This is a genomic window from Coxiella endosymbiont of Ornithodoros amblus (genome assembly GCF_019425495.1).
Taxonomy (GTDB): domain Bacteria; phylum Pseudomonadota; class Gammaproteobacteria; order Coxiellales; family Coxiellaceae; genus Coxiella.
The window spans coordinates 1-45,988 of sequence record NZ_VFIV01000004.1 but is presented as its reverse complement, the minus strand read 5'-3'; the positions used below and the strand labels follow the sequence as shown (position 1 = coordinate 45,988).

Sequence of the window (45,988 nt, the reverse complement as noted above, 5' to 3'; positions counted from 1 at the left end):
TAGGTGCGCAGGCGGGGATGCAGTGCACACATTAGCGGCGGCGCGCCTTTGGCGCCGCCTGCTTCCCCGCCTGAGCGAGAATGACGAAGGCTAAAATTGAAATGGTTGTGACTTATGTGAATGATATAGGAGACAAACATGCGAATTGATAAATTTACCACAGCATTCCAAACGGCGTTAGCAGACGCGCAATCTTTGGCCGTTGGTCGCGATCATCAATTTATAGAACCTGCGCATGTGATGAAAGTATTGCTAGAACAAACTCAAGGTAGCGTGGCGCCGTTGTTAGAACAATCAAAAGTCAATTTATCACGTTTGATTAATGGCGCTAACAAGGCCATCGACAGATATCCTCAAGTAGAAGGAACCGGCGGAGAATTTCATATGTCCCGCGAATTAAGCAAAATTTTAACGTTGATGGATAAATTTGCTCAGCAAAATAAGGACCAATACATTTCCTCGGAATGGTTCATTCCCGCTGCGCTCGAAGCTAAAGGTCAATTACGAGATCTGTTAATAGAGGCCGGTGCTGATAAAAAAGTCATTGAAAAAAACATCATGAACTTGCGCAAGGGTGAACGAGTGACTGAGCAAAGCGCTGAAGGTCAACGGCAGGCATTGACGAAATACACTATTGATTTCACCGAAAAAGCTGAAACTGGAAAACTGGATCCCGTCATTGGGCGTGACGAAGAAATTCGCCGAACGATACAAGTGCTACAGCGGCGTACAAAAAATAATCCTGTTCTCATTGGTGAACCGGGTGTGGGTAAAACAGCGATTGTGGAAGGATTAGCGCAACGAATCGTCAACGGTGAGGTGCCAGAGGGTTTGAAACAGAAACGATTACTGGCTCTGGACATAGGCGCATTAATTGCCGGAGCTAAATTTCGAGGAGAATTTGAAGAACGTTTAAAAGCCGTATTAAAAGATATTGCTAAGCAGGAAGGTCGGGTTATTTTATTTATCGATGAATTACACACCATGGTGGGAGCGGGCAAGGCGGAGGGTGCAATGGATGCCGGCAATATGTTAAAACCTGCGTTGGCCCGTGGTGAGCTTCATTGTGTGGGTGCAACCACCTTGGATGAATACCGAAAATACGTTGAAAAAGATGCTGCATTAGAACGGCGGTTTCAAAAAATATTGGTTGAGGAACCTTCAACGGAAGATGCCATCGCTATTTTAAGAGGTTTGAAGGAACGTTACGAAGTGCATCATGGCGTTGAAATTACTGATCCCGCGATTATTGCGGCAGCCATGCTATCTCAACGCTATATTAGTGATCGAAATCTCCCAGACAAAGCGATTGATTTAATTGATGAAGCAGCCAGTCAAATTCGTATGGAAATGGATTCCAAACCTGTCGAACTGGATCGTTTGGAGCGACGGTTGATTCAGCTGAAAATTGAGCGTGAAGCATTAAAAAAAGAAACCGATGAAGCCTCAAGAAAACGGTTGGCTGATCTTGAAACCGAAATTAAAAACGTTGAAAAAGAATATTCTGATCTCGAAGAAGTGTGGAAAAGTGAAAAAACTTCATTGCACGGTACTCAACAAATTAAAGAGGAATTGGAACAAGCGCGGATTGAATTGGAAGCCGCTGGACGCGCTGGTGATTTGGCGCGAATGTCCGAGCTGCAATATGGAATCATCCCAGAGCTTGATAAAAAATTAAAAGTGGCTTCCCAGAAAGAAGAGCAATTCTGTGATCATAAATTATTACGCAGTCGAGTGACCGAAGAAGAAGTCGCCGAAGTCGTCTCGAAGTGGACACATATTCCTGTGTCGAAAATGTTGGAAGGCGAGCGCGAGAAATTATTGCATATGGAAACTGAACTTCATAAACGCGTCATTGGTCAGGACGAAGCCGTGAACGCCGTGGCAAATGCCATTCGTCGTTCTCGGGCGGGATTGTCCGACCCTAATTGCCCCGTAGGTTCGTTTTTATTCTTAGGTCCGACAGGGGTGGGGAAAACTGAGCTATGCAAAGCATTGGCCACCTTTTTGTTTGATACAGAAGATGCGATGGTTCGGATTGATATGTCTGAATTTATGGAAAAGCATTCAGTCGCTCGATTAATCGGTGCACCACCAGGATACGTGGGTTACGAAGAGGGGGGCTATTTAACAGAAGCTGTCCGCCGTCGGCCTTATTCGGTTATTTTATTAGACGAAATTGAAAAAGCACATAACGACGTATTTAACGTTTTGCTGCAAGTGTTGGATGACGCTCGATTAACGGATGGTCAGGGTCGAACGGTGGATTTTCGTAATGCAGTCATTGTAATGACTTCTAATCTCGGGTCTGATTTGATTCGGGAATTCTCGAGTGAAAACTACTACTATAAAATGAAAGAGGCCGTGATGGAAGTTGTCGCACAATATTTCCGACCTGAGTTTATTAATCGCATTGATGAAGCTGTTGTTTTTCATTCTTTGAAAAAAGAACAAATTCGCAATATTGCGATTATTCAAATCGATCAAATTAAAAAACGCTTAAAAGAAAAAGATTATCAGTTCACGATCAGCGATGATACGCTCGATTATTTATCAGAATTAGGTTACGACCCGGTTTATGGCGCACGACCGCTAAAGCGAGTGCTGCAACAACAGCTCGAAAATCCACTGTCCCAGAAAATCTTGGAAGGGAAATTTGTGCCGGGTTCATTAATTAACATTGAGAAAAATGGCGAACAATTAGAATTTAAGGAAGCATGAGCGTGATTTTTAAAATCGTCGTCGAACTTATTGTCGGCGCAGGCTTGTTGGCTTTCGGAGCGGAATGCTTTATTTCAGCTTCTGTTGTATTAGCTCGATATTTAAAAATTCCTTCTCTTGTCATTGGGATAATTTTAGTAGGTTTTGGCACTTCCTTTCCTGAATTAATCTTTGCCGCTATCGCTGCTTTCCACGGAAAAACACAAATTGCGATTGGCAGTGTCGTAGGTTCCAATGTTGCTAATAATCGGATTAATTCTGGGCGTAGTCGCATTGATCATACCTCTTGAAGTTCATTCGCGACTGGTGAAGTGAGAATTGCCGGCGCTAATAGTAATTCTTTTGTAATCGGAGCTTTTTTATGGAATGGCTATTTATCTCGCCCTGAAGGAATTAATTTTAATACTGTTATTAATACTGCATTTGTATTGGTTGTCGATAACTTTATTGAAGAAATAAGTTGCCCCGTTGCAAGAATTACCCCAAGAAAAATTACAGATGCCTGCGAAAAAAGCGTGATTTGGTGGTTGCTTGGGTTGACGTTGTTATTCATCAGTTCCGAGTTATTGGTTAATGGGGCCGTGAGTGCGGCGCAATTGCTTGGTATCAGTGACTTATATGATTGGTTTGACGTTACTACTACGGTCTGCACCGCGTTTGATCGCTCCGGGAAGGGTTTCCTCGAGCGTGATGCGGCGTGATTATCCGGCGATGATGATCTTTACGATTGGTCTTTGGCTTTTCAGCATTTTAACCTCCCGTTGAGGCGGAGGGATAGGACGGGTTTTCGGGATAATATTTTTATTAGGATACATCAGTTATTTTGTTTTACTTTTTATATCCAGTACTTAATATAAAGAACCAAACGACCTAAAATGCGTTGACGTTGAGGGCGAAGCTTTTGCCAACTGTCTAAAGAAACTTCTCGAGAATTTTTAAGGTCTTCGAGAAATTGCTGTTCCAATATTTTTTTGACTTCGGGAGAGGTAATGTTAACATCAGCTTCTAAATCATGAATGAGGCTGCGATGATTTAAATTACTGGAGCCAACCAGCATCCAATCATCAATAATTAGCGATTTTGCATGCAGCATGCTGGGTAAATATTCAAAAATCCTAACACCGGCATTTAAGAGGTTATAATAAAACGTCGAGGAGGCCAAAGGCATTATGGGAACATCCGATTTACGTGGCAGTAAAATACGTACATCGATACCGGCGTGAGCCGTTTCTTGCAGCCTTTTTAGTAAAAAATTATCTGGTACAAAGTAAGCGTTGGTGATCCAAATTCGGCGGTGGCAATTCGCCATTTTGCGCAACAGGTCTTTGTGGAGAATGCGTCGACGGTGCCGTGAATAGTTCAGACGAATCAAGGGGTCTTTGCGAATTTGATGAAAAATTTCCCGTAAACGCTCTTTGATGGTACGGTGGTACCAAGCTGCATCAAACGCTTTGACAAGTTCGTCCAAGTTAATTCCAGAAAGACGCACCGACGTATCTCGCCATGCGTCGCCTCCTTCGGCTTTAGAAATATGGTGTTTGCTAATGTTAAGACTACCAATATAAGCGATCTTTTTATCGATAATGCAGACTTTTCGATGGTTGCGGAAATTTATTTTTAAAATAAGATAAATCCACCTTATTAGAAAGGGTAATTTAATAATAGAGCGGCTCCAATCCCAAAGCTGCCACGGAAAGGGATGAAAAACCTTAGTTCGTGCGCCAGCACTTTCAAGAAGATGGGCGAAATTAGTGCTCCACAAAGGACTGCCAGCTCCATCCACCATGATTCGAACTTTAACGCCACGCTGGGCGGCTTCAGTGAGTTTAATCGCCACTCGTTGTCCCAACGCATCATTGTGGAATAAATAGGTTTCCAAATCGATGGAATATTTCGCTTGTTCAATATCTGATAGCAACTCATCGAAGTGCTTTTGTCCATCTGTGAAGAGGCGTTCGCAATAGTTTGTTGGCAGCGGACGACTTTCCATAATACCCTTTTTTTCAATCACTATTCACCATCACTGTCTTCCTTGCAAATACGCAATTTGTTAGCTTTAGCAAATTTTATAATAGAATCGTAGAGCTTAGGATTGGATTGTTTGAGATGAGGGTCGATGACAACACATTTGTGCCCGCTTTTCATTGAAGGCTGCAACATGGGAGAATAATGAATACGGTGCTTATGGAAAGTGGATAGATTGCCGCTCATGCGTTCTGCCCAATCGCTGGGACGAAAGGTCTCTCCTGATTCTGTTACTCCTTCGATAATAATCTTAGAGTTCTTATTTTTCATTATATAACCTGTTGAGTAGCACCTTATAATGTGATAGTAGTAGGATCTCATTAAGTTTTGTCCTCTGTTTACATACCAACGGAGCACCTCGGCGGTTGGGGGAAGCCAAAATGAATGAGATGTTGCACTATAGGTGGCACATATTATAGCACTTTAATTAATTCTGCCAGGGGAAGCAATGACTGAGACTAAGCATCCGCGAGTTCGCGGCATTTACCTTTTACCCAATTTGTTCACCCTTGGTGCTATGTTTGCGGGCTTCTACGCCGTTGTCGCTGGCGTGAAAGGTCATTATGAATCGGCTGCTATCGCTATTTTTATTGCAATGGTGATGGACACTCTAGATGGCCGAATCGCCCGGCTACTCCATGCTCAAAGTGAATTTGGGGTCCAACTGGATAGCTTATCCGATATGTTGAGCTTTGGGATTGCACCGGCGTTGGTGATGTATAGCTGGTCGTTAGCGGTTCTCGGAAAAACTGGCTGGATCGCGCCTTTTATTTACGCTGCTTGTACCGCCCTGCGGTTAGCCCGTTTCAACGTTCAGGTTAGAAAAGCCGATAAACGCTATTTTCAGGGGCTTCCCACACCGTCCGCTGCCGGATTGGTAGCGAGTATTATTTGGGTTTGTAATGTTTTTGACGTTCCCGGCGAGAGCATCGCTTTACCCCTTAGCGTGGTCGCAATATTGTTAGGCTTATTGAAAGTGAGCACGATTCGTTATCGAAGCTTTAAAGATTTTCAACTTCAAAATAGAGTGCCTTTTGTAGTGATTCTGGGAGTCGTATTGATTATAGCGCTGATTGCTTTTGATCCTCCAGATATTCTGCTTTTCATTTTCTTTTTGTATGTTATTTCAGGCCCGATTGGGACGCTGTGGTCGTTACATAAATGTCGACGACAAAAAAAGAAATTACGTTGTCAAAAACATTAATGAATAAAAAAGCTATTCGAACCGCCGTCCATGCAGCGCTCGTTGAAGATATTGGAAGCGGCGATATTACAGCCGAATTAATTTCTGCCGAGACGGTATCGCAAGCATCCATTATTTCGCGGGAAGATGCGATTATTTGTGGCATTCCTTGGGTTGATGAAGTTTACCAAGCGGTGGATTCTAGCGTTAAAATCCAGTGGAAGGTGAAAGATGGTGATTTTGTTTCCTCCAATCAAACTCTTGCCCTGTTAAGAGGAAAAGCCTGTTCCCTTGTCACTGGTGAGCGGACCGCACTTAATTGGCTGCAAACTTTATCCGGCACGGCGACAGCAGTCAGTCGTTATGTGGAAAAATTGAAAGGAACTTCCGCCCATTTACTGGATACACGAAAAACCATTCCCGGTTTGCGCTATGCCCAAAAATACGCTGTACGTTGCGGTGGTGGTAAGAATCACCGCATGGGCTTGTATGATGCTTTTTTAATAAAAGAAAATCACATTTTAATCTGCGGTTCGCTTACCCAAGCGATCCAAAAAGCACGTACTTCTCATCCTGAAAAAACACTCGAAATTGAAGTTGAAAGTCTCAATGAATTGCAAGAAGCACTTTCCGCCAAAGCCAATATTATTTTGTTAGACAATTTTGATATTGATACAATTAAAAAAGCGGTGAAAATTAATAACAGCAAAGCAAAACTCGAAATTTCTGGCAACGTAAATTTAGAAACCATTCACGAAATCGCAAAAACCGGCGTCGACTATATTTCGGTCGGCGCACTAACAAAACACCTTCGCGCCATCGACCTTTCAATGCGAATTTATTAAGATAAAGCCGTAACTTGCGCTGAGTTTGCGGCAGCCTAGCGAAAAGAAAAGACAAACCAATACAATATCGCAAAACCCTATTCAAGCGTGCATTGTTAGATTGCTAGAGGCATTATACCCGCCAACTGCCACTAACTTTTAATAAGGATGATTGTTTTGGAGTGATGCTGTTGGGCTTCGCAAGCTCAGCCCAACCCAATCTACACGCTAAACAGTGCCAGCCGTTGATTAAACTGGCGTCCCCAAGGGGATTCGAACCCCTGTTACCGCCGTGAAAGGGCGATGTCCTAGGCCTCTAGACGATGGGGACCTTGCTTCGCTGAAGGGGCTGCTTCTGCCGAGCTTTTAGCAGAATGGAGCTAAGCGGGATCGAACCGCTGACCTCTTGCATGCCGTGCAAGCGCTCTCCCAGCTGAGCTATAGCCCCCGGTAAGAATTGGGCATTGTAGGAGGGTTCTTAACCACTGTCAATCCCTTCATGGGCCTCGCTCTGGTGTTAAACAATCAATCTATCTGTAGCCTGTAGTATGAAGCGAAGTGAAATACAGGATTCTGTAACAATGAAAGTAGATCAAAAATACGTAAAAATTTTTCATGAATGGTAAGCGTTCGATTATGGGGCTCAAAATTATATTTCTTTTAAACATGTTCCAAAGGGGAAGAATACATCTATCTTTTGCTTTAGGTAATTTCCCAGCAACTAACATACCTTGAGAGCATTTGAAGTGTTTCTCAGCTTCCTCAAGTGCAGAAATTTCTTGAGAAAATGTCTGGGATTTATCTAAATTATCATAGGTGACTTGGATAACTTTGCTAATTTCATTTCTTTGACGTATGACGAAATCAATTTTTCACTGTCCTTTCTAGTACAAGATATCACTCTGGTATTGGCGTTGCAATTGCTGACAAACTACAGTTTCAGCTAATTTTTCCATATTCAGGAGAGTTTGATACATGCGCCACTCGCCTAAGTCCCAGATCATTTGACTGAAAATAAGCATACCATTTGTGTTAACAAATGAATAGCAATATTTTGTAACAGAGTGACGTCGCGTATTTGATGGCGCATTGCCATATCTTTGAAAAGAACACCATCGAGATATTGTTTTTAACAACATACGTTTTCGATCAACCTGTTTGCTTAATACGATTTCAGGCAGACCGCGTCACATGTCATGTATTGTTTCAGTACGTTTTGAATGATCAGTCTATGGTCTGCTTAAGCAATTTTTTTGGAGCTTCAATATATAAATCGTAGAAACTCAAAAAAAAATTAAAGAGGATACATGAAATTCTACATGTCTTCCCATCAGCAATGTGCCTAGCTCCCGAGACATTAAATTCGCTGAGGATCCAGTAATAAAAATTTTAATGTTCTCTTTTTCATTTAGCGCCCGCACCCATCTTTCCCATCCTGGAAGGTTTTGAATTTCGTTGAAAAAAAAGATAACCCTTGCCGGTGAGATAAACTTCTTCTCGATAGATCTGATAAATTTCATCTAAATTATGTGGGAACTTAGATCCAATGCAATAGCAGGTTCTGCAAAATTCATATGAAGCATAGCTTTCAGAGCTAAGCCTTGCGATTCAAGCAAGTCCATGATTTAGTAAAAAATGGTGGTTTTCCCTGCTCATCGCAACCCAATAAAAGCGACTGTTTCTTTAGTATCTAAAACGAGATGACTTTTTTCACTATGTCCCGTGGAAATCAAGAGGCTAAAGTCGCTCCACCCCAGTGGTTCCATTGCTTGAGTACGGAAATCATATGCATCTTTCATTCGGTATACTGATTGAATCATACCCTAATTTGATCGGTATACTGAATGATCTATTTTGAATGGGTGAGATTTAAAACTAGTATTTTTAAAAGTACAAATTGCGTCATTCCAGTAAGAGGCGGAAATTCAAATTCTAAGGATGGTAATTTCCCCGATAATAAAGTCGGGATTTATCTTCCTTCGAGAAGGGTATAAAATCGATTCCCTATCCATTCTCAGGGAGTGTCGATGAAACTTTATTGTGTTCGTCACGGGCATGCGGAACAGTTTACGGATCAGCGTGAAAGGCCTCTGAGTGCAGAGGGGATAGAAGAAATTAATAAAGAGGCCGCTTACCTTAAGCGTCGCGGTGTCCACGTTGTTCACATTAAGCACAGTAAGAAACTCCGAGCCCGTCAAAGCGCCGGGATTTTAGCCTCTGCCGTGGCTGATGAGCACGCTTTGGAAGAGTGTCCGTTGCTGGGAGAGGATCATTCGATAGCCCCGCTTATAGACTTAATTCAAGAGTGGCATGATGACACAATGTTGGTTGGGCACATGCCATTTATGTCACGACTGGTGAGTGCACTGGTATTAGGGGACGACAGACACGATATGGTGCGTTTCCCCCCGGGCACGATCGTCTGTTTAGAACAATTTGAGAACCGTTGGATTCTGAATTGGGTATTGCGTCCGGACTTGGTCCCTGATCAAGGGGATTGATTTGTTTGAGCTGTAGTTTTCTTGCTATTTTTTTATTTGTTTTATTGATCATGAATTTAGTCGGATTAACGTGCGTTTTGATGGCGAGCATTGGTATCTTAAAATGAAAAACGAAAAAACCGATGTAACGGAGTTAAAGGAAACTCTAAAGAGCCGTTATGTAGTTTTATTAAATTTCGCGAGCATTTTCGATGGAAATTGCTATCAATTAATGTTATTTACCGACTCTATTTTTAAAATTGCCTTTTGCCGATTGGGGACATTGTTGGAGGATGGATTAAGATGTAAAATAGTGTTTCTTGCCTGAGCCAAGGGATGAGGATAATCCACATTATAATGCAAGCCTCGGCTTTCTTTTCTCATTAAAGCACTTTCTACGACGAGCTGTGCCACTGTCATTACATTTCGTAGTTCAATAAGGGATTTACTAAGAATTTGGAGAGGGAAAATAACGTTTATTTGCTGAAGGAGTTTTTGTAAATCATTTTTCGCCTTAATTAGCCGGATATCGCTGCGAACAATGCCGACATGATCCCACATAATTTTACGAACTTGATGTATGAAGCTATCCACAGTTCTGGTGTCCTCTCGCGGCTTCTCCGCGGGGCCCAGAGAAAAAAATGGATGGACGGCTTCCTCGGAAAATCGTGGGATGAGGGTCGCTGAGCTTTTAATCGCTCGTGCGCAACTCGCGGCGAAAACTAAGCATTCTAATAATGAATTACTTGCCATCCGGTTCGCACCGTGCATTCCAGTATAAGCCACTTCGCCAATTGCATATAAGCGAGCAATATCCGTTTGACCTTGTAAATCGGTCATCACTCCACCACATGTATAATGAGCCGCTGGCACAACCGGTAAGGGTCCTTCAGTCATATCAAAACCGAAATTCAAACAAGTCCCATAAATCGTCGGAAAAGCTTTTTTAATAAAATCAGCCGGACGATGACTAATATCCAAATAAACGTGATCCCAATTATTTTTCTTTAACTCCGTATCAATCGCTCGAGCGACAATGTCTCGAGGGGCCATCTCCGCTCGGTCATCGTAATTAGGCATAAAACGCTTTCCGTTCGGCAACAGCAAATACCCGCCTTCACCGCGAACAACCTCGGTAATTAAATAATGATTCGCCAGCGGATGATAGAGGCAAGTCGGGTGGAATTGATTAAATTCCAAATTTGCTACCCGACAGCCGGCACGCCACGCCATTGCAATGCCATCGCCACTTGTACGATTAGGATTACTGGTGTGTAGGTATGCAAAACTGGCGCCTCCAGTGGCGAGAACCGTATGGGTGGCATGGAATTGCAAAGAACGCTGTTGCTCGCCGTCATAAACCTGCGCGCCCCTACAGACGTTATTTTCGATCAACAAATCGATGGCAATATGATCCGTAAAACAATCGATGCTAGGATGAGAGAGCACTTGTTCGGCAAGTGTCTTGACAATAACAGCGCCAGTTTTATCAGCAGCATGCAAGATCCGTCGCCGACTATGGCCACCTTCTTGAGTGAGGTGATAATTATTTTTACCATCCGTCGTAAATTGAACGCCTTGTTGAATCAGACATTCGACGGCGGATTTGGCTTGCGTCACCGTTGCTCTAACCACCTCAGGATCGCAAAGTCCGCCGCTCGCGTTTAAGGTATCCTGAACGTGCAATTCCACACTGTCATCTGCCGCGTTAATCACCGCCGCAATTCCCCCCTGCGCATGCGGAGAAGAGCCGGCGGTAAGATCATCTTTACTTAAAACAGCCACACGCATTTCGCTCGCAAGGCTCAAAGCTAGGCCAAGCCCTGCTGCGCCGCTGCCGATAACTAGGACATCATAGGTGGGCATCTTTTCATAAACTCATTTTTTATTTTCCGAGCTTACCCCAAGGGCTTTATTTCAAGGAATTAGATTATACCATAGAATCCTTTCTCTTAGCTTTGAAGCAAATAGCTGAACCACGCTTAAGGCTCGCTTAATCCTTTGATGATAAAATAATGACCATAGCCGAAAGTGAAGTGAAACGTATATATGAAAAGCACAAAAACAATTGCTTTTTGATTAACCAAAACGATAAAAAGGCACCATTGCTTTTCTCAAATGATGCCACTAGCTTATCAATAAGCCCTTAAATACCGCCGGGCAAACAGCGTTAATCATTGCCAGTTGTAAAATGTATTTGAAAGTATGCGAAATTTTAAGTGGTGCGCAAAACGAATTTAATTTTCATCTTCTAAAGAAAATAGAGCGAGTGGTTGATGGGGTAGAAATAACATGGAATGAATTAATTCTAAAATGCAATATAGCGCTTGAAGCAATAAAGAAGGTTGCTCATTTGTCTTTTATAGCCATCGACAGTTTTTTTTCAGAATTCGATAAAGCGTTTCTCTAACTCGAGACTATCGGCCAGTTAAAGAAAGAATCTTATCGAACTGTTTGCCTAACGGGAACGCTTTCTAATCACCACGAATTTTGGTTACTTAAATGCGCCGTATTATGCGCTTAACCAATTTTGTGTCGAAATCTACGGGGAATTTGGTGGCGTTGAACCCTATAATCTTTATATTAGACGACAATATCGCCTCAACAAGTCAAAATCCTGTCTTTTAGCCTAAAGAGAAGAAAAAAGAAGAGCCTAATAATTAAGTGGAAGGATCCCGCAACGGGAGAAAACCGTATCAATCCCGAAGGCGTTGGGCAACTTTATTATTTTCGTCTTCCCGACGGGTCCATACAATGTACGAAAGTATTATTGATTTTGTTATCGCTGCACTAAAAAATGGCGAACGCAATCCCCGTTAGCTCTGGAAATCCGCCGACGATTGATTTGAAACGAAGGGATTAAGCTTTTTGGTTCAAGTGGAACCGTTCCTCCGGGCTCGAATGCTATCTATTGGGAAATTACTGACTTATACCAAAAGGCTTAATTTCAAAGAGTAGGAAGAACGTACTTCTTGTTTGGGTAAATTTCTTCATTTAAGCCGTGGATTGGAGCAAGTAGACAAAAACCATAAAGAGGTTGGCGCAAGTAAATATGAGGAGAGATAGCCCACTTAGCTGGCGCAAATTAAGTTTTTCGAATGGTAGAAGGATCTTAAAGAAGAAACGAAAAATGCCATTCGAATTTTGGGCGTTAACGGCCATACCATTGGTGTGGTGTTGGATTTGCTGTATTCTCCTGTGAGAAAAAAGGGTCGAGACGTGGAACTTGAGCTCTAGTATTGAGTTCAAGTGTTAGGAAGTGACAAGCTAAATCCCATTTTAAATTCCGAAGAAATTCAGAAAACCCCTAGAGAAAAGGATGGTTTTATATTTGCACACCTCTCTAACATCGAACTGGACCTAATACATCAAAATCTCATCATTGAATTAATGGAGAAAAAACAATACGAAAACTATTGCTGTAAAGAGATAAAATTGTCAGAAAATGAAGTGGAAAAATGCAATTTCATTTATTTTTTTTATTTTTTTGACGATTTGTTTATAACATATTATTATTATCGCGCGATTCAATTACTATTTTGTAATCACACGCTTTCTTATAATAATTTAGTATTAATGAGAGAAAGTTGTGATCTATTAGAATTGGAGAAGCATGATTTACTTATCCATGGAATTTGTAAACATATCGACACTGACAGAATGGCGATAGTGTATGCAATGCTCATGAACAATCATGGGAAAGAAAAAAAGCAAGTAGACCTCCCTAGCTTAGCTGTTATAGTAAACATTCTTTCGTCAACTACCGATTATGAAAATTTAAGAAAACAGTTTTCGTTTTTACCAGATGAACTTGGATTTCGTGAATTAATTAAGAAACTAGAAAACGAACTTAGCGCGTTATTGTATTATGCGGTTCAGTCGGATTCGATTCTTACATTAAAAGAAGTGTTAGAATTAGGATCAAATATTAATGCGACTTATCAATCCGAGTCGATATTAAAACTGGCTTTTGAAAAAGAGACTTCCGTGATTGCTTTTGCTTTAATTAAGAACAGAGAGAGGTTTAGTTTCGAGTAAGTGAGAGCCATTGTAAATGGAAATCAATTGTAGAAAATTACTATATATCCTGTAAGCCATATTTTTAGCTCATCGAATAAGATTAGAAAATCAGTGCTCTATGCGTTGTATGAAAGAAATAAATTACATTTCCTTTTTTTATTTAAATATAAATGCCTTTTTAAGATTGATAAACTTTTGGGAAAAGTGTAGTCAGGATTTTAACGAATTTGATCCAGAATTTTAAACTGAGATCATTTCCCGGGATCCAAGAATTCCTTTTGATATTAACAATATTTTATAGAAAAAATGTTTCCTATTTAAAATTCATGATCAGATTAGAAGAAGAGAAATTGCAGGTAAATAAATTGGAGCCGTGGTTACAAAAATTATTGCTTCAGGTTAAGCTAAATGTTTTTCCCTCATCGGTATCCTTTTTTGCTCGCCACAGCCATACGAAGCAAAAATGGACGTTGCGCTGAATGAAAAATTACAATGGCTTCTTGAAGAGGTGATGATAAGAGATAACGAAGAAATGGCCATCACCATTTTAGAAAACGCTGGGCGTTTTTCTCAAAAAAGGGTTTCGGCTTTTGGGTGAAGCTTTATTTAAAGATATCTCAACTCACTGATAAAGGGGTATTATTATATTTCTTCTTATTTTCAAAAATTAATTAATTTTGAACCTTGTCGTCTCGATAGCAATTTCAATAGAATTTATGAGCCATTCAGGGGGTGAAAAGGAAAAGCCTATTAATATGGAGAGTCCGACTCTCACGGGCGGGTATTATGTAAAGGCTTTAAAAATGTGCATTTCCTTTTATCAAAAATTATTGAATAAGTATATTGATGATTTAGAGAGATCCATTTTTGTCCATCTATTTCAAAAAATTCATACTGAAAGAAAGGACAATGAAATTTTCACTTTCTTGCGGCGGTCTCGGCTAAAACACGATGACTAGAGAAAAATTGGAAGAACTAGGAAAAAACAATCCCTCGTCAAGCATAGCTGTCATTATGCGTTGTTTAATGGAGAAAAGTAAACAGACCCTAGCTTTTTTAACTGAGCAATTTTCATAGTGTGAAGCTAATACCGATGTCGCGTAAGACGTTAATTTTTCCCCTGTAGGAATGTGTAAAAATTTATTTGGACCGCGGTTTGATTTGGTGCCTAAAGGCCGGTAATCATAAACTGGGCTTTCGGGAACATTTTACCGAGAATTCCAATAAAGGGGATAGTGCCCGTCGCCTATATAAAGCGACGGCGGGCTTTCTAAAAAATTGATTAGAAGCGGTCTCATTAGATTTGGCCAGTCATTCACTTAACGGAAGGCTACCAAACCGCTTGCTTTAGTGTCGGACTGAAAAGAATTTTTTGCGTTGTAAGGAGGGTCTTTTTATAAGATAGCTTTCAAAGCGGTTGAGGTTTTTTCGCCATCAACCGTCGAGGGTAACCGCATGGAAAGCATTGGTGTTAATTTCGGGATGGAAACGTTGCCGGCGTTTTCAACCGAGGGTAATCCGTTGATTCCCGTGACACTGAGTGGGGGACGCCAGGTGCGATTTAATAGCAATTCGGAAAGATTTAAGGATACCGCCTCAGTATTAGGTAAAAAGGGATACATTTCAAAGAAAACGCTCCACAAAGCCTCAGCCGTTTTTTAGCTTAGTCGATAAGTTGAGGGGGATATCGACTTTTAATTCGTTAACAATGACTGTTCCTATTTGACTGTCTTCAATTCGATTTAAAAGCTGGTGTAAAATCAAAAAAGGAGCAGGGATCAAGTCGCTTCCTGTTCTGGAATGAATCCCGGTTTTAAAGCCTCAATTTCCAATTCGCCACAGATAACGATGCGCAGCGATGTCGTACACCATAGTTGCTTGTAATTGCTGCAATCGCTGTCTAAGCAGATAAAAAAATTCGGATTTCCTATGCGGGTTTTTAATTGTTTTAATTCGCACTCCCGCTTTCTTTTCAGCCTTCCATAAGAACAATGCAACGGGTGAGATGTATTTGAAAATGTTGTAGCATTGCAATCGTAGTGAGCGAAGCAAAAGCAGCATAACTATCGTCAGCGCCGTCCTATCCATTAAGGTATCTTCTTTAATAACTGGCTTCCATGGCCCTAAATTTGCGTTCCAACCTTTCATTTCTGGCTGTTTATCCATGTGAACATACCAGAAAAACGGTTTCGTCCGTTTGGTCGGGGATTTCAATAAATAAAAGTGGCGCTCGTCCCGCTAACTCCACCACTTCAAGTTTCATATCCTTGATGGGCTGCTTTTCGCACCATTCTATAATCAGTGTCAAGGCTTCATCCATGTAACCATATACTTTCCAGTTAGCGTCAAACAACACGGATTTATTACAAATTTTATGTAATTTGCTAATTCGAGAATAATACTATCATCCCAGAGGCCGGAAATGGTTTGATAAATTTCGTGGGTATTTTTTTAAATGGTGAAGTAGTCATAGGTGGTCATGTTACCAAATTTTTAATTCAAGTGGCAGGTGCAACCCTGTATTTCGCTTCGCTGCATACGGGCTACGGGTTACTTAGATTTCGGAATGACTAATCGTTAATACCTGAGTATACAGTAACTTCTTTATTCGTAAAAGGGATGCGACATTCCCCGTCAAAGACTTTTCCGATGAAAATTGCATTATGGTAAATGACGCGGCATATGCGCAATTGGCGCACGTAGTTCTGTTGTGGAGGTATTTCACTACCGCCCATGAGCAGCTTCACTTTGGGCTGATAATCCATATCGCCTTATCAAATTATTTTTTTGGTATCGCCGGCCCAGGTAAGAAAAATCCCGCGAGACTGCGATAGTGAGCACCGGTGAATGGATTATTGATTAATAATATAGCTATTAAAAAACTAATAGCTAAAACAACGTTACAAAGATTTGATTAAACGGCGTCGTCCATAGCTCTGGAGAACCTTAATCCATAGTGCGCGCAATAAAAAGAAGAAATAATCACAAAATAAAGGGATTCAAGTTATTTTGCTTAATAACGAAATTAAAATGCTAAAAAATTTCACGCTTGAAAAAAGACAAAAATCAAAAACTTGTATACACTGGTAATATCAGAAAAAATTCACGGTTTGTTGAGTGCCAACCGGGTGTAATTTATAAGATTCTACTTCTTGATAAAAAGCATTGAGAAAAATAATAGCAATTGCTATTATGGTTAAAGTAATTGATATTCCGTGCTTCCTGATAATCGACGCTGAGAGGTCATGAAAATCGCAATTATCGTAAAGATAATGCGGATGATAAAGATAAAAAGGTAGTAACAGTTGTACCATTAATAAAATGATATATCGAATGCTGGCGCGCAAATTTTTGAGTGTTATAACCGATAGCAACACCGACATTGAAAAATAAAATACTCAAAAATAAAGAAACCCGCAGTTTATAAATAAAGGAAGAAACGACAAGAACGTCTACTAAGGAAAATATCTTACTGGTAATTGCCAACAACGTCCACACGATCGCCAAAAATAGCAGGCCGACAATGAAAAGACTAAAACTGTTCCATAATGCGTAAAATAAACTGGAGTAAATGACTTTAATTTTGTTTTCTTCATGCATGGCGATATAGAAAGCGTGAATTACATAAAACACGAGATCGAAATTAATGAGACTTAAAGACTTGCCGCTGGAGCTTATATAGGGCCAATAAATAATAATTAAAGGCTAAACTGCCTCTAAAAAAGTAATGAGATCTCGAAGCAAGTGTTTCTGATTGAAGCATAAAGTGTAAATCAACAATAACAATGGGGAATTAGAGATAAAGGCTAACAGCATCGAACTGGTAATAAAGCAATGCCTCTCGCAATAATCCAATGAGAGCGCCAAGTATTAAAATAGGAAAATTCCGGATCTATAGACAGTCTCTTAATCAGTTCAATATTTACTATGACTGAGATGCAATTGAAATTAGTTTAAACCTCCGACGGGCCAACCTCAACCGAACTTGACATATTTTAGATCACTTCGTTACTGTAGGATTTTTCGCCGATTTGAGCCTCAGCTTGTGGGCGCATCAATAAATACAGCTAAAGTTGGAGTGCAGATCTCTATTCTCCCCCTTTTAACTGTGAACATGTACCATTGAAAGTGGGATTGCGTATCCCGCATTCCGCTTCGCTTCATAGGGACTACTGATTATGATTGAATTACGAAACGTCACAAAAACTTATTCTGCCAAACAGGGGGAAGTTCTCGCGTTATCGGATATTAATTTACGCATTGGCGCTGGAGAAATTTTCAGGGTCATTGGAAAAAAGCGGCGCGGGCAAAAGCGCCTTGATTCGTTGCGTTAATTTGTTAGAACGGCCTGACAAAGGGTCAGTGATTGTTGATGGGCAAGTCCTCACAACGCTTTCCAGCAAAGCTTTGTGGCATGCGCGGCGTTACCGGATGGGAATGGTGTTTCAACACTTTAATTTATTTAAGTAAGCGAGCGCACGGCTTATCAAAATATCGCCTTTCCTTTGCTGGGCAAGAATCCTTTCGAAATTAGAAAAGAGTCGTTTTGCCACTTTTGGAATTAACCAATTTAACCGCTAAAATAAACGCCTATCCTAGTCAATTGAGTGGCGGTCAAAAGCAGCGCGTAGCCATCGCGCGTGCCTTAGTGACACCAATCCGACCGTCTTATTATGCGATGAAATGACCTCCACACTGGACCCGGAAACGACGCATTCTATTTTACAGCTGCTTAAAAGTATCAATCGGGAGTCGAATTTATCAATTTTATTAATTACACACGAAACGGAAGTTATTAAAACTGTAGCCGATCGAGTAGCGGTATTAGATCAAGGCTGAATTGTGGAAGAGAACGATGTGGTCAGTTTATTTAAACGTCCAAAAACAGAAATTGCCAAAAAATTTACCCGTTCATCAATTGAAGAAAAATTACCTCAAATTTTAAAAATCGGTTGAAAAAAAACAACGGTGGATGAGGGATATGCCTTGCTTCGCATTGATTTCATTGAGCATAATGCCGAAACGCCGGTTATTGATGAGTTTATTAGAAAATTCGATTTCCAAGTTAATATCTTACAAGCCCGTCTTGAATTTTTGCACGACGACTCTATTGGTATGATGTTAGTTGCTCTTCGCAACGTAAAGGACGCATTGCCGCAGAGCATAGCATATTTAAATGAGAAAGGTTTACAAGTTGAGGTTTTGGGTTATGTCAGTACATATGATTGGTGCTATCGTTAATTCCTTGGGAGAGAGCATCGAAATGGTGATTATTCCCTGTATTATTGCGGTTATTATTGGCTTGCCGTTAGGTGTGATTTTGTTGGTAACGCAAAAAAATCAACTGTTAGATCGGCCCTTTTTAAATCGTGTTTTGTCGTCGCTTGTTAACGCAGCGCGTTCGATTCCATTTATTATTTCAATGATTGCGATTATACCCTTAACGCGATTTATTGTGGGTACCTCAATTCGGACAACAGCGGCCATTATACCCTTAAGTTTATGCGCTATACCTTTTTCGCGCGATTATCGGAAACCGCTATTCAGGAGGTGCCCACGGGTTTAATCGAAGCCACTCAGGCGATGGGTGAAACACCCCCATGCAGATTACGAAAGGTATTAATACTGAAGCGTTACTGACCTTGGTCCGGGGGATTACGCTAACGGTGGTTACGTTAGTAGGCTATTCGGCGATGGCTGGCGTGGTGGGCGGCGGAGGTTTGGCGATTGGGCGGCAAATCGACTTTCTTATTACAAAATAAGATAAGGGAAATCTCCATGCTAAAAAATTAATGAGACTTTTAATTTCAGGGTTAATGATTGTTGGATTAACGGCTTGTCATCAAAGAAAAGCAAAAAATGAAGTTCGTGCGGGCACTATCACCGGGCCCGAAACACAATTGATGGAAGTGGCTAAACAAGTTGCTTTTACAGCGTTACGGATTGCACGTCAATATCATCACTTTTTCGGATTATAACACCCCGAATGAAGCGCTAGCGGATGGCAGTATCGATGCGAATATGTTTACTTCTTTATTTATTAAAGTCCAAATTGAAGTGCGTGGTTATAAAATCGTTTCCATCGAAGAAACACAGGCGCAAAATTGCCATCCCAAGCGACCCTAGCAACGAAGCACGTGCCCTCCTGTTATTAGAGGAGGCCCAATTAATTCAACTAAAGCCTCACGTTACTATTAACGCCACCTCAATGGATATCGCGAGTAGTCCAAAAAAGCTGAAAATTGTGGAGCTCGACGCAGCCCAGCTATCTCGTTCGCTAGGGGATGTCGATCTTGCCGCCATCAATACTAACTACGCCATCCCTGCCGGCTTATCGTCCTCGCCGCGACGTATTATTCAACGAAGGCCCAGACTCGTCTTATGCCAATATCGTGGCTGTCCGAGAAGATGATAAAATGACCCACGTTTAAAACAATTAATCTTGGCATTACATTCACCAGAAGTTTTAAGCGCGGCTAAGAAAATATTCGGCGACGCTGTAATTCCCGCATGGAAATAATGAAATACAATGTGAAATCCGAAATCCAGACCTGTATAATGTTCCTCCGAGCCAGCTAAACAGTCGCTCAACGTCAGTTGAGAGGAAAGTCCGGGCTCCATCGGGCAGAGTGCCAGGTAATCCCTGGGAGGCGCGAGCCTACGGAAAGTGCAACAGAAAGAACACCGCTGCTGTCAGGTAGTAAGGGTGAAATGGTGTGGTAAGAGCACACCGCGTTGGTGGTAACATTAACGGCGATGGTAAACCCCACTCGGAGCAAGGCCAAATAGGAATCCTGATTATGTGGCCCACACAGTGGATTCGGGTAGGCTGCTTGAGGTACATGGTGACATGTATCCCAGATAGATGACTGTTCATGACAGAACCCGGCTTATCGGCTGGCTCTCCAAAATTAAAATTATAAGCGCGAAGAAAAATATCGAGGTCAAATCAAGTAAAAAATCAATTAAAAGCAACACTGCCCCTTCCACAATTCTTCTCCAGCTTGCGCAAGAGGCTAGGGGAGGGAAAAGAACCTCAGCATTAGTTTTTAAAACCCACTTCCCAAGGTAAGGGGAATAGCTCTGCTTCGAAGAGACTAGAAAGCGAGTCCTTTTATTAAAATTTTTGGAGATCAGAATGCAGGAAATATTGTTCCAATTAAACAAAAAAATCGAAGGATTGAAAAAAGCGGGCCTTTACAAATCCGAACGAATTATCACCTCATATCAGAACGCAGAAATTAAAGTAGGTGAGAAAAAAGTTCTTAATTTTTGCGCTAATAATTATTTAGGATTAGCTGGTCATCCAGCGTTAATTAAAGCCGCACAAACAGCCGTTGAACAGTATGGATTTGGTATGGCATCAGTGCGCTTTATTTGTGGGACACAAGCCATTCATAAAGAACTCGAAAAAAATATCAGCGAATTTTTGGGTGCCGACGATACCATTCTTTATTCCTGTTGTTTTGATGCGAATGGTGGTTTATTTGAAACCTTATTAGGCCCTGAAGACGCTATCATTAGCGATGAATTGAATCACGCGAGTATTATCGATGGTATTCGGTTATGTAAAGCAAAACGGTATCGCTATAAAAATAACATCATGGATGATTTGGAAGCGAAATTAAAAAAAGCCGATGAAAAAGGCGCTCGATTTAAATTAATTGCAACGGATGGCGTTTTTTCGATGGATGGCATCATCGCTGATTTAAAATCAATTTGTGATTTAGCCGATAAATATAACGCTTTAGTCATGGTGGATGATTCACACGCGGTTGGATTTATCGGTGAAAACGGCCGAGGCACACCAGAATATTGTGGCGTTGCTGATCGCATGGATATTCTTACCGGAACTTTAGGTAAAGCATTAGGGGGCGCATCCGGTGGTTACACCTCGGGGCATAAAGAAATTATTGAGTGGCTGCGTAACCGTTCACGGCCGTATTTATTTTCAAACACGGTCGCGCCCATCATTGTTGCGACTTCGCTAAAAGTTCTCGAATTATTAAAAACCGAAGGCCCGCAATTACGCAAAAAATTACAAGAAAAGAGTCGCTATTTTCGTGCCGGCATGGAAAAATTAGGCTTCCAATTGGTGCCGGGCAATCATCCTATTATTCCGGTGATGTTTGGAGATGCTCAATTGGCAATGAATATGGCAGATCAATTATTGCGGGAAGGGATTTATGTGGTTGGGTTTTCATATCCAGTTGTTCCAATGGGTAAAGCTCGTATCCGTGTTCAAATATCAGTGATTCATACGCAACAACAATTGGATCGAGCGATTGAAGCGTTTGGGCAGGTGGGTAAGAAATTAGGAGCTATTTAAACTCCCTTTTCCATTTGCGGGGATGGGTCTAAAAAACTTATGAAAGTACTTTCCAAACTAAAAGCAGCCCCTGGCCTCTGGCTTCACGAGGTGCCAAAGCCTAAACCCGGCCGGAATGAAGTGTTAATTAAAATTAAAAAAACCGCCATTTGCGGCACGGATTTGCATATTTATAAATGGGATGAATGGGCGCAAAAAATCATTCCTGTCCCCATGCACGTGGGGCATGAATTTGTTGGTGAAATCGTAGAGGTAGGCGAGGCCGCTAGTGGGTTGGTGGTTGGAGATCGGGTTTCAGGGGAAGGGCACATCACGTGTGGGGATTGTCGTAATTGCCGCGCCGGTAAGCGCCATTTATGTCGCTACACCGTTGGCGTTGGTGTAAATCGTCCTGGCGCGTTTGCGGAATATCTAGTTATCCCCGCTAAAAATGTGTATAAAATTCCGACTAAAATTAGCGATAATATTGCTGCCATTTTAGATCCTTTTGGCAACGCTGCACATTCTACGTTGGAGTTTGATTTAGTGGGTGAAGATGTATTAATTACCGGTGCAGGTCCCGTCGGATTGATGTCAGCGGCCATTGCGCGCCACGTCGGTGCGCGGCATGTAGTGATAACGGATGTCAATGATTACCGCTTAGCCTTAGCTGAAAAAGTGGGCGTAAGCGCTGCCGTTAACTCGAAAAAAATCCCCTTAACGGAGACGATGGAAAATCTTAGGATGATAGAGGGTTTTGAAGTCGGTCTTGAAATGTCAGGAAACGCTGAGGCTTTTCGGAGCATGCTAACGGTAATGAATAATGGCGGAAAAATCGCCTTTTTGGGTATCCCAGCGGAACCGTTTGCAATTGATTGGAGTCAAGTCGTTTTCAAAAGCTTATTGATAAAAGGAATTTATGGACGCCGTATGTTTGAGACGTGGTATAAAATGACTAATTTATTACTAAGTGGGTTAGACATTTCACCCATCATCACACATGAGTTTCCGATGAAGGATTTTCAACAAGGATTTAATGTAATGATATCGGGTAAAACAGGTAAAGTAATTTTGAATTGGGAGGAATGAAATAGGGAAGTTTAGAAATACTTCCCTATTGTTCTAGCTCCTTAGAGCTGGAGAAGAACGCTCCTCTTCCTTCGATTTAGAGTAAACAGGTTTAGCTTTAGAAGTGGTGAATATAGTAGATGGGCTTTGGATCACGCACTTTTGTATTGCCTTCAAATTTCTCACAAGGAAAAGAGAAATGACACTCGTTCTTGAGGTTTTTAAGGTACCTTAATGTTTTTGAGAAACCTAGTTAGGGCTAAAATCCTACTTTCAATTACCCAATGGAGTGAAGCCATGCCCCGTCATTTGACATTCAGTCTGAATTGAACAAACACGAAGTGAATAATGCTGTGGATCGAGCTAATCGGGAGGTCAGAACCTGCTTTGATTTTAAAGGATCTGGTGCCACGTATAAATACGAAGGAAACAGCATTATTTTACAAACGGAAAGCGATTTTCAGATTAAGCAGATGTATTGATATTTTGCAAAACAAATTTGCTAAACGTCATATCGACGTCGCGCATATGAAATTAGAAGATCCGATCATCCAGCATAAAAGCGCTCAACAAATTGTGATGTTGTTTGAGGGCATCCATCAAATCACCGCCAAAAAGATCATAAAACTCATCAAAGAGCAAAAACTCAAAGTTCAAGTTGCTATCCAAGGCGAAAAAGTCCGCGTGACTGGCAAAAAGCGCGATGACTTACAGTCTGTAATAAGTTGCAGCCATTTTAATTTTGGCTTTGTCACTCCGTCCGTCCATGGGGGAGTCCCGGCTAAAAGGCTAAGAAAAGCACCATCGGTGTTTTTCTTAGCCCCTAGTCTTTTAGGTCTCCTCCTGACTCCGCCGTGAAGGTTTTGTATGCTTCAATAATACAGCAGATGCCCCGCGGAGGGCGACGGGGTTTAAGTTTTTCACGCTTCACCACGGGTGGGTAATGATAGAGGCCCCTTGTATCAAGGAGCTTTGAAAGGAACAAGGCGAAAGAGAAGCATCAACTTTACAGTCATTAGGGGTTTATGCTTAAGTTGATGGCTAGGTGACTGCGCTGGAACGATGGGAGTTTGGAATGGATTTCCTCTTGTTTTTCAACAATAGTATATAGTTAGACTGTTTGTGTCAAAAAGTGGTATAATATAGAAAAATGTGGGGAATTTCAGATGTTTCGAGGGTTAAATCTCATCGCAGTTGATGCCAAAGGGCGAATCGCCATACCGGCACGCTATCGCGAACCGATCCAAAGCGAAGCGGACGCTATCTTAGTAGTTACCATTGATACCGAAGAGCGTTGCCTTTTAATTTACACCCACCCACACTGGGAACAAATTGAGCAAAAATTGGAAAGCTTACCGAGTTACCATCCTGGAAGCCGTCGGATTCAGCGGTTGTTAATTGGTCACGCTACAGAAGTGGAGTTAGATCGCAGTGGTCGAATTTTAGTTCCGCCGGTATTACGAGAATATGCGGGCTTGGGGTCAATGGCGATACTGGTAGGGCAAGGCAAAAAATTTGAATTATGGGGCAAGTCCCAATGGGAGACGGCTCGCGAAGATTGGCTGGCGGAACAGCTTCTGAAAGAAGATGATTTGCCGCCAGAGTTAAGATCTCTTTCATTGTAATAGCGATGGAGGCACATAAACCGGTTTTATTTGATGAAGTGATGAAAGGGCTTGCGATTCGATCGGATGGAATTTATGTCGATGGAACATTTGGAAGAGGAGGGCATAGCTTTGGGATATTACAGCGGTTGGGGCCAAACGGCCGCTTGATGGCGATGGATAAAGACCCAGATGCTGTTGCCGTTGCAAATAAAGCCCTTTTTGAGGATATTCGATTCAGCATCATCCATGAAACGTTTGCGAAGCTGCAAAAAACTATCAGGGATCACGAATGGGAAGGAAAAGTGAATGGAATATTGCTGGATATCGGGGTTTCGTCACCCCAATTCGAGGATGCTAAACGTGGATTTAGCTTTTCAAAGGATGGGCCATTGGATATGCGAATGAATCCGAAACAAAGTACGGATGCAGCTAGTTGGATTAATCAGGCCGCAATGGAAGAGATTCGTCGCGTGCTATGGAATTATGGCGAAGAACGCTTTGCTAAGCGCATTGCCAAAGCGATTGTTAAGGCGCGCGAAGAAAAGCCCATTACCCGAACGAAAGAATTAAGCGACATTCTCATAAAAGCTTATCCTCAGCGAGAGATTAGAAAACACCCAGCAACGCGAACTTTCCAAGCTATTCGGATTTTTATCAATCGAGAATTGGATGAATTGCGCGAATGTTTACCGCAGTGTTTGGAAGCGTTGGTAATCGGCGGTCGATTGTGCGTGATTAGTTTTCACTCGCTGGAAGACCGTCTCGTTAAACAGTTTATTCAAAAAGAGTCGGGCAATCATTTGCCGCGTGGGATCCCGGTTTTGGCAAAAGATATAAAGTACCGATTAAAACCACTCGGTTCTCTGATAAGACCAACAGAGGCCGAAATTAAAAAAAACCCGCGGGCGCGTAGCGCTCGCCTACGCATCATGGAGAAACTCACATGAACACAACAGCTCGTGTCATCGTCGTACAAAATGTGAGGACGCGGAACCGCAGCTTCCAGGTAACTAAAGAAGGAGTGGTGATTGTGGCGCTGGTCATCGCATTGTTGTGCTCTGCTTTTGGTGTGGTTTATTTTAAGGACTTAAACCGCCGTTTGTTCATTCAATATCAAACCCTGCAGCGTGAAAAAGCTGAAGAGCTTATTCAATGGGAAAAATTGTTATTAGAACAAACTACGTGGTCAACCCAATCCCGGGTTCAACGAATCGCTAAGCAGCAATTAGGAATGCAATTGCCGAGTGCAAAGGAGGTCATTTTAGTTAATGCCGATGCGATAATTGAGTAACCCTGTGCAACGTGCTTGGCGATTTTACGCATTATGGTTTTTACTGAGTGTCGCAGTGGCCGGATTATTATGGCGATTAATCGACTTAAACGTCCTGGATCGATCTTTTCTACTAAGACAAAGTAAGGCGAGAATTCTTCGTGTCGTCAATATTCCGGCCTATCGCGGTATGATTACCGACCGATTGGGGGTACCGTTAGCTATTAGTACGCCGGTGGATTCCGTGTGGATAAATCCGCAATTATTTCAAGCGACGCCGATTCAATTAAAACAGCTTGCTCACCTTTTACATCTCCCTCTTTCATTTATTGAAAAGCGTGCCAAAAAAACGGGGGATCGTCAGTTCGTTTATTTAAAGCGCGGTAATCCTCCTTTCGTAGCAAAACAAATTCGTGAGCTAAATATTTCGGGAGTTTTTTTTCAGCGTGAATATCGGCGGTATTATCCAGAAGGTGAAGTGACTGCTCATGTGGTTGGATTGACGAATATCGACGATCAAGGACAAGAAGGGCTAGAGCTCGCCTATAATCGATGGCTTGGGGGAACGCCGGGTAAAATGGAAGTGTTAAAAGACCGTCTAGGCTATGTGATTGCTGATGTGGCCGTGTTGAAAAAACCCGCCCAAGGACATGATTTAAATTTAAGTATAGATCATCGAATTCAATATTTGGCTTATAAAGCGTTGGAGGAAACGGTTTCCACTTATCACGCACAATCGGGTTCTGTAGTCATGCTTGATGTAAAAACAGGTGAAATTTTAGCGATGGTAAACGAGCCGAGTTACAATCCAAATAACCGCCCGAGCGATCACGACGGACGGTATCGTAACCGAGCGGTGACGGATATGTTTGAACCAGGATCCGTCAATAAGCCCTTCACGATCGCGCTCGCTTTGGAAAGTGGCCGATACAAACCTGATACCCAAATTGATGCCAACCCCGGATGGATGAAAATCGGCGGTTATCGCATTCACGATGATTTAAATTACGGTGTTGTCACGCTGACGCAATTACTGAAAAAATCAAGTAATATCGCCGCAGCTAAGATTTTGTTATTGTTGACCCCTCAGCATTATTATGCTTTATTACACGCATTTGGTTTTGGCGAAAGAACCACGAGCGGATTCCCTGGTGAATCTAACGGTGCTTTGATCCCTTATAAAACATGGGTTCCGAGCGTCGTTGCCACTTTGGCTTATGGATACGGTCTTGCGGTAACTACGTTGCAACTCGCTCAAGGTTACGCAGTTTTAGCCGCCGGCGGTATAAGAAAACCGGTTACGTTTGTTAAAGTAAACAAGTCCACGCAAGGCGTTCAGGTTTTGCCAGAAAACGTCGCAAAAACCGTAATAAAAATGCTTGAAACCGTTGTTCAAAAGGGAGGAACGGGTACGCGTGCACAAGTCTATGGTTATAGCGTGGCAGGAAAAACAGGGACTGCTTATATTGCCGGACCGAATGGTTATTTCAAATACCACTACGTAGCTTCATTCGTCGGTATTGCGCCAGCGAATAATCCACGCTTAGTTGCCGCCGTCGTAATTCGCAATCCGCAAGGTCAGCATTTTGGCGGAATTGTAGCCGCTCCTTTATTTTCAAAAGTCATGAGTGGCGCTTTGCGCATATTAGATGTGCCACCGAATAATTCGTAGACGTTTAAACCGACGCCCTCAATGAATTATCAGCACTGTCATTCAGTCTTCCCCTGTATTCAGCCATACAATCGCAAAATTCACGAGCCATCAAACGCAGCGTTTTTCGAGGCAGAGTAATTAAGTAACTAAAAAATTTATCATGAACGTGGATAATGGCATTTTGATTTTGAGAAAAAAAGAAAATCCATACCCTTGACCGCTTAGTAATGTTTCAATCTGGGGATGTGTGTCATAAATGAAAGCGTGCCATCCTCGCGTTTTATCATTGAGGTCGCCATAAAGACTGATATAGTGCATAGCCAGTTTTATTTGCTCTCCTACCTCCATAACGCGCGCCACTTTATAAACTTGTTTATCGCTCTAATAATAAAAAACCGTTTTTAATGCAAGCAAAAGCAGGATGCGCCTCTAGCAACGAAGAATAATTGCTTTTTTTAAAAATAAAATAATGTTTTCTCCTTGGTAGCCAGAAAAAGTAGCGATAAATTTTTGTAATATTCCGTCATTGGGGTTTCTTTCCAGTTATTTTTCGACTTCTGTAAAGCACTTACCAAAAAGATGATTGGTAAGGTTATTAGGGGTTTTTAAGACTTTATAAAAACAAAGGAGACCGGAATGTACGGCTAATAATTGTGTTGATTATATGGGCTATTTTTTACGGGAGAGCATACTGGATGGCGATTGTGGTGTGGCCGTTGCCTGCTGCGTATTAATGCTAGTAGTGCCAGTGAGCGCTCCCGGCTTTTTGATAGGCTAATACTATTGTGGGTGGGTTTGCATTTGCAGGAGGGACGGATTATTCCATTTGGAAACGCTGTTGCCAACCGGAAGAAAAGGAGAAGTCGTTGCCGACGCAGGGAGAAGATTTGCCCGAGCTGTTCTACTAGCAAAAATAGATTTTCGTCATTAGCTTTTGCTATCGAACTAAGCAGGTATAATCCTTTAGATGAATGGAAAATACCTGAGTCAGTTATTAGACGCTAAAAATAAGGCGCTAACGGCCGATGTATTAATCAAAGCCCTTCAAGCAGACAGCCGGAAAATACAACTCGGTGATCTTTTTATCGCTTACCCAGGATTGGAGGTGGATGGGCGGGCTTATATTAAAGAAGCGCTGGATAAAAAAGCGGCGGCCGTGTTTTATGAGGCTAATCAATATAATCCTTCGATTAAAACCAAAGTCCCCTTAATTCCCTTTGAAGATTTGCAACATCGTATTGGCGAAATTGCCGCCCGATTTTATGACGATCCCTCACGCGAAATGGAAATCATCGGTATCACGGGCACCAATGGGAAAACTTCCTGCGCCCAATTCATTACGCAAGCCTTGCAATCTCAAGGAATCCGTTGTGGCGTTATAGGAACCTTGGGTTACGGCTTTTTGGGGAATTTACACAAAACCTCTCACACCACCCCCGAACCCATCCAATTGCAACAAGCCTTTGCTGAAATGCGAAAACAAGGTGTAAAAGCAATTGCAATGGAAGTTTCCTCGCACGCGCTGCATCAGCGGCGGGTGGAAGGCGTGCAGTTTGACATCGCTGTATTTACCCAATTATCGCGCGACCATTTAGATTACCACGGTGACATAGAAAATTACGCGCGTGCGAAAGAATTATTGTTCCAGCAGCCGGGATTGCATGCTGGTGTAGTGAATTGTGATGACGCTTTAGGAAAACGCATCATCGCTCATTATCATCATCAATTAACTTTAGTGGGTTATTCCGCTAACGGAGTGAAAGACGACCGGGTTTCTTCCGTGATTGCCAGCGTTATTCAACCTTTAGCACAAGGATTTTCGGTGGAGGTTCAAACTCCTTGGGGGGAAGGCACTTTCACCACGACTTTGCTCGGCCGGTTTAATATCAGCAATTTGTTAGCGGTTTTAAGCGTGTTGTGTCTGTGTGAAATTCCCTTCGACAAAGCGCTGCCTGAATTATCTCAATTGCGTAACGTACCTGGGCGCATGCAGGTGGTGGACAGTCAGCGTCAACCCCAGATTATTGTCGATTACGCCCATACTCCTGATGCACTGGAAAAAGCGTTAACCACTTTACGCGAACATTGTCAGGGCCAATTAATTTGTGTTTTTGGTTGTGGGGGTGATCGTGACCACGGAAAACGACCACAAATGGCTGCCGTTGCTGAGCAACATGCCGATCAAATTATTTTAACGAACGATAATCCACGTACGGAATCGCCTTTAACCATTATTCAAAATATACAAGTGGGTTTTAAAAATAAAAATGCAGTGCTTGTAAAATTGGATCGTGCCGAAGCGATTCGCTATGCCGTGCAAATGGCGGCGGTTAATGATATCGTTCTGATTGCTGGCAAAGGGCACGAAACTACGCAGACCATGGGAGATCAGGTGCTGCCTTTTAATGACGTCGAGGAAGCTAAAAAAGCGTTATGATGAGATTATCTGAAGCCGCAAAAATTGTTAATGCCGATTTGAAAGGGGAAGATACGGTGTTTGAGAGCGTGAGTACGGACACTCGAACGGTTCAACCCAATAGCCTTTTTATTGCTTTGCGTGGCCCCAATTTTGATGCGAATGATTTTATTGCTAAAGCGGAAGAACGAGGCGCTGTGGGAGCCGTTGTGAATCGGGTAGTAAAAACCACTTTGCCCCTGATTTGTGTCAGTGATACCTTAGAAGCCTTGGGGCGATTAGCTCGTTATCAACGTGAGCAAATCTCCATTCCGGCAATTGTAGTGACGGGTAGCTGTGGCAAGACGACAACACGTGCGCTCTTGGCGAGTGTCTTTCGTCAATGCAGCAATGTATTGGCGAGCGAAAAAAGTTTTAACAATAATATTGGTGTGCCGTTAATGTTATTACGATTGCGTCCTGATCACCATTACGCTGTGCTCGAGCTGGGCGCTAATCATCCGGGTGAAATTACTTATTTGACAGGGCTCGCCAAACCCTCTGTAGCCATTATTACCAACGCTGGACCCGTCCATTTGGAAGGTTTTCACAGCCTCGAAGGTGTGGCTAAAGCCAAAGGTGAAATTTTTGAAGGATTGTCATCGGATGGAACCGCGGTTATTAATAACGACGATCATTTTGCTGAATTTTGGCGACGTTTAGCCGATTCGAGACGGGTTATTGGCTTTGGAATAAACCAGCCGGCGGATGTCATGGCTAAAAATATCACTCTAAATTCAGATGGACGACCCGCGTTCCAACTCGTTTTGCCAACTGGGCAATTCGAAATTCAATTGCCCTTAATTGGTGTACATAATGTTGCTAACGCACTTGCGGCGGCCGCGGCGGCCTATGCTCAACAATTGTCCACGGACGCCATCAAAGCAGGATTGGAAAGCGTGGTTGCTGTTAAAAGGCGACTCGTCGAACAAAAAGGTTATGGCGACGCGATCATTATTGATGATAGCTATAACGCCAACCCCCTCTCAGTATCCGCCGCTATTGCGGTGTTGGCAAAACGACCCGGGCATTCCGTTTTTGTATTGGGTGATATGTTGGAGTTAGGCGAAGGTGCTGAACAATTTCACCAAGAAATCGGAAAACGCGCTTTTGAAGCAGGCGTGAAACAACTGTATTGCTATGGCACTTTAACCAAACACAGCGCCAACGCCTTTGGTAAAAATGCCCATCATTTTAATAATCAAGAAAAATTATTAACTGCGTTAAAAAACGATCTCAATGCCAGTGTCGTTGTATTAGTTAAAGGGTCGCTTTCTATGAGAATGGTCAACATTGCCAACGCTTTATTAGAGAAATAATTCAATGCTTCTATGGCTGACCAATTTTTTAAGCCAGCATTTTCATGCTTTTCGTGTTTTTAATTATCTGATTTTCCGATCAATTGTTAGCGCTTTAACGGCTTTAATTTTCGTTTTATCTTTGAGCCCGGGTTTAATTAAATATTTAGTTTCCTTGCAAGTCGGGCAAATGGTCCGAAACGATGGTCCCCAAACGCATTTAAAAAAATCGGGGACCCCTACGATGGGTGGCGTGCTAATTATTGTTGCGATTGTAATTAGTGTACTTTTGTGGGGTGATTTGTCGAATCGTTTTATATGGGTAATTTTATTGGCAATAGTGGCTTTCAGCGCCATTGGTTGCATGGATGACTATCGAAAGATCATTAGAAAAAATAGCAAAGGCCTGTCGGCTCGCTCAAAATATTTATTGGAATCCATTATTGGCGTTTTAGTGGCGGTTTATTTATATTTCTCTGCCACGGCCGGTACGGAGACAGCATTGGTTATTCCTTTTTTGAAAAATGTACTGCCGAATTTAGGATTGTTTTATATTGTGCTGGCGTATTTTGTTATCGTGGGCAGCAGCAATGCCGTGAATTTAACCGATGGATTGGATGGTTTGGCACTCATGCCGACGGTGATGATTGGCGCCGCTTTGGGTGTTTTTGCTTATACAACGGGTAATCATTTCTTTGCCCAATATTTGGCAATTCCTTACATTCCCGGAGCGGGTGAAGTCGTGGTTTTTTGCAGTGCCTTGATGGGGGCGGGACTAGGATTTCTTTGGTATAATACGTATCCCGCTCAAGTATTTATGGGCGATGTCGGTTCTTTGGGATTGGGTGCAGCGTTGGGTGTCATTTCCGTCGTCGTGAGAGAAGAATTGGTTTATTTCTTAATAGGCGGTATCTTCGTTGCCGAGACGTTATCTGTCATTCTCCAAGTGGGTTATTTTAAATTATCTGGCGGCAAACGCATTTTCCGAATGGCTCCCCTGCATCACCATTTTGAACTCAAAGGCTGGCCCGAACCCAAAGTCATCGTAAGATTTTGGATCATCACTTTTATCCTCGTCTTATGCGGCTTGGCAACGCTAAAACTCAGATAATGGTGAAAAAAGCAAGCCCGCTTTCTGGAAGGTGCGTTAAAAAATATTTTAAAATCAAAAAATTATTCCACTCCTAAAGCCTTGGAAAAATATCTCTTCGCATTAAGGTTAATTTAACCTCCATCTGGCACACTTAGGTTAAATTTTCTAGATTACGTATTTAGAGAAGAATGATGAGAGAAATTAGCAATAGAAAAGAGAGTAATTGAGCACACTTTTGCGATAATACAAAATCAGGGGTGTAAGTGCTTCTTTATTTCACTCATGGAAATGAATAACAATTCGTTAAACCAATATATGGAGCTGCGGTGGCGGTACAAATTGAAGATGAAGGATGTAATTTCTGGGATTATCGATACTAAAATGAATTTAATAAAAGATGGGGTTAATTTTAAAAACTCTTCAATCATGCATTTAAGATTATCATTCACGGTCATGGATGAATATTTCAGTAATTATTTAAACCAAAAGAAGAGGCTTTTTGTTTTTTTCAGAACTTTTTTCGTCAATCGCCAGTGTATTAAGCATGTGGTAATAAAAATTATAGAAATTGCCAAAATAAAAAACGAGCCTCCGCTACTCGAAATAGAAGGGATTACTTTTACTAATCTTTTTAAGAGTCAGATGCATATTTTTGTACAGTCAGTCCTGACCTTTTTAATAAAAGGAATGTTTATGCCTACCTGAATAGAGAAGAGTACAGTTTAGTAGTTGTCAATTCAGCAGTCATCCTAGCAGTTCAAGTAGTTCAAGCAGCTCTAATATCTAGAATCGTCGAAGTCATTCTCGGAGCCAATCTTTATTAAAGAGAAACAAGCAACGCCTGATGCCCGATTATTGGAAATAATTCGCAGGATAAATTGAAGGGAGTAATGGAAGCAGTCAAAAGCTCTTTTAAGAATGCAAAAGCATATCCAGCGCAGGCTATTCGCCTTACAATTTTTCCAATGTCAGGAGCAAAAAGAGAAGTCAGATCAAGCTCAAGAAGAGCAACTATCTAAAAAATGATTTCATAAGCGAGAAAATTTGATGAGAAATAAGGTAGCGAGCTAAAGCAAAACTGATAGTCTTCTGTATTTTAACGTAGCATCTTTTGCGGATAGTGTATTAAAGCAATTAAAAATATTTGATGAATACGACCAAAAAAGTCATCAAGGAATTAAACTTACACTCTTTTCATTCGGCACAAAAATTCGTAAAGCCGAACAAATGGCCATTCAGCATGGATTTGATTTAATTTTAAAAACCAATTATCGACGTCTCCTTATCTCGCCAATCAATATGCTATCTACTTTTAAAAAAACACGAGAAAATGAAAAAATTATTATTACGTCTGATGTCTATAAAACGATTAAGGAAGGTATTTCAGATAATTTTAAAATGATAATGGACGAACTTCAAAAATCAGCCAGATCAACCACATCAATTAAATTAATTTGATAAGACTGGTTAAACGCGACGCCTACAAAGGAGTAGAAGTCATTTGTTGACGAACATCGATCTTTTATGCAATTTCTAATCCGATTACGGTCTGAAATATATACTGACTGTCATAACATCCTTGGAAGTTCTTCAAACAGTGTGGCAGCTAAAAACGTTAGAAATAGAAGAAATGAATTTAGGGGAGTTAAAGGAAAAAATGAATACCTCTTATGATGCCTCGCTTGGGTTTTTCTCTGGAATCGATGTTGATGTATGCCTGGATCAAGAGGATACGAAATAGGCTTTACCCCCTAAAAAAGTAGCCTAGACTGGACGTCCATGCTGTCCAGTAGCAGTGCCTTGAAGAAAAATAACCGCTATGCTGCTCCTACTCTCCCTGTTTTTTTGATGCTCAGGAACAGAAATTCGATGATTCTTTGGAGAAGAGGGACGCCAAAAAATCTAAAACAAATACTGACGAAGAGAAATTTGATCCAAACTCTTTTTTGATTTAGTAATTTGTCTACTCCCCCTTGCGTGAGAGGGTAGAGAGGGTGGTCTTGGTTGGTAATATAGAGCACCAGCCTTACACACCCTTTTTACAACTTGTTGTTCTCTTCCAATTTAGTTCCTATAATCCTATCAATCATTTTAATTTCCCATTGGAAAACAGACCACGCTTATGAGTAGCGAATCATTAATGGTTATCGTTGGTTTAGGTAAAACGGGATTATCTTGTGCGCAGTTTTTAGCAGAAAAGAACCAGCCGTTTGTGGTGATGGACAGTCGTGAAGAACCCCCAGAGTGGGAAAATTTCATCAAAACTTACCCTTGTGTCGAATTGATCCGCGGCCAATTTTCGGAAAAATTGTTGAAAAAAGCGAAAGAAATTATTTTAAGTCCCGGCGTTTCGCTGCAAGAGCCGTCAATTGCCAAACAAGCAGCCCAAGGAAAATCGATTATTAGCGATATTGAATTATTCGCACGTAATGTGAATAAACCAATTATTGCTATTACTGGCTCCAATGGAAAAACCACCGTGGCGACGGTAGTGGGATTAATGATGAAAGCCGCCGGCCGAAACGTTTCAGTTTGCGGTAATATTGGAGAGCCGGTCTTAGAACAAATTACAGCTGAGCCGGGTTATTACGTACTGGAATTATCGAGCTTCCAACTTGAAACGACTTTTTCTTTACGATCTCAAGCGGCAACCATATTAAATATTAGTGAAGACCATATGAATCGATATGCGACTTTGCAAGATTATCTCCGAGCTAAGCAACGCATTTATACTGATTGTTTTATTCCCATTGTGAACACCGACGAACCAGAAATTTGGCGCCATCTTCCGTTTAATAAAAAACCTTTGTCTTTCGGGTTAAATAACGCTGCTGATTTTTCGTTGGCAGAACATAATCAAAAAATGTCTATTGTTTATCGGGGTAAGATTTTAATGCCCGTCCAAGAATTAAAATTAAACACTCGTCATCATCTCCAAAATGCACTTGCTGCATTAGCATTGGGAACAGCAGCTAAAATTCCAATAGAAAATATGCTTCATATATTACGTGAATTTTCTGGCATCCGCCACCGCTGTCAATGGGTACGCAAGTATAAGGAAATTGATTATTATAATGATTCAAAAGGCACAAACGTTGGTGCTACCCTCGCTGCCATTGAAAGCTTAGGGAAAGCGGTAAAAGGGCAATTAATCCTTATCGCTGGCGGACAAGGTAAGGGCGCCGATTTTTCTCTGCTAAAAGACGTCATTAAACGTTACGTTAAAAAAGTGATTTTAATCGGTGAGGATGCCCCGCTGTTAGAAGAAACCTTAAAAGAAATAACCCTTATTAAACACGCTGATTCAATGAGAGAAGCAGTCAAACAATCCACTCAAGCAGCCAAAGCCGGCGATATTATTTTATTGTCCCCCGCTTGCGCGAGTTTTGATATGTTTGCCAACTACGAACACCGTGGTGATGTTTTTATAGAAACAGTGGAAGCACTTTAATGCGAAAAAAATCAACTATTTTTTGGTCATACGATGCTTGGATTGTCATCTGTACTTTGTCGTTATTGGGGTTAGGGTTATTAATGGTTGCTTCTGCTTCGATGGTGATTTCTGATCGTCAGTTTGGGTATCCTTTTCATTATTTTATTCGCCATCTCATTTATTTAAGCTTAGGTTTAGCGCTTGCGTGGGTGGCGAGTCGTTTTCCTATTAAAGTTTGGAAAACATATAGCGGTTATTTGTTCTTGGTGGGTTTTTTATTATTAATACTGATTTTGGCCCCTGTCATTGGAAAAACTGTCAACGGTAGTCGGCGGTGGATTCAACTGTGGTTTGTCTCTTTACAAGTTTCTGAAGTCGTAAAATTTATAACTATTCTATACCTCGCTAGTTTTTTGCAGCGTTATCAAAGTGAAGTGCAAAAAGAATTGAAAGGCTTTTTAAAGCCCATGTTGCTCGTGGGAATTTTATCAGGTCTGTTACTGTTAGAACCCGATTTTGGTGCCGCGGTAGTGATTACAATGACTTGCCTGGGATTGCTATTTTTAGCGGGAGTACGGTTATGGCCCTTTTGTGTGTTATTGATTTTAGTCGCGGGTTCCTTAATTTTATTAGCTATATTGTCTCCTTACCGTTTACAACGATTAACGAGTTTCCTCAATCCATGGGCACATCAATTTGGGTCTGGCTATCAATTAACGCAATCACTCATTGCTTTTGGACGTGGTGGACTTTTCGGCGTTGGTTTGGGAAATAGTGTGCAAAAATTGTTTTATTTGCCCGAAGCACACACGGATTTTCTTTTTGCTGTGCTTTCTGAAGAGTTAGGATTAATCGGAGAAATTTTGTTGATGAGTTTATTTGTTTTATTAATCGGTCGTATTATTTTAATTGGCCGACGTGCTGAAAATAGTAATCAGCTTTATTCTGCTTATCTTGCTTATGGAATTGCACTCTGGTTAGGATTACAAGTGATTATCAATATCAGCATTACGGCTGGCGTTTTGCCAACCAAAGGATTAACGCTGCCTTTTATCAGTTATGGTGGTAGCAGTTTGTTAATGAATTGCTTGGCGATCGGTGTTATCTTGCGGATTTCTTATGAAACTGAGAATTAAACTTATAATACACAAGGAGTATTTATTTTTTCGTTTGCAGGTACTGAAAAATATTATCTATTACACCCACTCAGATATTTTTAATGCTAATTGATGAATATAAAAAAATGACGTTCAAAGACAAGTAAAATTGATTAAAATTTATCTTCGTTCTGAAAATAAATTCAAATTAAATAACCTTTTTAAAAGAGCAGAGAGTCTTAAGGAATTTCCTATTAATTTTTCTCCTAAAGAAATTTCTAACTCTCCGGTTCGCTGTTATTTTGAGTCCCATTTAGCACTCAACAGTTTACAATTTTTATCTAGCCATCCTGTCATTTCTATACTAGAAGGGTTTACTGATTATCTAAAAAAGCCGGATAACTTATTACGCGTGAGTAGTGGATAAAGAACTGGCAGATAAATTTTCAGAACGTGATGACTTGCCATTTTTAGAATCCAGCTTAGCAATCAAGAAAGATATCAATGATTCCTATGAATGTGGGTGGAATGGAATGCATTACGAAACTACGATTGCCATTAAATTAATTTCTGTTTCAGATGAGACGGCCGAATATTTTAATGAGCGCTAACGTGAAGGCCTTATGAAGTTTAATAAATATGTTTATTTTTCGAGGTCCTATAGCATTGCCACCGTTATTGCTGACTTCCAAGAAAAAATAATTAACCATTATCCCATCCTTTCATTAGAAGGACTCTACGAAGCTAGGCTTTATTCGGAGGAGTACAGAGGGCGGATTAATCGCGCGATCAATCCCAAGAAGATGTCACCTATACGTACCTGGGATATTATGTTTAATACATCCAGTTTCTTTCTATGATTCTATGATAACGTGATGGTCTTAAGTAGACCGCCGCAAAAAGACCGCTCCCAGAACATCCACCTTCGACTCTAAAGCCAGTTTCCTCAAAGGATATTTATTGAATTAAACGATTTTAGTAATTTTCGGGAGAATTGGGCAATTAAAAGCTTCTCCTCCGATGGGAAAGAGATTTTTAAAAATTATCCAATATTTTTTGTTTAACTCGATTTATTTTATGGGCAGTTATGGTTTATATGAGTTTATTGTTCCCTTTCATATTAGAGTTTTTTTAGAAGAGCTTCAAGAGGCAGGCTTACATGAATTAGCGTATTTAACAATTGACAAGTTATTATAGGGTGATTATGAATCCTTAGCTGAAGCTTTGAAATATGTAATTCATTACAATCGAGTCTTTATAAATAAACAGAAATTACATGAAAAAATATCAAAAATAGCGTTAGAAGAAAAACTAAAAACCTACTGAAAAAACAGAGTTTCTAATTAGATGGAATACTTTTTTGTTAAATTGGGATATCTAAAACCGACAAAATTAATGCCGTCGATAAAGTTTTAAATTTTCTAAAAGGAGAAAAAGTCACATTTTTTAAAAAGGACATGTGGGCTTTACATGACAAAACATTGGAAAAGATTATAGAAGAGAAAAATACAGCGCATTTATTCCTTCTGAGATAAAAAATCTTAGCAGCTGTTTAGTCCTTACCCTCAAGGCCCGAGAGTGCTATCATCCTGTTATGAATCGAATATTAATTATAGCCGGCGGCACGGGCGGCCATATTTTTCCGGCACTCGTGGTAGCACGAGGGTTGCGTGAACAGGAGTTTGACGTCCAATGGCTGGGTGTGAAAGGGGGGCTTGAAGAAAAGCTCGTTCCTGATAGCTTTCCTTTGCACATCATTCAAATTAAAGCTTTTCGTCGGAAAAGAGGGCTGCAACAGCTTCTTATGCCTTTGCGTTTAGTAAGGGCGGTTTTTCAAGCTTACCGAATTATTCGTCAGTTTAAACCCGATCTCATCTTAGGTATGGGCGGTTATGTGGCGGGTCCTGGGGGCCTAGCGGCTTGGATAACACGCACACCTTTAATCATTCATGAACAAAACTCGATTCCCGGTCTAACGAATCGCGTATTGGCGAAAATGGCTAAATCTATCTTGCAAGGTTTTCCCGAAACATTCCCTCAAAATCGTAAAGTAGTTACAACGGGCAATCCGGTTCGTGCGGAACTGGTTAAGATGCCATTGCCGCAAGTTCGTTTGGCCGGTCGTCGCGGGCCGTTACGTATTTTAGTTTTAGGCGGCAGTCAAGGGGCTCAGTCTATTAATCAAAAAATGCTGGCCGCATTGAATAGTTATCCCTGCTCTGAAGAAATTTCTGTCTGGCATCAAACCGGAGAACGAGATTTTGAATTCATCCAGAAAGAGTATAAAAAGATAAAGATAGAAGCTAAGGTCGATAATTTTATTAGTGGCATGGCAGGTGCCTATAGTTGGGCTGACTTAGTTGTTTGCCGGGCAGGCGCTTTGACTGTTTGCGAAATTGCCTCAGTTGGGGTGGCGAGTATTTTTATCCCTTACCCTCATGCCGTGGATAACCATCAATTCCATAACGCCCACTTTTTGGAACAAGCAGGAGCTGCTATTATTATTTCAGAGGGATTATTAACCGAAACGGATTTGGTGCGCTTCTTTGAACAATTTGCGCAGAATCGCGACCGGCTGTTAACAATGGCCGAAAATGCGCGAAAATTAGCAAAGCCCGAAGCCGTTCAGTGTGTCATTGCTCAATGTAAGAAATTTTATGCAGCTCGATAAAAAAATTATTAATCATGTTCACTGTTTAGGGATCGGCGGTATTGGTGTCAGTGCGCTCGCCGAAATTTTATTAAAAAAAGGCTGTCGTGTGACAGGATCGGATGTTTCTCCCAATAAGAATACCGAACGATTACAACGATTAGGCGCTGAAATTATATTTAATCACAAAGATATGGCCATCACTCAGGCGGATTGTGCTGTTTACTCGAGTGCCATCGGGTCGACAAATCCTGAATTGATTGTAGCAAAGAAAGCGAAAATACCGCTTCTAAAACGCGGCCAAATGCTCGCTAACTTAATGAAAGAGTATCAATCCATTGCCGTTGCCGGCGCCCATGGAAAAACTACCACGTCGGCGATGTTAAGCCATGCGTTCATTGAAGCGAATTTAGACCCTACGTTTATGGTTGGGGGTGTATTAAACAATTCTCAAACGCCAGCACGGGTTGGTAATGGCCATTATTTTATTGCTGAAGCGGATGAAAGTGATGCTTCGTTTTTATTTATGCATCCCGATGTTGCCGTTGTGACTAATATCGATGCGGATCACTTAAGTACATATGATGGCGATTTTAATCGTTTAAAACAAACGTACATACAATTCTTAGAACAAACAGCAGGAGATGGCCTTGTGGTTTTGTGTTTGGATGATCTTATACTTCGCGAAATAGCACCGGTGTTGTCTCGCCGTGTAATCACCTATGGTTTTTCTTCCGATGCCCAGTATCGTGTAGTTGATTACTGTCAACAAGGTATCCAAAGCCATTTTCAAATCCATTCCCCTTACCGTAAGCTGCCTTTAAACATTAAATTAAGTATGCCCGGGCAGCATAATGCTTTAAATGCGACGGCAGTAGCGGCAATCGCTGATGTGGTTCAAATGAATGAAACTGCATTACTTAAATCATTGGCAGGCTTTCCTGGGGTGGATCGTCGATTTACTATTCGTGGCGAAATGATTTTGCCTAAGGGAAATGCGTTAATTATTGAGGATTATGGCCATCACCCCAACGAGATTAAAGTTACTTTAGCCGCAGCACGGGCCGCGTGGCCAGAACGGCGAATGGTATTGGTATTTCAGCCACACCGTTACAGCCGCACTCGGGATTTAATGACGGAATTCGTTGCTGTTTTAGCAGAAACTGATTGGTTAATTTTGCTTGAAGTTTATAGTGCTGGCGAAATGCCAATTCCTGATGCTGATGGAATGGCGCTAATTAAAATGATGCACAATGGGATGGCGCAAAAAACAACTTTTGTTCCGTTGCTGCAAAATTTGCCTGAAACATTGCAAAAATTAAGCCAACCCAATGACATTATTATTTTACAAGGGGCCGGAAATATAGGCAGTGTCGTCACTGCCTTGGTGTAGGCTCATGGATAAAGAGAATTTTACTCGTTTGCGTGGCGAATTATTTTATGATCACCCATTAGCGCGTTACACTTCTTGGCACGTGGGCGGAAAAGCAGAACGATTTTATCGTCCGGGCGATTTATCTGATTTACAAGATTTTCTGACCCAATTGCCTTCCGATGAACCGTTAACCTGGCTTGGTTTAGGGAGTAATGTATTAATTCGAGACGGTGGAATTAAAGGAGCCGTTATTCTAACATTAAACCGACTGAAAGAACTCTCTGTCGTTAATAGTCAATTAGTTTTCGAAGAGCAAAGCGGAATACAGGATTTTTTATCTGGGAATGGAAAAACCATCATCCGAGCAGAAGCCGGCATCACTTGCGCTAAATTAGCAAAATTTTGTGTGAGCCAAGGCTTAGAGGACGGCGCTTTTTTCGCCGGCATTCCGGGAACTGTCGGCGGTGCTTTAGCGATGAATGCGGGCGCTTTCGGCAGTGAAACGTGGTGCAATGTAATTGGTGTGGAAACCATGAGTCATCAGGGTGAAATATTAAAGCGTACGCCGGGTGAATTTAAAATTCACTACCGTCAAGTGGAAGGATTAGAAAATCAATTTTTTATTGCTGGTTATTTTTGTTTTAATCGCGGTGATCCGGAGAAAGTAAAAACTGCTATTAATATGCTACTTAAAAAACGCAATCTATCGCAGCCTATCGGAAAATATAGCTGTGGATCTGTATTCCGTAACCCGCCGGGTGATTACGCCGCACGGTTAATTGAATCGGCTGGTTTAAAGGGAAAATCCATTGGAAACGCTGAAGTTTCAGAAAAACACGCTAATTTTATTTTAAATAAAGGTAATGCCAGTGCTGCTAATATTGAAGCTTTAATCCATTATGTGGCTCAGCACGTTAGTCAAATCCATGACATTCAACTTGTTAAAGAAGTGCATATTATTGGACGATCCTGATGAAGAGGTATAATGCAAAAAGAAAAACCCACCGAAATTTAAAAAATATAAAAAAATTAATTCCGACTGCATTAGTGTTGCTTTCTTTTGTAAGCCTTTTAGCGGGAATTATAACTTTGCATAATCCAAAGACACTGCCTTTTCGCCAAATTAAAATTACAGTGAGTAGTGATCATATTAAAATGGTTGAATTAAAAGACATTGTTGTCCATCACATTCAGGGCGGTTTTTTTTCTTTTAACGCCTCGACGTTGCAAACAGCATTAATGTCTTTGCCATGGGTGCACAATATGTCGGTGCGACGAATATGGCCAAATGAATTAGAAATTCAGGTAGAAGAACAGCGACCGATTGCCCGCTGGAATCAAAATGAATTAATCACACAAAAGGGTGAAATTTTTTCCCCGCCGCTTGCAACCATTCCTCAAAATATTCCACAACTCAGTGGTCCTAATAATAGCGAAGAAAATGTATTAAACCAGTTTCAACAATTTAGTCAGTTGCTCATCCCTTTTCACGCCGTCGTTACGGCTTTATCATTAACAAAACGGGGCGCTTGGTCTTTGATTTTAAATGGGCATGCTCAAATTTTTTTAGGTGATAAAAACATTGATCAGCGATTTAAACAATTCGTGCATCTTTACCCTAAAATTATTGGCGAAAATATTAATCGAGTTGAATATGTTGATCTTCGATATTCGAATGGGTTGGCTATTCAATGGAAGAATTAATTTTCTGATATTTTTTATTTTTAAATGAATAAGCAAAGATCTCCTCTTTTTTAATATCGAAAAACTATAAATGGATAGACAATTTTCTTTGTTGAATGCGTTCTTTAATCCAAGGAAAGGTTAGGAAATTTTGATAAGAGTGCGTTAAAGCCTCTTTAGTAAATTGATTAGCATCTTGAACCATTGAAGAATTTGTTTTAATTAGAGAACCCAACGGGTGATGAAATCGTTTTATTTTAAGTTTTTACTGTTGAGAAAAGCGTTTATGCCGCTGCACTGACTGTGTCTCAAAAATGATAAGGTGTTTTATTTAAACAGCAAATGCCAAATTCGAGCGTCGCGCTCATGCCATGGTGATTTCCGTCGGCTTTGTAAGGCAGAACAATGTTGTCCACATTTCGGACAAAAAATAAATCGCCTAGACCACATTCTTGAATTATTGCCGGTTGCGTATTTTTTTCGAAAATCGTGTTAACCTCGAATAATTTTTTTAAATAATTTTTCCATCTAAGCTCTTAAACTACTTTAATATTTAAATATGATTAACTGGTATTAAGAAATATACTGTAAATATCCATGGAAACCTGACTAATTACATGAAACAACATTCATTTTTTAATAGTGATTTTGAAGTATATCGCTTATACTAATGATAGTCAATGTCAGTGTTTTCACAGGGAGATTTTGGCGGCTATGCCGAAAAATCCAGATAAAAATCTCATTGTTGCCTTAGATATCGGTACGAGTAAAATCGCGGTTCTTGTCGGAGAAGTTGCCCAAGATAACCAGATTCAAGTTATTGGTTTTGGCACGCATCCGTCACGCGGTTTAAAGCGCGGTGTTGTGGTTAATATTGAATCAACAGTCCAATCGATTCAGAGAGCGGTTGAAGAAGCGGAATTAATGGCAGGATGTGATATTCATTCTGCTTATACTGGGATTGCTGGCAGCCATATTCGCAGCCTAAATTCTCATGGGATTGTGGCCATTCGCGACTGCGAAGTGAACCAATCGGATGTGGAGCGTGTTATTGACGCCGCTAAAGCAGTGGCCATTCCCGCCGATCAAAAAATACTGCATATTCTGCCACAAGAATTTATCATCGATAATCAAGAAGGCGTTCGGGAGCCGGTCGGCATGTCGGGCGTACGCTTGGAAGCCAAGGTGCATATTGTGACTGGTGCGGTAAGCGCCGCTCAAAATATTAACAAGTGTGTCCGCCGTTGCGGACTGCAAGTGGGCGATATTGTATTAGAGCAATTGGCCTCCAGCCATGCCGTTTTAACAGACGATGAAAAAGAATTGGGTGTCTGCATGGTGGACATAGGAGGAGGGACAACGGACATTGCTATCTTTACTGAAGGAGCCATCCGCCATACCCACGTCATTCCCATCGCCGGCGATCACGTCACAAATGACGTAGCGGTAGCCCTACGTACGCCGACTCAATATGCTGAACAAATCAAAATTAAATACGCCTCCGTATTGCCAGAGGAGGTCAACCCTGAAGAAGCCATTCAAGTCCCTAGCGTGACTAAGCGCCTGTCTAAACAAGTGCAAAAACGGGCATTGGCTCAAGTGGTTGCATCGCGTTATGAAGAATTATTTGAGCTTGTTCTGGCCGAATTACGTCGTAGTGGATTTGAAGATTTAATTGCTGCCGGCATTGTGCTGACGGGTGGCGCTTCACATATAACTGCTTGTATTGAATTGGCTGAGCGCATTTTCCAAATGCCGGTGCGGTTAGGGTTGCCTCAGTATGTCAACGGTTTGGCCGATGTTCGTGACAATCCTATTTATGCTACGGCAGTGGGATTACTCATTCATGGCTATCAAAGTCAGCTCAATAATCGGCCTGTTTTTGATTTGCAACATGGCATGAGCTTATGGCAACGGATGAAAAGTTGGTTCCAAGGAAATTTTTGATTGGTATTAGGAGGCAATAACATGTTTGAATTGGGTGAAACTTCACCGAAAAATGCCCAAATAAAAGTCATCGGTATCGGTGGTGGTGGGGGAAACGCTATCGAGCATATGATCGCTGAGAATATCGATGGTGTAGAGTTTGTTTGTGCGAATACAGATTCTCAAGCCTTAGGGCGGTCTAAGGCACGAGTCGTTTTACAGCTCGGTGATGAAATCACCAAAGGTCTTGGGGCGGGTGCTGATCCAAGTGTCGGTCGTCAAGCGGCTGAAGAGGCAGGCGATTGCATTCGTGAAATTCTCGAAGGAACAGACATGGTTTTCCTAACCGCGGGGATGGGAGGTGGTACGGGAACTGGCGCTGCACCGATTTTTGCGGAAGTAGCCAAAGAATTGGGTATTTTGACAGTCGCTGTTGTGACGAAGCCATTCGTATTTGAAGGTAAAAAACGGATGAATGTGGCGGAAGAAGGGATCAAGGCGCTAGGTAACTATGTGGATTCATTAATTACCATCCCGAATAATAAATTACTGAATGTGCTGGGCAAAAACATAACCCTTTTAAATGCTTTTAAAGCAGCGAACAATGTCTTATTAGGCGCCGTTCAAGGGATTGCCGATTTAATTACTCGTCCTGGATTGATAAACGTCGATTTTGCCGATGTACGCACTGTTATGTCAGAAATGGGGATGGCTATGATGGGAACTGGCGTTAGCAGCGGCGAAAATAGAGCTCGTGAAGCCGCGGAAGCTGCTATCGCAAGTCCTCTGTTAGAAGACGTTGATTTCACGGGTGCTCGAGGCGTGTTAGTCAATATCACTGCTGGGATGGATTTATCGATTGGCGAATTCGAGCAGGTTGGTGAGGCTGTGAAGGCATTTGCTTCTGAAACAGCGACGGTCGTCATCGGTACCGTTATCGATCCCGATATGAGCGATGAACTGCGCGTAACGGTGGTGGTGACCGGATTGGGTTCGCACGCCGGTAGCGGCGCCGGTGTTCCCTTAAAACCTATAAAAAACACAAAAAACGATGGCACATTGGATTATCATCAATTGGATCGGCCGACTTATATGCGAAATCAAGAGCCGTCTAAACGCACGGTAGATCTCGAAGAGCAACGCGACCGGGATTTTGAATATTTAGATATTCCCGCGTTTTTACGTCGCCAGGAAGAAGATTGAGCTGTCATTCAATGACTGAAAGCATCGGTTATGCCGGGCAGCTGAGTTCCTCAGCGGGGGAATTCAGTAAAGATGATTAACGCTAAAATATATTAACCGTTACTAACAAGGATGTGCTAAAATCCGCTTCCTGTTTTTCCAGTAAGGGACTGATAACACAATGATTAAACAGAGAACTCTAAAAAATGTCGTGAGAGCTACGGGTGTTGGCGTTCACACTGGAGAAAAAGTTTATCTAATATTGCGTCCCGCTCCCCCCAACACCGGCATTATTTTTTGCCGGACCGATTTAGACCCGGTGGTTCAAATTCCAGCTCAGGTTAATTACATTGGTGATACCAGTTTATCGACGTGTTTAACGAAAGGGGATGTGCGTGTTGCCACGGTCGAACATTTATTGTCGGCATTAGCTGGCGTTGGCGTTGACAATTTATATGTTGATCTAACCTCACCTGAATTACCCATCATGGACGGCAGCGCGGGTCCTTTTGTATTTTTAATTCAGTCTGCCGGAATCGAAGAACAAAATGCACCCAAAGAATTTATCCGCATCAAACAAAAAGTCAAAATCGAAGAGGGGGATAAAAGTGTCATGCTCGAACCCTATAACGGGTT

At 41.5% G+C, this 45,988-nt stretch carries 40 protein-coding genes, 2 tRNA genes, 1 other RNA gene and 9 pseudogenes; 39 read left to right on the top strand and 13 right to left on the bottom strand.

Annotation, left to right across the window (positions count from 1 at the left end):
- The first annotated feature begins 138 nt into the window (after positions 1-138).
- Both clpB and FIV31_RS01330 read left to right on the top strand, forming a co-directional pair.
- Positions 139-2,721 carry an ATP-dependent chaperone ClpB gene (gene clpB, locus FIV31_RS01335; protein ID WP_280123541.1) on the top strand — a complete coding sequence of 861 codons (2,583 nt, stop codon included), beginning with the start codon at positions 139-141 and terminating at the stop codon, positions 2,719-2,721.
- Positions 2,718-3,573: pseudogene (locus tag FIV31_RS01330) on the top strand (sodium:calcium antiporter). Before clpB ends, FIV31_RS01330 begins: the two are co-directional and overlap by 4 nt.
- Here FIV31_RS01330 and FIV31_RS01325 read toward each other — a convergent pair.
- Together FIV31_RS01325 and FIV31_RS01320 are read right to left on the bottom strand one after the other, a co-directional pair.
- Positions 3,557-4,732 (bottom strand): phospholipase D-like domain-containing protein, encoded by a 1,176-nt coding sequence (locus FIV31_RS01325; protein ID WP_280123540.1) that lies wholly within the window; start codon positions 4,730-4,732, stop codon positions 3,557-3,559. The pseudogene FIV31_RS01330 and the gene FIV31_RS01325 overlap by 17 nt on opposite strands.
- A complete protein-coding gene (locus FIV31_RS01320; protein ID WP_280123539.1) occupies positions 4,732-5,016 on the bottom strand; it encodes a DUF3579 domain-containing protein in 285 nt (94 codons plus the stop codon). The genes FIV31_RS01325 and FIV31_RS01320 overlap by 1 nt, the downstream gene beginning before the upstream one ends.
- 178 nt (positions 5,017-5,194) lie before the next feature.
- Between FIV31_RS01320 and pssA the strand changes: the two genes are divergently transcribed.
- Positions 5,195-5,950, top strand: coding sequence for a CDP-diacylglycerol--serine O-phosphatidyltransferase (pssA, locus tag FIV31_RS01315; protein ID WP_280123538.1), 756 nt, complete (start codon positions 5,195-5,197; stop codon positions 5,948-5,950).
- Positions 5,950-6,774, top strand: a complete 825-nt coding sequence (gene nadC, locus FIV31_RS01310) for a carboxylating nicotinate-nucleotide diphosphorylase (protein ID WP_280123545.1) — start codon at positions 5,950-5,952, stop codon at positions 6,772-6,774. Before pssA ends, nadC begins: the two co-directional genes overlap by 1 nt.
- A gap of 234 nt (positions 6,775-7,008) precedes the next feature.
- On the opposite strand, the gene FIV31_RS01305 is transcribed toward nadC, so the two are convergent.
- The 5 genes from FIV31_RS01305 to FIV31_RS01290 form a co-directional block, all read right to left on the bottom strand.
- Positions 7,009-7,084, bottom strand: a tRNA-Glu gene (locus FIV31_RS01305).
- 44 nt (positions 7,085-7,128) lie between these two features.
- Positions 7,129-7,201, bottom strand: a tRNA-Ala gene (locus tag FIV31_RS01300).
- Positions 7,202-7,637: 436 nt separating this feature from the next.
- Entirely contained in the window at positions 7,638-7,775 is a 138-nt protein-coding gene (locus FIV31_RS01295; RefSeq protein WP_280123537.1) for a hypothetical protein, read from the bottom strand.
- Positions 7,776-8,036: 261 nt separating this feature from the next.
- On the bottom strand, positions 8,037-8,273 hold the full coding sequence (locus FIV31_RS08340; protein ID WP_425278253.1) for an ATP-binding protein: 237 nt from the start codon (positions 8,271-8,273) through the stop codon (positions 8,037-8,039).
- A gap of 132 nt (positions 8,274-8,405) precedes the next feature.
- A complete protein-coding gene (locus FIV31_RS01290; protein WP_280123536.1) occupies positions 8,406-8,573 on the bottom strand; it encodes a hypothetical protein in 168 nt (55 codons plus the stop codon).
- Positions 8,574-8,619: 46 nt separating this feature from the next.
- On the opposite strand from FIV31_RS01290, the pseudogene FIV31_RS01285 reads away from it, so the two are divergent.
- The 3 genes and pseudogenes from FIV31_RS01285 to FIV31_RS01275 all read left to right on the top strand — a co-directional run.
- Positions 8,620-8,784 (top strand): annotated as a pseudogene (locus FIV31_RS01285) (hypothetical protein); the annotation flags it as partial.
- Positions 8,775-9,254: a phosphohistidine phosphatase SixA gene (gene sixA, locus FIV31_RS01280; protein WP_280123535.1), complete on the top strand. Its 480-nt coding sequence runs from the start codon at positions 8,775-8,777 to the stop codon at positions 9,252-9,254. The pseudogene FIV31_RS01285 and the gene sixA, both read left to right, overlap by 10 nt.
- A 73-nt stretch (positions 9,255-9,327) precedes the next feature.
- Positions 9,328-9,522: pseudogene (locus tag FIV31_RS01275) on the top strand (hypothetical protein); the annotation flags it as partial.
- Here FIV31_RS01275 and nadB read toward each other — a convergent pair.
- Positions 9,488-11,099, bottom strand: a pseudogene (nadB, locus tag FIV31_RS01270) (L-aspartate oxidase). The pseudogenes FIV31_RS01275 and nadB overlap by 35 nt on opposite strands.
- 325 nt (positions 11,100-11,424) lie before the next feature.
- Between nadB and FIV31_RS01265 the strand changes: the two are divergent.
- From FIV31_RS01265 to FIV31_RS01255, 3 genes are all read left to right on the top strand, one after another.
- A complete protein-coding gene (locus FIV31_RS01265) occupies positions 11,425-11,643 on the top strand; it encodes a hypothetical protein (RefSeq protein WP_280123534.1) in 219 nt (72 codons plus the stop codon).
- Between the two features lie 839 nt (positions 11,644-12,482).
- Positions 12,483-13,271 (top strand): hypothetical protein, encoded by a 789-nt coding sequence (locus FIV31_RS01260; RefSeq protein ID WP_280123533.1) that lies wholly within the window; start codon positions 12,483-12,485, stop codon positions 13,269-13,271.
- A gap of 445 nt (positions 13,272-13,716) precedes the next feature.
- Complete coding sequence (locus tag FIV31_RS01255; protein ID WP_280123532.1) at positions 13,717-13,851, top strand: hypothetical protein; 135 nt, start codon at positions 13,717-13,719, stop codon at positions 13,849-13,851.
- Between the two features lie 796 nt (positions 13,852-14,647).
- On the opposite strand, the gene FIV31_RS01250 is transcribed toward FIV31_RS01255, so the two are convergent.
- The 4 genes from FIV31_RS01250 to FIV31_RS01235 all read right to left on the bottom strand — a co-directional run bounded on the left by FIV31_RS01250 (position 14,648) and on the right by FIV31_RS01235 (position 16,886).
- Entirely contained in the window at positions 14,648-14,875 is a 228-nt protein-coding gene (locus FIV31_RS01250) for a hypothetical protein (protein ID WP_280123531.1), read from the bottom strand.
- 199 nt (positions 14,876-15,074) lie between these two features.
- Positions 15,075-15,419: a hypothetical protein gene (locus FIV31_RS01245; protein WP_280123530.1), complete on the bottom strand. Its 345-nt coding sequence runs from the start codon at positions 15,417-15,419 to the stop codon at positions 15,075-15,077.
- Positions 15,412-15,609 (bottom strand): hypothetical protein, encoded by a 198-nt coding sequence (locus tag FIV31_RS01240; RefSeq protein ID WP_280123529.1) that lies wholly within the window; start codon positions 15,607-15,609, stop codon positions 15,412-15,414. Before FIV31_RS01240 ends, FIV31_RS01245 begins: the two co-directional genes overlap by 8 nt.
- A gap of 902 nt (positions 15,610-16,511) precedes the next feature.
- The gene (locus FIV31_RS01235) at positions 16,512-16,886 is read right to left on the bottom strand and encodes a hypothetical protein (RefSeq protein WP_280123528.1); all 375 of its coding nucleotides are present in this window, start codon (positions 16,884-16,886) and stop codon (positions 16,512-16,514) included.
- Positions 16,887-17,431: 545 nt separating this feature from the next.
- Here FIV31_RS01235 and FIV31_RS01230 point away from each other — a divergent pair.
- From FIV31_RS01230 to FIV31_RS01095, 26 genes and pseudogenes are all read left to right on the top strand, one after another.
- Positions 17,432-18,494 (top strand): annotated as a pseudogene (locus tag FIV31_RS01230) (methionine ABC transporter ATP-binding protein).
- Positions 18,463-18,976, top strand: a pseudogene (locus FIV31_RS01225) (methionine ABC transporter permease); the annotation flags it as partial. The pseudogenes FIV31_RS01230 and FIV31_RS01225, both read left to right, overlap by 32 nt.
- Before the next feature lie 69 nt (positions 18,977-19,045).
- Positions 19,046-19,773, top strand: a pseudogene (locus FIV31_RS01220) (MetQ/NlpA family ABC transporter substrate-binding protein).
- Between the two features lie 47 nt (positions 19,774-19,820).
- Positions 19,821-20,162, top strand: an RNA gene (gene rnpB / locus FIV31_RS01215) — RNase P RNA component class A.
- 229 nt (positions 20,163-20,391) lie between these two features.
- Complete coding sequence (locus FIV31_RS01210; protein WP_280123527.1) at positions 20,392-21,582, top strand: glycine C-acetyltransferase; 1,191 nt, start codon at positions 20,392-20,394, stop codon at positions 21,580-21,582.
- 39 nt (positions 21,583-21,621) lie between these two features.
- On the top strand, positions 21,622-22,650 hold the full coding sequence (tdh, locus tag FIV31_RS01205) for an L-threonine 3-dehydrogenase (RefSeq protein ID WP_280123526.1): 1,029 nt from the start codon (positions 21,622-21,624) through the stop codon (positions 22,648-22,650).
- Between the two features lie 293 nt (positions 22,651-22,943).
- Positions 22,944-23,352 (top strand): annotated as a pseudogene (locus FIV31_RS01195) (YajQ family cyclic di-GMP-binding protein); the annotation flags it as partial.
- A 419-nt stretch (positions 23,353-23,771) separates the two neighbouring features.
- Positions 23,772-24,254, top strand: a complete 483-nt coding sequence (gene mraZ / locus FIV31_RS01185; protein ID WP_280123542.1) for a division/cell wall cluster transcriptional repressor MraZ — start codon at positions 23,772-23,774, stop codon at positions 24,252-24,254.
- A gap of 5 nt (positions 24,255-24,259) precedes the next feature.
- Positions 24,260-25,183, top strand: a complete 924-nt coding sequence (gene rsmH, locus FIV31_RS01180) for a 16S rRNA (cytosine(1402)-N(4))-methyltransferase RsmH (RefSeq protein ID WP_280123525.1) — start codon at positions 24,260-24,262, stop codon at positions 25,181-25,183.
- A complete protein-coding gene (ftsL, locus tag FIV31_RS01175) occupies positions 25,180-25,527 on the top strand; it encodes a cell division protein FtsL (RefSeq protein WP_280123524.1) in 348 nt (115 codons plus the stop codon). Before rsmH ends, ftsL begins: the two co-directional genes overlap by 4 nt.
- Positions 25,520-27,178 carry a peptidoglycan D,D-transpeptidase FtsI family protein gene (locus FIV31_RS01170; protein WP_280123523.1) on the top strand — a complete coding sequence of 553 codons (1,659 nt, stop codon included), beginning with the start codon at positions 25,520-25,522 and terminating at the stop codon, positions 27,176-27,178. The genes ftsL and FIV31_RS01170 overlap by 8 nt, the downstream gene beginning before the upstream one ends.
- Positions 27,179-27,945: 767 nt before the next feature.
- A complete protein-coding gene (locus FIV31_RS01165) occupies positions 27,946-28,068 on the top strand; it encodes a hypothetical protein (protein ID WP_280123522.1) in 123 nt (40 codons plus the stop codon).
- A gap of 59 nt (positions 28,069-28,127) precedes the next feature.
- Positions 28,128-29,597 (top strand): UDP-N-acetylmuramoyl-L-alanyl-D-glutamate--2,6-diaminopimelate ligase, encoded by a 1,470-nt coding sequence (locus FIV31_RS01160; RefSeq protein ID WP_280123521.1) that lies wholly within the window; start codon positions 28,128-28,130, stop codon positions 29,595-29,597.
- Complete coding sequence (locus FIV31_RS01155) at positions 29,594-30,934, top strand: UDP-N-acetylmuramoyl-tripeptide--D-alanyl-D-alanine ligase (RefSeq protein ID WP_280123520.1); 1,341 nt, start codon at positions 29,594-29,596, stop codon at positions 30,932-30,934. Before FIV31_RS01160 ends, FIV31_RS01155 begins: the two co-directional genes overlap by 4 nt.
- A gap of 4 nt (positions 30,935-30,938) precedes the next feature.
- On the top strand, positions 30,939-32,024 hold the full coding sequence (gene mraY, locus FIV31_RS01150) for a phospho-N-acetylmuramoyl-pentapeptide-transferase (RefSeq protein ID WP_280123519.1): 1,086 nt from the start codon (positions 30,939-30,941) through the stop codon (positions 32,022-32,024).
- Between the two features lie 327 nt (positions 32,025-32,351).
- Positions 32,352-32,711, top strand: coding sequence for a hypothetical protein (locus tag FIV31_RS01145; RefSeq protein ID WP_280123518.1), 360 nt, complete (start codon positions 32,352-32,354; stop codon positions 32,709-32,711).
- A gap of 522 nt (positions 32,712-33,233) precedes the next feature.
- Positions 33,234-33,464: a hypothetical protein gene (locus FIV31_RS01140; RefSeq protein ID WP_280123517.1), complete on the top strand. Its 231-nt coding sequence runs from the start codon at positions 33,234-33,236 to the stop codon at positions 33,462-33,464.
- Positions 33,465-33,585: 121 nt separating this feature from the next.
- Positions 33,586-33,747 (top strand): hypothetical protein, encoded by a 162-nt coding sequence (locus tag FIV31_RS01135; RefSeq protein ID WP_280123516.1) that lies wholly within the window; start codon positions 33,586-33,588, stop codon positions 33,745-33,747.
- Between the two features lie 381 nt (positions 33,748-34,128).
- Complete coding sequence (gene murD, locus FIV31_RS01130) at positions 34,129-35,457, top strand: UDP-N-acetylmuramoyl-L-alanine--D-glutamate ligase (protein WP_280123515.1); 1,329 nt, start codon at positions 34,129-34,131, stop codon at positions 35,455-35,457.
- On the top strand, positions 35,457-36,575 hold the full coding sequence (gene ftsW, locus FIV31_RS01125; protein ID WP_280123514.1) for a putative lipid II flippase FtsW: 1,119 nt from the start codon (positions 35,457-35,459) through the stop codon (positions 36,573-36,575). Before murD ends, ftsW begins: the two co-directional genes overlap by 1 nt.
- Positions 36,576-36,705: 130 nt before the next feature.
- Positions 36,706-36,963, top strand: coding sequence for a hypothetical protein (locus tag FIV31_RS01120; RefSeq protein ID WP_280123513.1), 258 nt, complete (start codon positions 36,706-36,708; stop codon positions 36,961-36,963).
- A complete protein-coding gene (locus FIV31_RS01115) occupies positions 36,956-37,147 on the top strand; it encodes a hypothetical protein (protein WP_280123512.1) in 192 nt (63 codons plus the stop codon). Before FIV31_RS01120 ends, FIV31_RS01115 begins: the two co-directional genes overlap by 8 nt.
- A 983-nt stretch (positions 37,148-38,130) precedes the next feature.
- The gene (murG, locus tag FIV31_RS01110) at positions 38,131-39,207 is read left to right on the top strand and encodes an undecaprenyldiphospho-muramoylpentapeptide beta-N-acetylglucosaminyltransferase (RefSeq protein ID WP_280123511.1); all 1,077 of its coding nucleotides are present in this window, start codon (positions 38,131-38,133) and stop codon (positions 39,205-39,207) included.
- Positions 39,194-40,579: a UDP-N-acetylmuramate--L-alanine ligase gene (gene murC, locus FIV31_RS01105; protein ID WP_280123510.1), complete on the top strand. Its 1,386-nt coding sequence runs from the start codon at positions 39,194-39,196 to the stop codon at positions 40,577-40,579. The genes murG and murC overlap by 14 nt, the downstream gene beginning before the upstream one ends.
- A 4-nt stretch (positions 40,580-40,583) precedes the next feature.
- Positions 40,584-41,534, top strand: a complete 951-nt coding sequence (gene murB, locus FIV31_RS01100; protein ID WP_280123509.1) for a UDP-N-acetylmuramate dehydrogenase — start codon at positions 40,584-40,586, stop codon at positions 41,532-41,534.
- Positions 41,534-42,265, top strand: coding sequence for a cell division protein FtsQ/DivIB (locus FIV31_RS01095; RefSeq protein ID WP_280123508.1), 732 nt, complete (start codon positions 41,534-41,536; stop codon positions 42,263-42,265). The genes murB and FIV31_RS01095 overlap by 1 nt, the downstream gene beginning before the upstream one ends.
- Here the strand turns inward: FIV31_RS01095 and FIV31_RS01090 are convergent.
- Positions 42,246-42,772 (bottom strand): annotated as a pseudogene (locus FIV31_RS01090) (carbonic anhydrase). The gene FIV31_RS01095 and the pseudogene FIV31_RS01090 sit on opposite strands and share 20 nt — an antisense overlap.
- Before the next feature lie 177 nt (positions 42,773-42,949).
- Between FIV31_RS01090 and ftsA the strand changes: the two are divergent.
- The 3 genes from ftsA to lpxC all read left to right on the top strand — a co-directional run.
- A complete protein-coding gene (gene ftsA, locus FIV31_RS01085; RefSeq protein ID WP_280123507.1) occupies positions 42,950-44,191 on the top strand; it encodes a cell division protein FtsA in 1,242 nt (413 codons plus the stop codon).
- A 21-nt stretch (positions 44,192-44,212) separates the two neighbouring features.
- A complete protein-coding gene (gene ftsZ / locus FIV31_RS01080) occupies positions 44,213-45,373 on the top strand; it encodes a cell division protein FtsZ (protein ID WP_280123506.1) in 1,161 nt (386 codons plus the stop codon).
- 160 nt (positions 45,374-45,533) lie between these two features.
- Positions 45,534-45,988: UDP-3-O-acyl-N-acetylglucosamine deacetylase (gene lpxC, locus FIV31_RS01075; RefSeq protein ID WP_280123505.1), on the top strand; the 455-nt coding region annotated here is incomplete at its 3' end.

Coding starts and splice junctions, on each gene's coding strand:
- murD (WP_280123515.1), top strand. CDS start 34,129: ATGAGTAGCGAATCATTAATGGTTATCGTTGGTTTAGGTAAAACGGGA.
- FIV31_RS01095 (WP_280123508.1), top strand. CDS start 41,534: ATGAAGAGGTATAATGCAAAAAGAAAAACCCACCGAAATTTAAAAAAT.
- FIV31_RS01290 (WP_280123536.1), bottom strand. CDS start 8,573: ATGATTCAATCAGTATACCGAATGAAAGATGCATATGATTTCCGTACT.
- FIV31_RS01320 (WP_280123539.1), bottom strand. CDS start 5,016: ATGAAAAATAAGAACTCTAAGATTATTATCGAAGGAGTAACAGAATCA.
- FIV31_RS01265 (WP_280123534.1), top strand. CDS start 11,425: ATGTATTTGAAAGTATGCGAAATTTTAAGTGGTGCGCAAAACGAATTT.
- ftsL (WP_280123524.1), top strand. CDS start 25,180: ATGAACACAACAGCTCGTGTCATCGTCGTACAAAATGTGAGGACGCGG.
- ftsW (WP_280123514.1), top strand. CDS start 35,457: ATGCGAAAAAAATCAACTATTTTTTGGTCATACGATGCTTGGATTGTC.
- FIV31_RS01255 (WP_280123532.1), top strand. CDS start 13,717: ATGGACGTTGCGCTGAATGAAAAATTACAATGGCTTCTTGAAGAGGTG.
- clpB (WP_280123541.1), top strand. CDS start 139: ATGCGAATTGATAAATTTACCACAGCATTCCAAACGGCGTTAGCAGAC.
- rsmH (WP_280123525.1), top strand. CDS start 24,260: ATGGAGGCACATAAACCGGTTTTATTTGATGAAGTGATGAAAGGGCTT.
- ftsZ (WP_280123506.1), top strand. CDS start 44,213: ATGTTTGAATTGGGTGAAACTTCACCGAAAAATGCCCAAATAAAAGTC.
- FIV31_RS01210 (WP_280123527.1), top strand. CDS start 20,392: ATGCAGGAAATATTGTTCCAATTAAACAAAAAAATCGAAGGATTGAAA.
- FIV31_RS01145 (WP_280123518.1), top strand. CDS start 32,352: ATGAAGGATGTAATTTCTGGGATTATCGATACTAAAATGAATTTAATA.
- FIV31_RS01295 (WP_280123537.1), bottom strand. CDS start 7,775: ATGCTTATTTTCAGTCAAATGATCTGGGACTTAGGCGAGTGGCGCATG.
- FIV31_RS01140 (WP_280123517.1), top strand. CDS start 33,234: ATGGCCATTCAGCATGGATTTGATTTAATTTTAAAAACCAATTATCGA.
- FIV31_RS01250 (WP_280123531.1), bottom strand. CDS start 14,875: ATGTATCCCTTTTTACCTAATACTGAGGCGGTATCCTTAAATCTTTCC.
- pssA (WP_280123538.1), top strand. CDS start 5,195: ATGACTGAGACTAAGCATCCGCGAGTTCGCGGCATTTACCTTTTACCC.
- mraY (WP_280123519.1), top strand. CDS start 30,939: ATGCTTCTATGGCTGACCAATTTTTTAAGCCAGCATTTTCATGCTTTT.
- tdh (WP_280123526.1), top strand. CDS start 21,622: ATGAAAGTACTTTCCAAACTAAAAGCAGCCCCTGGCCTCTGGCTTCAC.
- murC (WP_280123510.1), top strand. CDS start 39,194: ATGCAGCTCGATAAAAAAATTATTAATCATGTTCACTGTTTAGGGATC.
- FIV31_RS08340 (WP_425278253.1), bottom strand. CDS start 8,273: ATGAAATTTATCAGATCTATCGAGAAGAAGTTTATCTCACCGGCAAGG.
- FIV31_RS01160 (WP_280123521.1), top strand. CDS start 28,128: ATGAATGGAAAATACCTGAGTCAGTTATTAGACGCTAAAAATAAGGCG.
- murG (WP_280123511.1), top strand. CDS start 38,131: ATGAATCGAATATTAATTATAGCCGGCGGCACGGGCGGCCATATTTTT.
- nadC (WP_280123545.1), top strand. CDS start 5,950: ATGAATAAAAAAGCTATTCGAACCGCCGTCCATGCAGCGCTCGTTGAA.
- FIV31_RS01245 (WP_280123530.1), bottom strand. CDS start 15,419: ATGGATAAACAGCCAGAAATGAAAGGTTGGAACGCAAATTTAGGGCCA.
- murB (WP_280123509.1), top strand. CDS start 40,584: ATGGATAAAGAGAATTTTACTCGTTTGCGTGGCGAATTATTTTATGAT.
- FIV31_RS01155 (WP_280123520.1), top strand. CDS start 29,594: ATGATGAGATTATCTGAAGCCGCAAAAATTGTTAATGCCGATTTGAAA.